At 71.3% G+C, this 55,207-nt stretch carries 57 protein-coding genes and 1 tRNA gene (2 of these 58 only partly in view); 35 read left to right on the top strand and 23 right to left on the bottom strand.

Annotation, left to right across the window (positions count from 1 at the left end; translation table 11 throughout):
- The 7 genes in view from AC3DE3_RS04255 to AC3DE3_RS04225 are tightly spaced (at most 54 nt apart) and all read left to right on the top strand, a layout consistent with a single transcriptional unit that may run on beyond the window.
- A protein-coding gene (locus AC3DE3_RS04255; RefSeq protein ID WP_260488358.1) for an acyl-CoA dehydrogenase family protein crosses the window boundary here: on the top strand, positions 1-180 show its 3' end. The gene continues 966 nt to the left of window position 1, outside the view; only the last 180 of its 1,146 coding nucleotides appear in the window; the start codon falls outside the window, past its left edge; its stop codon occupies positions 178-180.
- A gap of 2 nt (positions 181-182) precedes the next feature.
- Positions 183-734 carry a MaoC family dehydratase gene (locus tag AC3DE3_RS04250; RefSeq protein ID WP_488369068.1) on the top strand — a complete coding sequence of 184 codons (552 nt, stop codon included), beginning with the start codon at positions 183-185 and terminating at the stop codon, positions 732-734.
- A complete protein-coding gene (locus tag AC3DE3_RS04245) occupies positions 731-1,597 on the top strand; it encodes an HpcH/HpaI aldolase/citrate lyase family protein (RefSeq protein WP_488369067.1) in 867 nt (288 codons plus the stop codon). The genes AC3DE3_RS04250 and AC3DE3_RS04245 overlap by 4 nt, the downstream gene beginning before the upstream one ends.
- 54 nt (positions 1,598-1,651) lie before the next feature.
- Entirely contained in the window at positions 1,652-3,301 is a 1,650-nt protein-coding gene (locus AC3DE3_RS04240; RefSeq protein ID WP_488369066.1) for an AMP-binding protein, read from the top strand.
- 27 nt (positions 3,302-3,328) lie between these two features.
- Positions 3,329-4,105, top strand: a complete 777-nt coding sequence (locus tag AC3DE3_RS04235; protein ID WP_260488350.1) for a CoA transferase subunit A — start codon at positions 3,329-3,331, stop codon at positions 4,103-4,105.
- Positions 4,105-4,758, top strand: coding sequence for a 3-oxoacid CoA-transferase subunit B (locus AC3DE3_RS04230; RefSeq protein ID WP_260488348.1), 654 nt, complete (start codon positions 4,105-4,107; stop codon positions 4,756-4,758). The genes AC3DE3_RS04235 and AC3DE3_RS04230 overlap by 1 nt, the downstream gene beginning before the upstream one ends.
- A 31-nt stretch (positions 4,759-4,789) precedes the next feature.
- Positions 4,790-5,536 carry a CPBP family intramembrane glutamic endopeptidase gene (locus tag AC3DE3_RS04225; RefSeq protein ID WP_488369065.1) on the top strand — a complete coding sequence of 249 codons (747 nt, stop codon included), beginning with the start codon at positions 4,790-4,792 and terminating at the stop codon, positions 5,534-5,536.
- Between the two features lie 36 nt (positions 5,537-5,572).
- Here the strand turns inward: AC3DE3_RS04225 and AC3DE3_RS04220 are convergent, their stop codons facing one another.
- From AC3DE3_RS04220 to rpmB, 5 genes are all read right to left on the bottom strand, one after another.
- Entirely contained in the window at positions 5,573-6,517 is a 945-nt protein-coding gene (locus tag AC3DE3_RS04220) for an AEC family transporter (RefSeq protein WP_488369064.1), read from the bottom strand.
- 170 nt (positions 6,518-6,687) lie between these two features.
- Positions 6,688-6,945, bottom strand: coding sequence for a 30S ribosomal protein S18 (gene rpsR / locus AC3DE3_RS04215; protein ID WP_007632792.1), 258 nt, complete (start codon positions 6,943-6,945; stop codon positions 6,688-6,690).
- A gap of 10 nt (positions 6,946-6,955) precedes the next feature.
- The gene (gene rpsN / locus AC3DE3_RS04210) at positions 6,956-7,261 is read right to left on the bottom strand and encodes a 30S ribosomal protein S14 (RefSeq protein ID WP_017836289.1); all 306 of its coding nucleotides are present in this window, start codon (positions 7,259-7,261) and stop codon (positions 6,956-6,958) included.
- A gap of 3 nt (positions 7,262-7,264) precedes the next feature.
- Entirely contained in the window at positions 7,265-7,429 is a 165-nt protein-coding gene (rpmG, locus tag AC3DE3_RS04205; protein ID WP_010542298.1) for a 50S ribosomal protein L33, read from the bottom strand.
- A gap of 1 nt (position 7,430) precedes the next feature.
- Positions 7,431-7,667 (bottom strand): 50S ribosomal protein L28, encoded by a 237-nt coding sequence (gene rpmB / locus AC3DE3_RS04200; RefSeq protein ID WP_010542299.1) that lies wholly within the window; start codon positions 7,665-7,667, stop codon positions 7,431-7,433.
- Positions 7,668-8,041: 374 nt separating this feature from the next.
- On the opposite strand from rpmB, the gene AC3DE3_RS04195 reads away from it, so the two are divergent.
- The 7 genes from AC3DE3_RS04195 (at position 8,042) to AC3DE3_RS04165 (ending at position 13,052) form a co-directional block, all read left to right on the top strand.
- On the top strand, positions 8,042-8,299 hold the full coding sequence (locus AC3DE3_RS04195) for a type B 50S ribosomal protein L31 (protein WP_260488340.1): 258 nt from the start codon (positions 8,042-8,044) through the stop codon (positions 8,297-8,299).
- A gap of 52 nt (positions 8,300-8,351) precedes the next feature.
- Positions 8,352-8,522: a 50S ribosomal protein L32 gene (gene rpmF / locus AC3DE3_RS04190; RefSeq protein WP_260488338.1), complete on the top strand. Its 171-nt coding sequence runs from the start codon at positions 8,352-8,354 to the stop codon at positions 8,520-8,522.
- Between the two features lie 219 nt (positions 8,523-8,741).
- On the top strand, positions 8,742-9,425 hold the full coding sequence (locus tag AC3DE3_RS04185) for a response regulator transcription factor (protein WP_260488336.1): 684 nt from the start codon (positions 8,742-8,744) through the stop codon (positions 9,423-9,425).
- Between the two features lie 14 nt (positions 9,426-9,439).
- Positions 9,440-10,816: a HAMP domain-containing sensor histidine kinase gene (locus tag AC3DE3_RS04180; protein ID WP_260488335.1), complete on the top strand. Its 1,377-nt coding sequence runs from the start codon at positions 9,440-9,442 to the stop codon at positions 10,814-10,816.
- Positions 10,817-10,912: 96 nt separating this feature from the next.
- Positions 10,913-12,334, top strand: coding sequence for a S1C family serine protease (locus AC3DE3_RS04175; RefSeq protein WP_488369063.1), 1,422 nt, complete (start codon positions 10,913-10,915; stop codon positions 12,332-12,334).
- Positions 12,331-12,906 carry a MogA/MoaB family molybdenum cofactor biosynthesis protein gene (locus tag AC3DE3_RS04170; protein ID WP_260488333.1) on the top strand — a complete coding sequence of 192 codons (576 nt, stop codon included), beginning with the start codon at positions 12,331-12,333 and terminating at the stop codon, positions 12,904-12,906. Before AC3DE3_RS04175 ends, AC3DE3_RS04170 begins: the two co-directional genes overlap by 4 nt.
- Positions 12,903-13,052 (top strand): hypothetical protein, encoded by a 150-nt coding sequence (locus AC3DE3_RS04165; protein ID WP_488369062.1) that lies wholly within the window; start codon positions 12,903-12,905, stop codon positions 13,050-13,052. Before AC3DE3_RS04170 ends, AC3DE3_RS04165 begins: the two co-directional genes overlap by 4 nt.
- A gap of 106 nt (positions 13,053-13,158) precedes the next feature.
- Here AC3DE3_RS04165 and mscL read toward each other — a convergent pair whose 3' ends face one another.
- The 4 genes from mscL to AC3DE3_RS04145 form a co-directional block, all read right to left on the bottom strand.
- Complete coding sequence (gene mscL, locus AC3DE3_RS04160; protein WP_260488331.1) at positions 13,159-13,587, bottom strand: large conductance mechanosensitive channel protein MscL; 429 nt, start codon at positions 13,585-13,587, stop codon at positions 13,159-13,161.
- Between the two features lie 78 nt (positions 13,588-13,665).
- On the bottom strand, positions 13,666-14,109 hold the full coding sequence (locus tag AC3DE3_RS04155) for a hypothetical protein (RefSeq protein WP_260488329.1): 444 nt from the start codon (positions 14,107-14,109) through the stop codon (positions 13,666-13,668).
- A 297-nt stretch (positions 14,110-14,406) separates the two neighbouring features.
- The gene (locus AC3DE3_RS04150) at positions 14,407-14,808 is read right to left on the bottom strand and encodes an FmdB family zinc ribbon protein (RefSeq protein ID WP_488369061.1); all 402 of its coding nucleotides are present in this window, start codon (positions 14,806-14,808) and stop codon (positions 14,407-14,409) included.
- A gap of 37 nt (positions 14,809-14,845) precedes the next feature.
- The gene (locus AC3DE3_RS04145) at positions 14,846-15,472 is read right to left on the bottom strand and encodes a 5-formyltetrahydrofolate cyclo-ligase (protein ID WP_488369060.1); all 627 of its coding nucleotides are present in this window, start codon (positions 15,470-15,472) and stop codon (positions 14,846-14,848) included.
- A gap of 64 nt (positions 15,473-15,536) precedes the next feature.
- Between AC3DE3_RS04145 and AC3DE3_RS04140 the strand changes: the two genes are divergently transcribed.
- The 9 genes from AC3DE3_RS04140 to AC3DE3_RS04100 all read left to right on the top strand — a co-directional run bounded on the left by AC3DE3_RS04140 (position 15,537) and on the right by AC3DE3_RS04100 (position 24,105).
- A complete protein-coding gene (locus tag AC3DE3_RS04140; RefSeq protein WP_488369059.1) occupies positions 15,537-16,436 on the top strand; it encodes a UTP--glucose-1-phosphate uridylyltransferase in 900 nt (299 codons plus the stop codon).
- A gap of 63 nt (positions 16,437-16,499) precedes the next feature.
- Complete coding sequence (gene glp, locus AC3DE3_RS04135; RefSeq protein ID WP_260488321.1) at positions 16,500-17,777, top strand: molybdotransferase-like divisome protein Glp; 1,278 nt, start codon at positions 16,500-16,502, stop codon at positions 17,775-17,777.
- Between the two features lie 22 nt (positions 17,778-17,799).
- On the top strand, positions 17,800-18,459 hold the full coding sequence (locus tag AC3DE3_RS04130) for a GNAT family N-acetyltransferase (protein WP_260489162.1): 660 nt from the start codon (positions 17,800-17,802) through the stop codon (positions 18,457-18,459).
- A gap of 133 nt (positions 18,460-18,592) precedes the next feature.
- Positions 18,593-19,804, top strand: coding sequence for a divisome protein SepX/GlpR (gene sepX, locus AC3DE3_RS04125; protein WP_488369058.1), 1,212 nt, complete (start codon positions 18,593-18,595; stop codon positions 19,802-19,804).
- A 113-nt stretch (positions 19,805-19,917) separates the two neighbouring features.
- Positions 19,918-19,990: transfer RNA gene (locus AC3DE3_RS04120), tRNA-Ala, on the top strand.
- Between the two features lie 108 nt (positions 19,991-20,098).
- Complete coding sequence (locus AC3DE3_RS04115; RefSeq protein WP_488369057.1) at positions 20,099-21,349, top strand: alpha/beta hydrolase fold domain-containing protein; 1,251 nt, start codon at positions 20,099-20,101, stop codon at positions 21,347-21,349.
- Between the two features lie 126 nt (positions 21,350-21,475).
- Positions 21,476-22,729 (top strand): NADH:flavin oxidoreductase, encoded by a 1,254-nt coding sequence (locus AC3DE3_RS04110; RefSeq protein ID WP_488369056.1) that lies wholly within the window; start codon positions 21,476-21,478, stop codon positions 22,727-22,729.
- 108 nt (positions 22,730-22,837) lie between these two features.
- Entirely contained in the window at positions 22,838-23,701 is an 864-nt protein-coding gene (locus AC3DE3_RS04105; RefSeq protein WP_260488313.1) for an SDR family oxidoreductase, read from the top strand.
- 5 nt (positions 23,702-23,706) lie between these two features.
- Positions 23,707-24,105: a DoxX family protein gene (locus AC3DE3_RS04100; RefSeq protein ID WP_260489161.1), complete on the top strand. Its 399-nt coding sequence runs from the start codon at positions 23,707-23,709 to the stop codon at positions 24,103-24,105.
- Between the two features lie 13 nt (positions 24,106-24,118).
- On the opposite strand, the gene AC3DE3_RS04095 is transcribed toward AC3DE3_RS04100, so the two are convergent.
- Positions 24,119-25,147 (bottom strand): mechanosensitive ion channel family protein, encoded by a 1,029-nt coding sequence (locus tag AC3DE3_RS04095; protein ID WP_260489160.1) that lies wholly within the window; start codon positions 25,145-25,147, stop codon positions 24,119-24,121.
- 171 nt (positions 25,148-25,318) lie between these two features.
- On the bottom strand, positions 25,319-26,830 hold the full coding sequence (locus tag AC3DE3_RS04090; protein WP_260488311.1) for a dolichyl-phosphate-mannose--protein mannosyltransferase: 1,512 nt from the start codon (positions 26,828-26,830) through the stop codon (positions 25,319-25,321).
- Between the two features lie 66 nt (positions 26,831-26,896).
- On the opposite strand from AC3DE3_RS04090, the gene rsmI reads away from it, so the two are divergent.
- Positions 26,897-27,736 carry a 16S rRNA (cytidine(1402)-2'-O)-methyltransferase gene (gene rsmI, locus AC3DE3_RS04085; protein ID WP_488369054.1) on the top strand — a complete coding sequence of 280 codons (840 nt, stop codon included), beginning with the start codon at positions 26,897-26,899 and terminating at the stop codon, positions 27,734-27,736.
- A 7-nt stretch (positions 27,737-27,743) separates the two neighbouring features.
- Here the strand turns inward: rsmI and AC3DE3_RS04080 are convergent, their stop codons facing one another.
- Positions 27,744-28,994 carry an aminodeoxychorismate synthase component I gene (locus AC3DE3_RS04080; protein ID WP_488369052.1) on the bottom strand — a complete coding sequence of 417 codons (1,251 nt, stop codon included), beginning with the start codon at positions 28,992-28,994 and terminating at the stop codon, positions 27,744-27,746.
- Between the two features lie 101 nt (positions 28,995-29,095).
- On the opposite strand from AC3DE3_RS04080, the gene AC3DE3_RS04075 reads away from it, so the two are divergent.
- The 7 genes from AC3DE3_RS04075 to AC3DE3_RS04045 all read left to right on the top strand — a co-directional run bounded on the left by AC3DE3_RS04075 (position 29,096) and on the right by AC3DE3_RS04045 (position 38,756).
- On the top strand, positions 29,096-30,781 hold the full coding sequence (locus tag AC3DE3_RS04075; RefSeq protein WP_260488306.1) for a BCCT family transporter: 1,686 nt from the start codon (positions 29,096-29,098) through the stop codon (positions 30,779-30,781).
- Between the two features lie 9 nt (positions 30,782-30,790).
- Positions 30,791-32,644 carry a methionine--tRNA ligase gene (gene metG, locus AC3DE3_RS04070; RefSeq protein WP_488369051.1) on the top strand — a complete coding sequence of 618 codons (1,854 nt, stop codon included), beginning with the start codon at positions 30,791-30,793 and terminating at the stop codon, positions 32,642-32,644.
- A 9-nt stretch (positions 32,645-32,653) separates the two neighbouring features.
- Entirely contained in the window at positions 32,654-33,520 is an 867-nt protein-coding gene (locus AC3DE3_RS04065; protein ID WP_488369050.1) for a TatD family hydrolase, read from the top strand.
- Positions 33,521-33,744: 224 nt separating this feature from the next.
- The gene (locus AC3DE3_RS04060; protein WP_488369049.1) at positions 33,745-34,935 is read left to right on the top strand and encodes a resuscitation-promoting factor; all 1,191 of its coding nucleotides are present in this window, start codon (positions 33,745-33,747) and stop codon (positions 34,933-34,935) included.
- Complete coding sequence (rsmA, locus tag AC3DE3_RS04055) at positions 34,932-35,861, top strand: 16S rRNA (adenine(1518)-N(6)/adenine(1519)-N(6))-dimethyltransferase RsmA (RefSeq protein WP_488369111.1); 930 nt, start codon at positions 34,932-34,934, stop codon at positions 35,859-35,861. The genes AC3DE3_RS04060 and rsmA overlap by 4 nt, the downstream gene beginning before the upstream one ends.
- 10 nt (positions 35,862-35,871) lie before the next feature.
- Positions 35,872-36,891 (top strand): 4-(cytidine 5'-diphospho)-2-C-methyl-D-erythritol kinase, encoded by a 1,020-nt coding sequence (locus tag AC3DE3_RS04050; protein ID WP_488369048.1) that lies wholly within the window; start codon positions 35,872-35,874, stop codon positions 36,889-36,891.
- Positions 36,892-36,893: 2 nt separating this feature from the next.
- Entirely contained in the window at positions 36,894-38,756 is a 1,863-nt protein-coding gene (locus AC3DE3_RS04045; protein ID WP_488369047.1) for an ABC-F family ATP-binding cassette domain-containing protein, read from the top strand.
- A gap of 32 nt (positions 38,757-38,788) precedes the next feature.
- Here the strand turns inward: AC3DE3_RS04045 and AC3DE3_RS04040 are convergent, their stop codons facing one another.
- The 4 genes from AC3DE3_RS04040 to AC3DE3_RS04025 form a co-directional block, all read right to left on the bottom strand.
- Entirely contained in the window at positions 38,789-40,312 is a 1,524-nt protein-coding gene (locus AC3DE3_RS04040) for an HNH endonuclease signature motif containing protein (RefSeq protein ID WP_488369046.1), read from the bottom strand.
- 338 nt (positions 40,313-40,650) lie between these two features.
- A complete protein-coding gene (locus AC3DE3_RS04035; RefSeq protein WP_488369045.1) occupies positions 40,651-41,352 on the bottom strand; it encodes an HAD hydrolase-like protein in 702 nt (233 codons plus the stop codon).
- Entirely contained in the window at positions 41,349-41,903 is a 555-nt protein-coding gene (locus tag AC3DE3_RS04030; RefSeq protein ID WP_488369044.1) for a TetR/AcrR family transcriptional regulator, read from the bottom strand. Before AC3DE3_RS04030 ends, AC3DE3_RS04035 begins: the two co-directional genes overlap by 4 nt.
- A 35-nt stretch (positions 41,904-41,938) precedes the next feature.
- Positions 41,939-43,558, bottom strand: coding sequence for a GMC oxidoreductase (locus AC3DE3_RS04025; protein WP_488369043.1), 1,620 nt, complete (start codon positions 43,556-43,558; stop codon positions 41,939-41,941).
- An 86-nt stretch (positions 43,559-43,644) separates the two neighbouring features.
- On the opposite strand from AC3DE3_RS04025, the gene ppk2 reads away from it, so the two are divergent.
- From ppk2 to AC3DE3_RS04010, 3 genes are all read left to right on the top strand, one after another.
- Entirely contained in the window at positions 43,645-44,523 is an 879-nt protein-coding gene (gene ppk2, locus AC3DE3_RS04020; RefSeq protein WP_488369042.1) for a polyphosphate kinase 2, read from the top strand.
- Positions 44,524-44,611: 88 nt separating this feature from the next.
- On the top strand, positions 44,612-45,655 hold the full coding sequence (locus tag AC3DE3_RS04015) for an enoyl-CoA hydratase/isomerase family protein (RefSeq protein WP_488369041.1): 1,044 nt from the start codon (positions 44,612-44,614) through the stop codon (positions 45,653-45,655).
- A gap of 74 nt (positions 45,656-45,729) precedes the next feature.
- Positions 45,730-46,884 carry an AI-2E family transporter gene (locus tag AC3DE3_RS04010; protein WP_488369040.1) on the top strand — a complete coding sequence of 385 codons (1,155 nt, stop codon included), beginning with the start codon at positions 45,730-45,732 and terminating at the stop codon, positions 46,882-46,884.
- A gap of 47 nt (positions 46,885-46,931) precedes the next feature.
- Here the strand turns inward: AC3DE3_RS04010 and AC3DE3_RS04005 are convergent, their stop codons facing one another.
- From AC3DE3_RS04005 to AC3DE3_RS03990, 4 genes are all read right to left on the bottom strand, one after another.
- Positions 46,932-48,638, bottom strand: coding sequence for a serine hydrolase domain-containing protein (locus tag AC3DE3_RS04005; protein WP_488369039.1), 1,707 nt, complete (start codon positions 48,636-48,638; stop codon positions 46,932-46,934).
- Between the two features lie 60 nt (positions 48,639-48,698).
- Positions 48,699-50,291 (bottom strand): amidohydrolase family protein, encoded by a 1,593-nt coding sequence (locus tag AC3DE3_RS04000; protein ID WP_488369038.1) that lies wholly within the window; start codon positions 50,289-50,291, stop codon positions 48,699-48,701.
- Positions 50,292-50,441: 150 nt separating this feature from the next.
- Entirely contained in the window at positions 50,442-51,413 is a 972-nt protein-coding gene (locus tag AC3DE3_RS03995) for an LLM class F420-dependent oxidoreductase (RefSeq protein WP_488369037.1), read from the bottom strand.
- 20 nt (positions 51,414-51,433) lie between these two features.
- Positions 51,434-53,107, bottom strand: coding sequence for a peptide chain release factor 3 (locus AC3DE3_RS03990; protein WP_488369036.1), 1,674 nt, complete (start codon positions 53,105-53,107; stop codon positions 51,434-51,436).
- A 336-nt stretch (positions 53,108-53,443) separates the two neighbouring features.
- On the opposite strand from AC3DE3_RS03990, the gene AC3DE3_RS03985 reads away from it, so the two are divergent.
- Positions 53,444-53,875 carry a DUF6508 domain-containing protein gene (locus AC3DE3_RS03985; protein WP_488369035.1) on the top strand — a complete coding sequence of 144 codons (432 nt, stop codon included), beginning with the start codon at positions 53,444-53,446 and terminating at the stop codon, positions 53,873-53,875.
- 21 nt (positions 53,876-53,896) lie between these two features.
- Here AC3DE3_RS03985 and AC3DE3_RS03980 read toward each other — a convergent pair whose 3' ends face one another.
- The 3 genes in view from AC3DE3_RS03980 to AC3DE3_RS03970 are tightly spaced (at most 17 nt apart) and all read right to left on the bottom strand, a layout consistent with a single transcriptional unit that may run on beyond the window.
- The gene (locus tag AC3DE3_RS03980; protein WP_488369034.1) at positions 53,897-54,355 is read right to left on the bottom strand and encodes a DUF1990 domain-containing protein; all 459 of its coding nucleotides are present in this window, start codon (positions 54,353-54,355) and stop codon (positions 53,897-53,899) included.
- Positions 54,352-54,960 carry an aminoacyl-tRNA hydrolase gene (pth, locus tag AC3DE3_RS03975; RefSeq protein ID WP_488369033.1) on the bottom strand — a complete coding sequence of 203 codons (609 nt, stop codon included), beginning with the start codon at positions 54,958-54,960 and terminating at the stop codon, positions 54,352-54,354. Before pth ends, AC3DE3_RS03980 begins: the two co-directional genes overlap by 4 nt.
- 17 nt (positions 54,961-54,977) lie before the next feature.
- A protein-coding gene (locus AC3DE3_RS03970) for a LysR family transcriptional regulator ArgP (RefSeq protein WP_488369032.1) crosses the window boundary here: on the bottom strand, positions 54,978-55,207 show its final stretch. It continues 667 nt past the right edge of the window; 230 of the gene's 897 nt are visible here — the last part of the coding sequence; its start codon lies beyond the right edge, outside the window — the gene reads right to left on this strand; it ends in the stop codon at positions 54,978-54,980.

Below are 55,207 nucleotides of genomic sequence, written 5' to 3'. Positions count from 1 at the left end.
ATGGTCGCCTCCGAGGCGGCCATGGACAACGCCCGCGACGCCACCCAGATCCACGGCGGTTACGGCTTCATGAACGAGTACCCGGTGGCGCGGCACTACCGCGACTCCAAGATCCTCGAGATCGGCGAGGGCACCACCGAGGTGCAGCTCATGCTCATCGCGCGCGGGTTGGGGTTGTGACGATGTCCGAGCAGCGCAAGGAGGTCGTCGACGGAGCGCAGCGACCGGCGCGCAACGAGGTCGTCCAGCGTGGCCTGTGGTTCGAGGAGTACGAGGTGGGCACCGCCTACCTCCACCGCCCCGGGCGCACGATGACCGAGACGGACAACGTCCTGTTCACCACGCTGACGATGAACACCCAGGCCCTGCACCTGGACGCCGCGTGGTCGGCCGAGCAGCCGGGATTCGGCGGCGAGCGGCTCATGAACTCCATGCACACGCTCTCCACCCTCGTGGGACTGTCGGTCGCCCAGCTCACCCAGGGCACGATCGTGGCGAACCTCGGTTTCTCGGAGGTCAGCTTCCCCAAGCCGGTGCTGCACGGTGACACGCTGTACGCGGAGACGGTGTGCACGGACAAACGTGAGTCGAAGTCTCGTCCGGGCGAGGGCATCGTGACCCTCGAGCACATCGGCCGCAACCAGCACGGCGACATCGTGGCCAAGGCGGTCCGCAAGACGCTCGTCCGCAAGCGGCCGACCGAGTCCGGACCGGACGCGGAGGGATCGCGGTGACCCCGACCCCCGCCTGGATACCGCCCGGCCCGGCACTGCTGTTCTGCCCGGCCGACAGGCCGGAGCGCTACGGCAAGGCCGCCGACCGCGCGGACGTGGTGATCGTCGACCTCGAGGACGCCGTCGCCCCCGCGGACCGTCCCGCCGCCCGGGACGCACTGCGGGCCTCGCGACTCGACCCGGAGCGGACGATCGTGCGGGTCAACCCGGCCGACACCGACGACCACGCGGCCGACCTCGAGGCCCTGGCCGAGACGGACTACCGCTGCGTGATGTTGGCCAAGACCGAGTCCGCCGCGCAGGTCACCGACCTGCACTCGACGACCGGTGCCGCGGTGCTGGCGTTGGTGGAGACCCCGCTCGGCGTGGTCCGCGCGGAGGAGATCGCCGCCGCGCCCGGATGCGCGGGGCTGATGTGGGGCGCCGAAGACCTCCTCGCCGCGATGGGCGGGTCGACCAGCCGGTTCTCGTCCGCCGAGGCCGGTGGCCCCCGCGTGGCGGGGGAGTACCGCGACGTTCCGCGTCACGCCCGTGCGCGCGTCGCGCTCGCCGCGGCCGCGTTCGGCCGGTGGGCGGTCGACTCGGTGCACCTGGACATCGCCGACTCCACGGGTCAGCGCGCCGAGGCGCTCGACGCCGTCGCCCTGGGGTTCGTGGCCACCGCGTGCATCCACCCGTCCCAGGTGTCGGTGGTCCGCGAGGCCTACGCCCCCGACGACGACGAGGTGGCCTGGGCCCGGAAGGTCCTCGCCGCCGCCGAGCACAACCAGGGCGTGTTCCGGCTGGACGGTCGCATGGTCGACGGTCCCGTCTTCCGCCAGGCCGAGGCGACGATGCGTCGCGCCGCGGCCGCCACCACCTGATACCGCAATCCCCCTGTCGCGGGCCGTCCGGCCCCACCCCCAAGGAGTACCGAGATGACCACCACCGATCTCGATTCCACGACCCTCGACCCCGCCGGGTCCCATACGCGCGGGGAGACCGGAGTCCCCCTGCTCACCCAGACGATCCCCGAGAACCTCGCGGCGACAGTCGAGAAGTTCGGTGACCGCGACGCCCTCGTCGACGTCCGGGCGGACCGGCGGTGGACCTACACCGAGTTCCTGGCCGACGTGCGTCGTCTGGCCTCCGGCCTGCACCGGCTGGGGATCCGTTCCGGGGACCGGGTGGGTATCTGGTCGCCCAACCGGTGGGAGTGGGTGATGGTCCAGTACGCCACCGCCGAGATCGGCGCGGTGCTGGTCAACATCAACCCGTCCTACCGGGTCCACGAGCTGGAGTTCGTTCTCAAGCAGGCGGGCATCAAGGCCGTCATCGCGGCGCCCCAGTTCAAGGACTCCGACTACACGGGGATGCTCGCGCAGGTCCAGCCGAACTGCCCGGACCTCGAACTGGTCGTGCTCTTCGGCGACGAGGAGTGGGAGTCGCTGGTCTCGGGCCCCACCCACACCGAGGAACTGGCATCGATCCGCGCCGCACTGCAGCCCGGCGACCCGATCAACATCCAGTACACCTCCGGCACCACGGGCTTCCCCAAGGGCGCCACGCTCTCGCACTCGAACATCCTCAACAACGGGTACTTCGTCGGCGAGCTCGTCAACTACTCGGAGGTCGACCGGGTATGCATCCCGGTGCCCTTCTATCACTGCTTCGGCATGGTGATGGGCAACCTGGCGTGCACCAGCCACGGATCGGCGATGGTCATCCCCGCGCCCGCGTTCGACCCCGCGGCCTCGCTGCGCGCGGTGGAGCAGGAGAAGTGCACGAGTCTCTACGGCGTGCCCACGATGTTCATCGCCGAGCTCGCGCTGGAGGATTTCGACTCCTACGACCTGTCCACGCTGCGCACCGGGATCATGGCCGGCTCGCCGTGCCCCGAGTCCACCATGCGTCAGGTGATCGACAGGATGAACATGGAGGAGGTCTCCATCTGCTACGGCATGACCGAGACCTCGCCGGTGTCCACCCAGACCCGGCGGGACGATTCGCTGGACCGGCGCGTGTCCACGGTCGGCCGGGTCGGGCCGCACCTCGAGATCAAGATCGTCGACCCGTCGACCGGCGCGACCCTGCCGCGCGGCGAGGCCGGCGAGTTCTGCACCAGGGGCTACAGCGTCATGCTGGGTTACTGGGACCAGCCGGACAAGACCGCCGAGGCGATCGACCCCGAGGGCTGGATGCACACGGGCGACATCGGGGAGATGGACGACGCCGGCTACGTCCGCATCACCGGCCGCATCAAGGACATGGTCATCCGGGGAGGCGAGAACATCTACCCGCGGGAGGTCGAGGAGTTCCTCTACACCCACCCGGACATCCTCGACGCCCAGGTGATCGGCGTGCCCGACCCCAAGTACGGCGAGGAGCTCATGGCCTGGGTCCGGCTCAAGCCGGGATGCGACGACCTCACCGCCGACCAGGTCCGTGAGTTCGCCACCGGCAAGCTCGCCCGCCACAAGATCCCGAAGTACGTCCACGTGGTCGACGAGTTCCCCATGACCGTCACCGGCAAGGTCCGCAAGGTCGACATGCGGAAGACCGCGATCGAGATCCTCGGCATCGCCTGACTGCCCCCACACCCAAGGAGTGCGTGTATGTCCAACAAGATCATGACCGCGGCCGAGGCCGTCGCGGACATCCCCGACGGGGCGACCATCGCCGCCGGAGGATTCGGCCTGAGCGGGATCCCGCAGATCGTCATCTCCGCGCTCGCCGCCCGCGAGGTCGGCAACTTCGAGGTGTTCTCCAACAACGCCGGGGTCGACGGCAAGGGCCTCGGCATCCTGCTGGAGAGCGGCAAGCTCCGTCGTATCGTCTCCTCCTACGTAGGGGAGAACAAGGAGTTCGCCCGTCAGTACCTCTCCGGTGAGCTGGAGGTGGAGCTCACCCCGCAGGGCACGCTCGCCGAGCGGATGCGCGCCGGCGGATCCGGCATCGGGGCGTTCTACACCCGCACCGGCGTCGGTACGTACGTCGCCGACGGCGGGATGCCGTGGAAGTACGACTCGTCCGGCGGGGTCGCGGTGGCGTCCCCGCCCAAGGAGACCCGCGAGATCCGCGGCGAGACCTACGTGCTCGAGCAGGCCATCGAGGCCGACTACTCGCTGGTGCGCGCCGCGGTGGCCGACCGCAGCGGCAACCTCCGGTTCAACCTCACGGCCCGGAACTTCTCGCCGCTCGCGGCGATGGCCGGCCGGGTCTGCATCGTCGAGGCCGAGAAGATCGTCGAGGTCGGCGAGCTCGCCCCCGACGACATCCACCTCCCGGGCATTTTCGTCCACCGCCTGGTGGAACTGACCCCGGAGCAGGTCGCCCAGACCAAGTGGATCGAGAAGACCACCACCAACCCGCCCTCGGAAGGACAGCGCTGATGAGCAGGATCGGACGCGACCGCAAGGCCATGGCCGCCCGGGCGGCGCTGGAACTGGAGGACGGCCAGTACGTCAACCTCGGGATCGGCCTGCCGACCCTGGTCCCCAACTACGTCCCCGAGGGCGTCAACGTCACCCTGCAGTCGGAGAACGGGCTGCTGGGCATCGGACCGTACCCGCACCCCGACGACGTCGACCCGGATCTCATCAACGCCGGCAAGGAGACCGTCACGACCCTTCCCGGCTCCTCGATCTTCGACTCGGCGATGAGCTTCGGCATGATCCGTTCGGGCAAGATCGACGTGGCCATCCTCGGCGCGATGGAGGTCAACCCGGCCGGCGACATCGCCAACTGGATGGTCCCCGGCGCCATGGTCAAGGGCATGGGCGGCGCGATGGACCTCGTGGTGGGCGCGCGCCGGATCGTCGTGGTCATGGACCAGGTCGCCAAGGACGGCTCATCGAAGATCGTCTCCGAGATCTCCCTCCCGCTGACCGGCCTGGGCTGCGTCAACCGGATCATCACGGAACTCGGCGTGTTCGACCGCGACGAGAACGGACTGACCCTCATCGAGATCGTGGACGGTGTGACCCTCGACCAGGTGAAGGCAGCGACCGACGCACCGTTCCTGGTGGCCGACGGGCTGGGATGACGACGCCTACGACACGCGGGCTCCCGCCGCGGTGACCCGTCCGGGCGACAGCGCCCCCGGACTCTGGACCACACCGGTCCGGGGCCGGGTGGCGCTGTCGGCGTTGGCGTGGGTTCTCCTCTACGGGGCCGGCCTCGTCGTCGTCGTCATCCTGGGGCTGGTCGCCGCCCGGGCCCTGGGGGCCGCGCGGCCGGACACCGCGCTCCTCGCCCTGGTCGTCCTCGCCGGCACCGCCGTGGCCGCACTTCTCGCGGTGCGGATCCACCTCCTGCGCCGACGCGGTCTCCGGTGGGCGGACGTCGGCCTGCGGCACCCGGACCGATCGCCGTGGCACCTGGCCTGGCAGATCCCGGCCGTGATGGCCGCCGGCGCCGCCGCCTCGATGCTCGTGCTCATCCCCCTGGGCGCGGGCGCGGAGTCGGCGGGGGAGAACACCGATACGGCCATCGCCGACCTGGTGGCCGGAGGGCCGGTGTCCGCGGTGCTCGGACTGCTCACCGTCGCGGTGCTCATCCCGGTGGCGGAGGAGACGGTGTTCCGCGGCATCGTGCTGCCGGCACTGCGCGCGCGGCTGCGGGTCGTCGGCGGGATCACGCTCGCCGGGGCGGTCTTCGCGGCCGTCCACCTGATTCCCCCGGCCATGCCGTACCTGCTGGTCGTGGGGATCTCGCTGTGCGCGATGGCGGAGTGGTACCGGTCGATCGTGCCCGGCATCGTGCTCCACGGCGTCAACAACGCGGTCGTGTTCACCGGGGTGATCGCCGCCGGGATGGCCTGAGAACGCCGCCGCCGGGATGGCCTGAGGAATCGTCGGTCAGGCCAGGAGTGCGGAGATCAGGAGGAGAACGGGCAGGGCGCCGAGTGTGGTGAGGACGGCCGAGTCCCGTGCCAAGAGCGTGCCGTGGCCGTAGCGGGTCGCGACCACCAGGACGTTCTGCGCGGTCGGCAAGGCGGCTGCCACCACCACCGTGAGGAGTTCGTGGTCCCGCATCCCCAGCAACCAGGCGCCGATCGCGTACGCGAGTAACGGATGGGCGATGAGCTTGAGTGCACTCGCGAGGAAGATCTCGCGGCGCGGCGAGGCGCCGGCCTCGAGCACCTTGACCCCGTAGAGCGACATGCCGAACACCAGCAGCGCACCGGGCACGGAGATCTGCCCGACCAGGTGGACGGGCTCGAGGAGGGCCTCGGGCGGTGTCCACGGCAGGGCCGCCACGACCACACCCGCCAGCGCGGCCAGGACGATCGGCGTCCGGACCGACTGCAGCAGTGCTCCGAGTGCGCCGCCGTCCCCGCCGCCGTCCGTGCCCTCCGCACGCGCGGCGCGCTCGAGCACGGCGATGGCGACCGGTTGGAGGACCACCACCTGGAACAGCAGCAGCGGCATGACGAACCCGAGGTCGCCGAGGACGTACAACGCGATGGGGATGCCGAGGTTGGCCGAGTTGACGTATCCGGCCGACAGCGCACCGATGACGAGGTCCGCCGCCGGGCGATGGAGCCACAGGCGGGCGACCGCCATGTACAGGACGGCGATGATGATCGCCGAGACCGCGGACACCACGAAGACGCCGGTGAAGACCTGGTCGAGGGTGGTGCGGGCGAGGGAGTCGAACAACAGCGCCGGGGTGGCGACGTAGAAGACGAGGCGGTTGAGCACCAGCCGTGCGTCCGTGCCCAGGACCAGGGTGCGGGCGAGGATCCAGCCCAGCGCGACGAGCGCGACGATCACGGCGAAGCCGTTGAGGACGCCGGCCACGGGCGGACTCCTGGTGTCGGGGGAGGGGGAACAGGGAGCGGTAACGCCGATCGGGGTCGTGCGCTCCTGCAGGAGGAGACACGACCCCGATCGGGTTGCTGTTGCCTGAGTCGGCGACTAGACGCCGCGGGCGGGACGGGCGGTTCGGTTCAACCGCGCCGAGGAGTGACTCAGCGGCTGGTGAACGGCAGCAGGGCCATCTCGCGGGCGTTCTTGACCGCCACGGCGACCTGACGCTGCTGCTGCGGCGTGAGGCCGGTGACGCGACGCGAACGGATCTTGCCGCGATCGGAGATGAAGGTACGGAGGGTGTTGACGTCCTTGTAGTCGACTGTCTCGATACCCGCCACCTTCAGCGGGTTCTTCTTGGGTCGACGGCCCTCCTGGGCGCGGATCTTCTTGGACGGGGTGCTACGTGCTTTAGCCATGGTTACCTACTCACCAACTCGACTTCGTGACACCGGGCAGCTCGCCACGGTGGGCCATCTCGCGCATGCGGACGCGGGAGAGACCGAACTTGCGGAGGTAGCCGCGGGGGCGGCCATCGGCGACGTCGCGGTTACGCACCCGCACCGGCGAGGCGTCACGCGGCATCTTGTTGAGCGCGGTCTGGGCATCCATACGTGCCTCGTCCGTGCTCTCCGGGTTCTTGATGATTGCCTTGAGCTCGGCGCGGCGCTCGGCGAACCGGGCGACCTTTGCCTTGCGCTGCTCGTTGCGCGCGATCTTGGACTTCTTGGCCACGAGTCAGCGCTCCTCTCGGAATTCGACGTGCTTACGGACGACCGGGTCGAACTTCTTGAGGACGATGCGGTCCGGATTGTTGCGACGGTTCTTGCGGGTCACGTACGTGAACCCGGTACCGGCCGTGGACTTCAGCTTGATGATGGGGCGGATGTCGTTACGGGCCATCTCAGATCTTCTCCCCACGGGCACGGATGCGGGCCACGACGGCCTCGATGCCATCGCGGTCGATGGTCTTGATGCCCTTGGTGGAGACCGTCAGCGTGACGCGACGACCCTCGGAGGGCACGAAGTAGCTACGACGCTGGATGTTCGGGTTCCAGCGACGGTTGGTCCTGCGGTGTGAGTGCGAGACGGACTTGCCGAAACCCGGCTTCCGTCCCGTTACCTGGCAATGCGCCGACATGGCGTGTTTCTCCTTCCGCCCCGTCCATCGGTGGCGCGCGGCGGGTGGAGACGACCTCGAACGGCCAGGGCCGTACGGGGGGCTCACCGCCACGTCGCGAGCACCGTGAGAGGCGATAGCAAACGTGCAGACAACAGCGATGGTCTAGTTTACGGCTCGACCGCGTGAAACGGTAATCGGCACGTCAGCGGGCGTATCGCCGCCGGCGGGCACCTGTCCGCGGCGCACGAATTGGGTGCCCGGCCATCCTACGGGTACGATCTACCGATGCGTGTGCTGACACCGGGATCCCCGGTTCGGCCACTGGCACCAGCGCGCTCTTGCGTGAGCGAGCGCCAGACCCACAGACTTCTACCGAGCTAGAGGGATCCAGTATGAAGAGCGACATCCACCCCGACTACCACCCGGTGGTCTTCCAGGACTCGGGCACGGGCACCAAGTTCCTCACCCGTTCCACTGCGACCAGCAGCCGCACGGTCGAGTGGGAGGACGGTCAGACGTACCCGCTCATCGTCGTCGACGTGACGAGCGAGTCGCACCCGTTCTGGACCGGCGCGCAGCGTGTCATGGACACCGCCGGCCGCGTCGAGAAGTTCCAGCGCCGCTACGGCACCCGCGCCCGCCGCAAGTGAGCAGCGGGGCGTCCGCGCCCCGATCCACCTCCTAGACCCCGAGGACGAAATCATGGCAGTTCCGAAGCGCCGCCTCTCGCGCGCCAACACCCACTCCCGCCGGTCCCAGTGGAAGGCCGACAACGTCGCCCTCCAGGAGACCAAGATCGACGGCCGCTCCGTGGTGCTGCCGCGTCGTCTGGTCAAGGCCGCCCAGCTCGGCCTGGTCGACCTCGACCGCTGAGTCGAGTCGGCTGCGCCCCACGGGGCGTGGCCGAGCACGGCGGCGCCACGCGCGCCGCACGCACACGCCCGGTCACGAGCCCGGCGGGTCCACGCGGACCCGCCGGGCTCGTCGGCATCTGCGGGGTGGTCCGGGCGGTACGGGTCCGGTGTGAACGGTGTCAGCTCGTGTGGGCGAATCCTCAGCCGCGGTTCAGTCCTGTGCGAGAGAATTCCGGCTATGAAGATTCTCGTAGTCGACGACGACCAGGCCGTGCGCGAGTCGCTGCGGCGCTCCCTGACGTTCAACGGGTACGACGTCGAGCTCGCCGGTGACGGCGTCGAGGCGATCGAGCGCGTCGACTCCAACCGGCCGGACGCGGTCATCCTCGACGTCATGATGCCCCGTCGGGACGGGCTCGAGGTGTGTCGGATCCTGCGCAGCAGGGGAGACGACCTCCCCGTTCTCATGCTCACCGCCAGGGACGCGGTCTCCGAGCGCGTCGCCGGCCTGGACGCCGGGGCCGACGACTACCTACCCAAGCCCTTCGCCCTGGAGGAACTCCTCGCCCGACTCCGGGCCCTCCTGCGCCGCCGCGGCACCGACGTCGAGGAGGTCGACGAGGTGCTGGAGTTCGAGGACCTACGGATGGATCTGGCGACCCGTGAGGTCACCAGGGGTGAACGACGGATCCAGCTCACCCGGACCGAGTTCTCGCTGCTCGAACTGCTCATGCATCACCCGCGACGGGTCCTGACGCGCAGCCACATCCTCGAGGAGGTGTGGGGGTACGACTTCCCGACGTCGGGGAACGCGCTCGAGGTCTACATCGGGTACCTGCGCCGCAAGACGGAAGGAGAGGGCGAGAGCCGGCTGATCCACACCGTGCGCGGAGTGGGCTACGTCCTGCGCGAGACGCCGTAGTGCCGGCCCGGACGATGCGGACGGGGTCCGCACCGATCTCGCTCCATCAGCGGGTGACGCTGCTGGCGGCGAGTTCGGTGGGCGTCGCGGTGGCCCTCATGGCCGTGGCGGCGTACTTCGTCGTGTCGGGGTCGATGTACAGCGACGTCAACAACCGCCTACAACAGCAGGCCGACCAGCTGGTGAACAGTCAGCTCGCGTCCGAGTTCGCCCTGCAGTCCCGGAGCACGCTGATCGCGCTGCGGGCCTTCAACCCCAATCTGGACGCCCAGATCGTCGCGCCCTCCGGCGTGCGCACCGCGACCGGGGAACCCTTCCAGATCGGCGGCCCCGAGATCGCGGTGGTGCGCGGGGACGCCGAGTCGAGCCTGCGTACCTCCGGTGGTAAGCAGATCTACGCGGTCGGGGTCCGCGACGGGTCCACCCTCATCCTGGCGCAGGACCTCAGCCCGACGCGGGCGGCGCTCAACCGCCTGGCGATCGTGCTCACCCTCGTCGGGGCCGCGGGCATCGCCCTGGCCGCGGTGGCCGGGACCGCTGTCGGTCGCACCGGGTTGGCCCCGGTGGCCCGACTGACGCGGGCGGTGGAACGCATCGCCAGGACCGACGACCTCCGCCCGATCCCGGTGGCGGGGGATGACGAGATCGCTCGACTGACGAGCAGTTTCAACCAGATGCTGGTCGCGCTCGGTGAGAGTCGGGAGAGACAGGCGCGTCTCGTAGCGGACGCCGGACACGAGCTCAAGACCCCCCTGACAAGCCTGCGGACGAACGTGGAGTTGCTCATCGCGGCCAGTCGTCCGGGCGCACGGACGATTCCCGACGCCGATCGTCGCGAACTGGAGGCGGACGTGGTGGGGCAGATCTCGGAGCTGAGCCAACTCGTCGGAGATCTGGTCGAGCTCGCCCGTGAGGATTCCGGGGAGGTCGAGTTGGAGCCGGTGGCGGTCTCCGACGCGGTCGAGCGCGCCCTCGAACGGGTGCGGCGCCGGCGGCACGACGTGGACTTCGATGTGGAGCTGAGGCCCTGGTACTCCTTCGGTGACTCGGCGGGGATCGAGCGTGCGGTGCTCAACGTGTGCGACAACGCCGCCAAGTGGAGCCCCGCCGGCGGCACGGTGACCGTGCGGATGCGGCCCGTCTCCGATGCCGTGATGGAGTTGACGGTCGCCGACCAGGGGCCGGGCATCCCCGAGCAGGACAGGGAGCTGGTCTTCGAACGCTTCCACCGCTCCCACGAGGCGCGCGGGATGCCGGGGTCGGGTCTGGGGCTGGCCATCGTCCGCCAGGTCACGACCCGGCACGGCGGAACCGTCGAGATCGGCGACGCCGAGGGCGGTGGCGCGCTGGTCCGCGTGACCATCCCCGGAAGCGAGCAACCGCCCGTGTGAGTTCCGCCCCCGACCGGGCTCCCACCGAGGAGCACCGCCGGGGGTCGGGCACACGATCTCAGCGCGCACACAGCGCCATCGTGAACCATGGGGGCCATGGAGAACGACAACGGTCGGGGCCGGGGCGAACCCGGGACCCCGGAAGACTGGGCAGGCAGGCCGGGTGCGGGCCTCGGGGGACCGGCGCACCAGCCCGCCGGGGAGAACCCCTACGCGGGCCGGGACCCGTACGCCGGCGCGTATCCGTACGGCGGGCAGGAGGGCCGTGGACCCGACGGCTCGGCCCATGGGTGGGGCGGCGCAGGAGGGCCGACCACCGAGTTCGCCGCGCAGTCACCGCCGCAGGGGCCCCGGACCGGACCGTGGCGCCCCGCGGAGACCGCGCCTCCCTCTGGTCCGCCGCTCCACCCCGGCGGCGGGCCGGGTGTCGATCCCGGGGCGCAGTCGGGGCCGCGGAGGTCCGGCCGCGGCCTGCTCGCGGCCGGGATCGTGGCCGCCATGCTCGTCTCCGGCGGGCTCGGGGGCTGGATCGGTGCGACGGTGGCGGGAGGGTCCGGGCAGGGGTTGTCCTCGCCCATCAATGCTTCCCAACCCGAGGGGCGCGCGCCAGACGGAACCGTCGAATCGGTGGCGGACAAGGTGCTCCCGAGCGTCGTCTCGGTGGACGTGCGGTCCCAGACGGGGCGCGGCGAGGGGTCCGGGGTGGTGCTGACCCAGGACGGGCTCATCATCACCAACAACCACGTCATCGCGGCGGCCCGAGCCGGTGGCGAGATCCAGGTGCGCTTCGACGACGGCTCCACGGCCCCGGCGAGCATCGTGGGCACGGACCCGGCCACGGACATCGCGGTCATCAAGGCCGAGACCTCGCGCTCGCTCACCCCGATCGCCTTGGGGTCCTCGGCCACGCTGAACGAAGGCCAGGCCGTCGCCGCGGTGGGCTCGCCGCTGGGCCTGTCGGGAACCGTGACCACCGGCATCGTCTCCGCCCTCGAGCGCCCGGTACGCGCCGGCGGCGAACAGTCGGACCAGAGCACGGTGATCGACGCCATCCAGACCGACGCCGCGGTGAACCCGGGCAACTCGGGAGGCGCCCTCGTCAACATGGACGGCGAGCTGGTCGGGATCAACTCGGCCATCGCGTCACTGGGGTCGGGCAGCTCGGGATCGATCGGTCTCGGCTTCGCCATCCCCGTGGACCAGGCCCGGCGGATCGCGGACCAACTGATCAAGCAGGGGTTCGCGACCCGCGCTGTGCTCGGGGTGTCCGTGAGTGACGCGCCCGATGTGGACGGCGCCCTCGTGCGCGGCGTCGAGCCGGGTGGGCCCGCGGAGCGCGCCGGGATCAGGGAGGGGTCGGTCATCTCCGGGGTGGGGGAGCGGCTCATCGAGGGCGGGGACGCTCTCGTCGCGGCGATCCGGTCCCGGGCTCCGGGGGACACGGTGACCGTCACCTATGCTTCCCGTGAGGGCGAAACGCCGAACACCGTCGACGTGATACTGGGAGAGGCCAGATGAGCACCAGATTTGATCCGCGGGCTCTGCCCGGAGGCCGCAAACTCCCCACCGGCCTGGATTTCGACCCGGCCGCCGTCGAGCCCGTGGAGCCGCAGATCGCCGGCCGCGCGATGGTCGTGGTGGTGACCGACAGACTGAACGAGCGTGAGGATTCGATCGGCCCGCTGGTCACCGAACTGCTCGAGGAGGAGGGTTTCCTCGTCGGCGGTGTGGTGGGCGTCGCGGCGGACGAGGCCGAGGTGCGCAAGGCCCTCGAGACGGCCGTGGTCGGTGGCTTCGACTTCGTCGTGACCGTGGGCGGCACCGGGGTCGGTCCCCGGGACATCACGCCCGAGGTCACCGAGGAGATCCTGGACCAGCGACTGCCCGGCATCGCCGAGGCGATCCGCTCGTCGGGTCTCACCGCCGGCGCGGTCGACTCGATCGTCTCGCGAGGGTACGTGGGCGTATCGGGGAGCACGGTGGTCGCCAACCTCGCACCCAGCCGCGCCGCGATCCGCGACGGGATGGCGACGTTGTGCCCGCTCGTGTCCTACGTGGTGGCGCAACTGTCGGCCTTCGAGGAACTGTGACCGAGCCGCGGCCGGTGGACCGGGCGCGGCTGGACGAGGTGTTCGGCGAGACCCTGCCGGAGACGACCTCGGACGAGGCCCGCACCGCGGAAAGTCGGATCGACGACGACTGGTGGCGCGACCAGCGACCACCGCACCACGGCTGACTTCACCCCGACGCCCCGCCGGCCAGGTGTGTGCCGACGGGGCGGGGACACTGCGCTGAGCTGATCAGGCGTTGCGCTGGCCTGATCAGGCGTTGCGCTGGCCTGATCAGGCGTTGCTGGACGGGCTCTCGGGGTCGGACGGGTGCGTCAGCGGGCGACCGGCGAGCAGGTCGCGGATCTCCACCAGGAGGTCGTTGTCCGACGCGGGCGCCTCGATGCCCTTGCGCTTGGCGGCGGCCTCCTTCATCTTGTTCATCGGCCCGACCAGGACGAAGTAGATGATGGCCGCGATCAGCAGGAAGTTGATGATCGCGGTGAGGAGCATCCCGAAGTCCATGACGGTCTCGGGGTTGCCCTCGAGGATCTGGACGGCGAAGCCGATCTCCTTGTTGCCGCCGAGCAGAGCGATCAGCGGGTTGATGATCGCGCTGGTGAACGCGTCGACGATCGTCGCGAACGCACTGCCGATGACGACCGCGACCGCCAGGTCGATCACGTTGCCCTGCATGATGAATTCCTTGAAGCCCTTGAGCATTCGTGCACCCCTCTCGTAGTCGGTTTCTGTTGCTCGATCCGGCGACATTACCAGCCGGCCACCCGCCTCCAGGGCCCTTCATCCGTGGACCACGACGGCGAGCGGTGTGCCGGCGGCCGTCGCGGCGAGGTGGGCGGCATCGGCCTCGGGGACCTCGACGAGCAGCGAGCGCCCGCCGGACCGGCCTTCGGGGGCGTCCCGGACCCGGGCGGCGTGGGCGACGAGCTCTGGGGCCTGACCTGGGGAGAGCTCGGTTGTCCCGATGAGGTCGACCACGTCGCCCGGCCGGAGGAGGTCGGCCACGGCGGGGTCGGCGAGCGGGATCGGGACGACCCGGACCCGGCCGCGCGAGGGGTCGCCACCGAGCTCGGCGGCGGGAGCAGCGGGGTCCACGGGCTCCGGGGAGCCGGGGCGGTCGACGAACGGTGCGGCCACCACCAGTGCGGCCGCGAGCCCGATCCGGGCGGTGCGCCGCCGTCGCCACCGTCCGGGAGGGGCCACCGAGGAGATGGTGCGGCGCATGGGTCCCCCGTCGGTCGAGGCGGCCGGTGTCCGGGCGCCGGATCAGTGGGCACCGGGCGGGCCGGCGCTTGCGATCAGACCGTAGCGGCGCGACGGGGCACCGGCCTCGCGGCCGGCCGGCGGAGCCGCCGCGCCTGTGGAGGCGGCCCGGGGGTGTGGATGACCGGGCGCGGGTCCGGGTCACCGCGGGCGTGCGCGGGGGCGGTGGTGCCGGGTCCGTGGTGCCGGAGTGCTGGTGGCGGCGGGTGGTGGCGGGTGGTGGCGCGGTGAGAACTCAGTGGGGGCGGGAGCGACCCGTCAGGACGACGACGACGACGACGAGGTCGACGATCCCGAGGAGGAGCCCGAACCGGAGGTCGCGCCCGTGCCGGAGCCCGAACCGGAGCCCGAGGACCCGGACGTCGATCCGCCGCCACCCGAGGAGCTGCTTCCCGAGGAGCTGCTGCCCGACGAACTGCTGCCCGACGAACTGCCGGCGAGCGAACCTCCGCCGGACTTGCCGCTCGATCCGCCCTCGCCGGAGGCGCGACTGTCGGTGCGGTAGAAGCCGGAGCCCTTGAACACGACGCCGACCGTGTTGAAGAGCTTGCGCAGCCCGCCGTTGCACTGCGGGCAGACGGTCAGCGAGTCCTCGTCGAAGGACTGCTGGATGTCGAAGGCGACGTCGCAGTCGCGGCACCGGTAGGAGTAGGTGGGCATCTTGCCTCCCGAGGAGTATCGGACAACGACTGGCACTCTACTCCGGCGAGTGCCAAGTTCCGAAGTCGAGAACCGCCTCCGGGGTGATCACGCCGTCGACGGGGCGGTCGTGCGGCTCGGCGGGCACATGGTCGACCAAGTTCTCGGGGTCCAGGAGCGCGAGCATCCTCGTACCCGGCCCCGCCAGCGCCAGGGACCGGTCGTAGTAGCCCCCGCCCCGGCCGAGTCGATTGCCCGTCCGGTCCACGGCGACGGCGGGAACCAGGACGAGATCGGCCCCCGAGATGAACTCCGGCCCGGCGGGCGGTGCGGACGGGACGGGAATGCCGAACCGGCCGGGGACCAGATCCGCCGGCCCGGCGTACGCCGCCCACTCCAACGGGCCGACCACGGGCGCGACGGGCAGGAACACCCGGGCACCGCACCGGATGAGTTCCTCCGCCAGATCCCGTCCGCCGGCCTCGTCGTCGTCGGGAACATACGCGCACACCACCGTCCCCGCGGCGACGATCCGGCCCAGGTGGTCGAGGATCATCCGGTCCCGCTCGGCGCGCACCGGCGCCGGCACGGCGGCGCGGCGGGCGAGCACCTCACGGCGCAGCCGCGACTTGGCCACCGCGAGGGGGACGACGCCGTCGCTGAGATCGGACCGGTCGGGCTGCATGACCCCAGTCTGCCGCGCGTGGCGTCACGCCGAGGGGGCGGGTGCGAGGTCTAAGGTGGTCGCCATGACGTCCAGTACCTCTGTCGAACCGCAGTTCCGGACCGCCGTCGTGCCGGCGGCCGGCCTGGGGACCAGGTTCCTGCCCGCCACCAAGACGGTGCCCAAGGAACTGTTGCCGGTCGTGGACACCCCGGGCATCGAACTCATCGCCGAGGAGGCCACCGAGGCCGGCGCCGGCAGGCTCGCGATCGTCACCTCCGAGCGCAAGGTCGGTGTGATGGCGCACTTCTCCGAGGACACGGTCCTCGAGGACACGCTCTCCGACCGTGGCAAGGACGTCCTGCTGCACAAGGTCCAGCGCGCGCCGGGGCTCATCGAGGTCGTCGACGTGCGTCAGGACGAGCCGCTGGGGCTCGGACACGCGGTCGCGCAGGTGGAGTCGGTCCTCGGGGACGAGGAAGAGGCCGTCGCCGTGCTGTTGCCGGACGACCTCGTCCTGCCGTTCGGGATCCTCGGCCAGATGTCCGACGTCCGGGCCGCGCGCGGGGGCAGCGTCCTGTGCGCCTTCGAGGTGGATCCGGAGAACGTCTCCTCCTACGGCGTGTTCCGCGTCGAGGACACCGACGACCCCTCGGTGAAGAAGGTGCTCGGCATGGTCGAGAAGCCCGCCGCGGAGGACGCGCCGTCGAACCTCGCCGCGGCCGGGCGGTACGTGCTCGACCGCGCCATCTTCGACGCGCTGCGGCGGATCGAGCCGGGCGCCGGCGGCGAACTGCAGCTCACCGACGCGATCGACCTGCTCATCGGCGAGGGGCACCCCGTGCACGTCGTGGTCCATGACGGCACGCGGCACGATCTCGGCAACCCGGGTGGCTACATCAAGGCCTGTGTGGACTTCGCGCTGGACAATCCGGCGTACGCGGACGACCTCCGCGAGTGGCTCTCGGACCGACTGGGTTCCTGACGGGCCCGTAGGTGAGGCGGGCCCGGTCAACGGGCCGTGACTGGTACGGGAAGGGGACACCTGGTGCGCTCCGTCGAGGAACAGCTCGCGTTGGTGACGGCGGCCGCGGTCGCGCCGCGCCCGGTCCGCGTGGCGATCTCCGAGGCGCAGGGACTGCTGTGTGCCGAGGAGGTCGTGGCCGAACGGCCGTTGCCGGCGTTCGACCAGGCGGCCATCGACGGGTACGCGGTCCGCAGTGTCGACGTGCGCGTCGGCGGTCCCGCCGCGCAGGGCGGATCCGTCACGCAGGGCGGGGACGGCCCCGCCGGGTCCGCGAGCCTGCCCGTCGTCGGTCAGATCACCGCGGGATCCCGCCAGCCGGCCCGGCTGCAGCCCGGCCAGACCGTCCGCGTGGACACCGGCGCGCCGCTGCCCACGCTCGCGGACGCGGTCCTGCCGATCGGGTGGGCCACCGCCGAGGGACGTCACATCACCCCGACCCGCGCCGTCCGCACGGGTGACTACGTCCGCCGGATCGGTGACGACGTGCAGCCCGGTGACGTGGCGGTACGCGCGGGCAGCATAATCGGGCCGGCGCAGGTCGGGCTGCTCGCCTCCGTCGGTCGGGCGAAGGTGCTCGTGCACCCCAAACCGCGGATGGCGGTCATCTCCGTGGGCGACGAGCTCGTCGACGTCGACGGCCGCCCCGGCACGGGTCAGGTCTACGACGTCAACTCGTACGCCCTCACCGCGGCCGGCCGGGACGCCGGCGCCGACGTCCACCGCGTGGGTATCGCCAGTACCGAACCTTCCCGCCTGCGCGAGGTGCTCGAGGGTCAGCTGGTCCGCAGTGAACTCGTGGTGGTCTCCGGCGCCGCCGGCGGCGAGGCCACGAACCGCATTCGTCAGGTCATGGCCGAGCTCGGGCAGATCGAGGTCAACCGGGTGGCCATGCACCCCGGGTCGGTACAGGGTTTCGGTCGGCTCGGCCGCGACGAGGTGCCGACCTTCCTGCTGCCGTCCAACCCGGTGAGCGCGCTGGTGGTCTTCGAGATCATGGTCCGGCCCCTCATCCGGATCGCGCTCGGCAAGCGGCAACCCATGCGCCGTACCGTCCGCGCGCGGACCGTCGCGCCGATCTCGTCGGTCGAGGGCCGGCGTGGCTACCTGCGTGGACAGCTGATGCGCGACACGGACACGGGCGAGTACCTGGTCCGCGCACTCGGCGGGGCCCAGGGATCCTCCACCCACCTGCTGGCCTCGCTCGCCGAGGCGAACTGCCTCGTCGTGATCGACCCCGGCATCACCGCCGTGCGTACGGGTGACGAGGTCGACGTGATGTTCCTCGCCCAGCGCGGGTGATCGGGTCGGCGACGTGAGCGGCCTGTGGAACGCCCTCGCGGCCGACACGGTCGCGCATCCCGGGTGGCCCATCGAGGCGGGACCGGTGCGCGTGCGCGCCGGTGTGGTGAGCCTGCGGCCCGTCCGGCGCCGCGACGCCCGGGACTGGGCGGCGTTGCGACTGTTCGAGCGCGACCACCTCGAGCCGTGGGAACCGACCGTCGAGGGCCGGTGGCACGAGAACAACTCCGCGCGGGCCTGGCCGCCCATCCACGCGCAGCTCAAGCGATACGCCCGCGCCGGGGCGACCCTGCCCGCGGCCATCGAACTGGACGGGCGCTTCTGCGGGCAGCTCACCGTGGGAGGGATGGTCCGCGGCGCGCTGCACTCGGGGTGGATCGGCTACTGGGTGGGGCGGCCGTTCGTCGGCGGCGGGGTGGCCACCGCGGCGCTGGCGCTGGGCGTCGACCATGCACTGGGGCCGGGAGCCCTACACCGGGTCGACGCCACCGTCCGGCCGGAGAACACCGCCAGCCGCGTCGTGCTCGGCCGGTGCGGTTTCCGCGAGGAGGGACTGCTGCGGCGCTACCTCCACGTCGACGGCGCGTGGCGCGATCATCTCCTCCTGGCACGTACCCGGGAGGAGCACGGGCGGGGCGCCGTCGCGGCCCTCGTGGCAGCGGGTCTGGCGCAACGCGCGTGAACACGCGTCTGAGTATGTCCTGAGCATCGTGACCTGCGGCGCGCCGTCACCGGACGCGGCCGACGCGCCGTTACGGTGGGGACCTCACCGCGACGTCCCGTGTCGTCGGTAGACGCTCGAGGAGGCCTGATCGATGTCGAGCTCGCTGCTGATAATCCTGCTGGTGGTGGTCTGGCTTTTCGTCCTCGCGCCGATGCTCATCCGGTCGCGCAATCCCATACGCCGCACCGGTGACGCACTGGCCGAGACCCGCACGCTCTACTCGGGCGGCTCCGGCCGTCTGGTGCCCAGTCGGGGCCGTGCCGCCACCGATCCGGTCCAGACCGAGGCCGAGGAGTCGCTCTTCGGTCTGCCGTCCGGGGCGGGCGCGACGGACGCCGAACTCCTCGACACCGAGACGTGGGAGCACCTGCTCGAGCAGACCCTGCGCCGCGAGGCCGCGGGCCGGCGTGGCGAGGCCGTCCGCCGGGCGATGGAGCAGCGGCGCGCAGCCGCGACCGGCGAGCCGTCCGCCGAGGAGATCACGTCCGAGATCCCGGCGGTCGTCGTGGTCGACGACAGGGACTCCGTCCGTGCCGTGGCGTCGATGGACGAGCGGACCGCCTCGGCGGTGGCCGCCGAGGTCGGCGACATCCGCGCCACCGTGGCCGGAGCCGACGCACGCGCCTCGGAGACCGACGACGAGACGCGGCGACCGGTGGTCGTCGACGGCGAACTCGTCGAACGCCGGGCGGGGGAGCGGGAGTCCGAACGGACCGATCACGCCGAGGACGCCGCGGGCATCGACGAGGAGGCCGTGCTCACCCACCGTGGGCGTCGGCGTCCGGCCGAGCCCGAGGTCGAACTCACCGACGCCGATCTGGACTTCGCCGAGCGGCGTCGTGGGCGCGGGGCCTACGACCCGATGGCGGACCGCGAGGCCGCGGAGCAGCGGGCACACGCGCGTCAGCGCACGGCACTCATCCTCGTGGCGCTGTCCGTCGTCACGGTGATCGCCGCGCTGCTCACCGTGCCCGCCGTGTGGTGGTTCGCCGGAGGCTCCGTACTGCTGCTGGCCGCCTACATGACGTACCTGCGTCGCCAGGTCAAGCTCGAGGAGAGCCTGCGCCGCCGCCGCGTCGAGCGGATGCGTCGTGCCCGGCTGGGCGTGGAGTCCCGCGAGGACGACGAGCTGTCCGTCGTGCCGCCCCGCCTGCGCCGCCCCGGCGCGGTCGTGCTGGAGATCGATGACGAGGACCCGGCGTTCGACATGCTCGACACCTTCGACGATCGCCTCGACTCCGACCCCGGTCACCACGATCGCCGGCGTCATCATCGCGAGCCGTTGCGGCGCGCAGTGGGGTGACAGGCGGCCCGGTTTGGTCGGGGGACCGACCATCCTGGTAAGGTATTCCACGCTGCTCGAGAGGGTGGCGCAGCCGCCCGGTAGAGTGGCAACGTCGCCCGCAGGGGCGGCGAGGGGCTATAGCGCAGTTGGTAGCGCGTCTCGTTCGCATCGAGAAGGTCAGGGGTTCGATTCCCCTTAGCTCCACCCAAGGACTTCGAGTTCAGAGGCCGTTTCCGCGCAAGCGGGGACGGCCTTTCCGCTTTGTGTTGAGCTGGCCCTGCAGTGAGACAGCGTTGTCCCCGAGGAGGCGCAGTGGCCCGTCACACCGTCACCGTCGCGGTCGTGCGGCGATTCTCCGCCGAGCCCGGGGACGTGCTCGCCCTCGCCCCCGCCACACGGTGGCGGGAGTGGGCGGGCCCGCTGCTCCACCGACTCGGTCGGCGGTACGCGGGGTACGTCGCCGTGCGTGCGCTCCCCGGGGGTGGCGGCGAACTCGAGTGGACCCGGTCCCTCCGGTCCCCCTCCCGGCCCGTCGGTGTGGTCGAGGGTTGCGTCCTGCGGGTACTGCTCACCCTGCTGGCGCGCCGACTGGTCACCGAGGCGGACCGGCGGATCCCCCTCTCGCGTCGGCCGAGCCCGTCGGCTCGGCTCCAACGCCTCGGTCTGCAACTGGTCGTCCGTCCCGCGCTCACCGTCGCGCCGTTCGACCGGAGGTGGATACGGATGATGCGCGCGGTGGCCACCGCTGCGTCCCGTGCCACGGGGTCCCGGCGGGTGGCCGGCCCGGCGTGCGGCGCGCCGGTGCCGGGACTCTGGGTCGACGGGCCCGAGGGCGCCCCGGGCCTGCTCGTCCTGCACGGCGGGGGCTACGTCGCCGGATCCCCGGACACGCACGCCGCCATGGCGGTGACCCTCGCCCGGCTATCCGGATCGACCGCCTACGTGCCCGACTACCGGCTCGCGCCCGAGCACCCGTACCCGGCCGCCCTCGACGACGCCGACGCCGCATTCCGTCACCTCGCCGAACGAGTCGGCGGTGCCGGGCGGGTCGCCGTCGCCGGGGACTCCGCGGGCGGAGCTCTCGCTCTCGGTCTGCTCGACCGCCTCCGCCGGCGCGGGGAACACCCGGCCGCTCTGGCGTTGGTCAGCCCCTGGGTCGACCTCACCGACCCCGCCGGGTCGGACCGGCGGGGTCGTGCGAGCCGGTGGATCGGGGCGATGGACCCGCTCACCCCGCCGCGGATCGCCCGCGCCTGCCGCGACGCCTACGCCGGGGACACCCCGGTCGACGACCCGGGGATCTCACCCGCTCACCGGCCGCTCGACACCACGGCACCGCCGACGGCGATCGTGTGCGGCGGTGATGACTTCGTGGTCGCGGACGTCCGTTCCTTCGTCGAGACCAGCCGCTCCCGCGGCGCGTCGATCGACCTGCGGGTCTGGCCCGGCATGGTGCATTGCTTCCCGGTCGTGGCCGGGACCAGGGAGGGGGCCTCGGCGCTCGCCGTGCTGGCCGCGCACATCCGGAGGAGCACCGTCGGTGCGGGCGGCCCGAGCGGGTAAGGCCAACCTATGGTCCGCAGGTGACGGGCGGTGGCGCGGCCGGGCCCGGGGTGCATCCAGATTTGCGCGGCAAAAGTGCTGGCCAGACGCGGGACCGGAGCAGTGGAACAGGTTATAGTTCTGGTCATGAGTCTCGCGCCCGGCACACCCGCACCCGACGTCTTCAGCCCCGGCAAGATCGGCAACGTGACGCTGCGTAACCGCATCGTCAAGGCCGCGACCTTCGAGGGGCGTTGTCCCAAGGGGCGGATCACCGACGAGCTCATCGAGTTCCACGCCGAGTACGCGCGCGGCGGCGTGGGGATGACGACCGTCGCCTATCTCGCGACCTCCCCCGAGGGCCGCACCGACAAGCACCAGTATCACTGGGGCATGGACGACGGCGGGATGCTGCGCAAGCTCACCGACGCCGTGCACGCCGAGGGCGCCGCGATCTCGGCCCAGGTCGGACACGCCGGGGCCGTGGCCAACGGTTCCTCGAACGGGCTGCCCCCGCTCGGGCCGTCCCGGATCCCGGCCCCCACCGGGCTGGCGATCACCAAGGCGTGCACCGAGGCCGACATCGACCGGATCGTGGAGGACCACGTCCGTGCCGCCCGCGGGGCCCACGAGGCCGGGTTCGACGCCATCGAGGTGCACTTCGGCCACAACTATCTCGTCAGTGAGTTCCTCAGCCCCAAACTCAACCGGCGCAAGGACTCCTACGGTGGATCGCTGGAGAACCGCGCCCGCTTCGCCCGGCGCATCGGCCGCGCCATCCGTGATGCCATGGGCGACAAGATCGCGGTGACCATCAAGCTCAACATGGACGACGGGGTGCCCGGCGGGTTCTGGATCGACGAGGCCCGCCAGGTCGCCCAGTGGCTCGAGCAGGACGGCTCCGCCGACGCGTTGGTGATGACGGTCGGCAGTTCCCTGCTCAACCCCATCTACCTGTTCAAGGGCGCCGCGCCTCTGGAGGAGTTCGCCGCCACCCAGCCCGCGGTGATCAAGATGGGCATGAAGGTCGTGGGACCCAAGACGTTCAAGGAGTACCCGTACACCGACGCGTACATGTTCGACGACGCCCGACAGATCCGCGAGGCCGTGGACCTGCCGATGATGCTGCTCGGCGGCATCGTCGACCGCCCGTCCATCGACAAGGCGATGGGTGCCGGCTTCGAGTTCGTCGCGATGGGCCGTGGTCTGCTGCGCGAGCCCGACCTGCCGAACAAGCTCAAGGAGGACGACCGGCGTCGATCCCTGTGCGTGCACTGCAACCGCTGTATGGCCACCATCTACAGCGGCAGCCGCTGCGTGCTGCGTGAGTACGTCCCGCCCATCCCCGCCCGCGGCGGCCACGACACACTGCAGCCGACCCGACTCACCCCACCCGTCTAGAGCGGACGCGCCCGGCCGTCACGCCTCACGGACCCCGGCGGGCCGCTACGGTGATCTCATCGGGTGGCCCGCCGCTTTTCGACCCGGGCCCTTTACGTGGGGGAGTAGATGTCGAGGCGACGGATCAAGGACTACCGGGGCAGGGTCTGCGTGGTGACCGGCGCAGCCAGCGGGATCGGCCGTGCGGCGGCCCTCCGGCTCGCGCGGGAGGGGGCCCGACTGGTGCTCACCGACATCAACGCCGAGGGGCTGACCGCCGCCGAGCAGGACTGCAGGGACGCCGGTGCGCCCGTGCTTCTCGCCGAGATGGTCGACCTCACCGATCACGAGGCCGTGATGGCGTTCGGGGAGCGCGTCATGGCCGGAAGCGGTGCGCCCGACGCGATCTTCCACGTGGCTGGCAACTCGGCGTGGGGCCGCCCGGATCTGCTGGAGCACCGGGTCTGGCGTTCGATGGTCGAGGTCAACCTCATGGGCACCATCCACGTCGTCGAGGCGTTCGTGCCGGCGATGATGGCCGCCCGCAGGCCCGGGGCGCTCGTCATGGTCTCGTCCGCCGCCGGTCTGCTCGGCCTGCCGTGGCACGCCGCCTACAGTGCCGCCAAGTTCGGGATCCGCGGCATCGCCGAGGTGCTGCGCTTCGACCTGGCGCCGTACGACATCGGCGTGCACCTCGTCTGCCCCGGCGGCGTCGACACCCCGCTCGTGGAGACCGTCGAGATCGCCGGCGTCGACAGGTCCGATCCGGAGGTGGCCAGGACCGTCGACCAGTTCCGGCGCCACGCGGTGACCCCTGACGAGGCCGCCGAGAAGATGCTCGCGGGAGTGCGCAAGGGGCGCTACATCGTCTACACGTCCCCGGACGTCCGCCTCGGCTTCGCGGCACAGAAGTTCGCGCCGCCGCTGTACGGACTCGCGATGAGAGCGCTCCAGCGGCGGCTCACCAAGGCCGGCCGGGGCATCCTCCCGTGAGGGGGCTGGAGACCCTCCGGGATGCCGCGATTCTCCTGGCCCGTGTCGGGCTCGGGGTGGTGTTCGCGGCCCACGGGTGGCAGAAGTTCTTCACCCTCGGCCTGAGCCGGGTGGCCGAGCAGTTCGCCGGCTACGGCATCCCCCAGCCGGCGGTCACCGCCGCGATCGTCGCCGGGGTCGAGCTGGTCGCCGGGGCGGCCCTCATCGCCGGGCTCCTCACCCCCCTGGCCGGGATTCTGCTCGGGGTGGACATGGCCGGGGCCTTCTACTTCGTCCACGCCACCAACGGACCGTTCATCACGCAGAACGGGTGGGAACTCGTGGTGGCGCTGGGGGTGGGCGCGCTGCTCGTGGCGGCGGTCGGCGCCGGCCGGTTCAGCATCGACAGGGTGCTGGGAGGCTAGCGCCGACAGGGCCTCACTCCGAGGCCATCGCGCGCATCGCCGACACGGGGAGCCCCTCCGGGTACGGGGCGTCGATCCCGGCCTCGTCGAAGGCGTTGCGGATGCGGCGCCGCAGCTCCCGCTCCGTGGCCCACTGAGCGTTGGCCTGCGTCACCGCCGTCATCCGCAGCGACCAGAAGTCCGCGTCCAGCGCGTTCACACCCTGCAGTTCGGGGCCGGAGATGAGGTTCGACGCGATCGGCTCCTCGCGAGCCGCCTGCTTGGCGGTCTCGATGGCCACGGTGCACGCCCGGTCGACGTCGGCCGTGTAGGAGACCGGGATCTCGAGGAACGCCACGCCGAAGTCCTGGCTGTAGTTGCCGACGCGTTGGATGTCGCCGTTGCGGCAATACCAGAGCGTCCCGTGCAGGTCCCGCAGGGAGGTGACCCGCAGGCCGACGTGCTCGACCGTCCCCTCGGCCTCGCCCAGGTCCACCCAGTCGCCGACACCGTACTGGTCCTCGAACAGCATGAACAGCCCGGAGAGGAAGTCCCGGACGAGTGCCTGGGCGCCGAAGCCCAGGGCGACACCGACGATCCCGGCGGAGGCGATGAAGGGCGCCACGTTGACGCCGAGGATCGCCAGTGTCTGCAGCACCACCCACACGAGTACGGCGAACGAGACGATCGACTTGAGCACCGACCCGATCGTGGCCATCCGCTGCGCGCGTCGTTCGGCCCGCTTGTGCTCGGTCCGCACGTGCTCCGCCGACCGTCGTCGATTGTTCTTCCTCAGAACCGCAGCGGTGAGACCACCACTCTCGTCGGCGGTGACCTCCTCGTGCGGACCGTCGGGGCCGGGGCCCGACGCGCTCGCCTCCGCCCGCTGGTCGGACTTCTCCTGACGGCGGCGTCGCCACGCGGACGGGGACCCGTCCGCCGACGGTGCGGTGACCTTGTCGATGCCCCGGTGGAGCACCCACCGCACCAGCAGCGCGAGCACGATGTAGAGGGCGATCATGACCGGTTTCTCGACCAACCATTGACGGGTGAGGTCGCTCATCGGGAGATCGGCAAGAAGGAGGAGTAGCTCGTTCACTGCCGCGACCGTACTGGCCGACGGCGTCCGGCGACACCGGGCCGGAGGCCCCCGAGGGTGGGGATCAGGCCCCGCACAGGCGGCGGTCAGGCCGTGTTCAGGACCCGCGAGCGGGGCGCGGACCCGGCCGCTGCCCTACCGCCAGGAGGGGAGCCAGAGCTGGAGGTTCCACTCGGCCTGGGTGATGGGCGTGCCCGCCAGGATCGGCAGCGCATAGATGAAGTTCACCGCGACCAGCGCCAGATACAGACAGACGATCGCGCGGCCGAGGAGTTGCCGCCTCGGGGAGTCGGTGGCCCGGCCGGCGACCTCGCCCAGGACCAGGGCGATCATCATGATGAAGAACGGCGCCATCACCGAGGCGTAGAAGAAGTACATCTGGCGGTCGTGCTGGAAGAACCACGGCAGGTAACCGGCCATGTAGCCCACGAGCGGGAACGCGTAGCGGCCGTCGCGGCAGATCACGGCGCGCCAGAACGCCCACGCCAGCACGGGGATGGCCAGCCACCAGATGGCCGGCGTCCCCAGCAGCATGATCGCCCGTACGCAGGAGGCCTCCCCGCAACCGGTGACGCCCTCGCCCTGCTCGACGTAGTAGAGCATCGGCCGCAGGCTCATGGGCCAGGTCCAGGGCTTGGACTCCCAGGGGTGCCGGTTCCCGGCCGAGGTGGTCAGCGTGGAGTGGAAGTCCAGTACCGACGACTGGTAGTACAGCCACGACTGCACCGCGTCGGGCATCCAATTGTCCTCGACCTCGTCGCCCACGACGTGCCGGTACACCGAGTTCTCGCCTGCGAACCAGGGCAGCCACGTGAACATGTGCAGGATCGCCGGCCAGATCACCAGGGTGAGGAAGGCCGGCACCGCATCGCGGACCAGCGCTCCCGCGAGGGGCCGCCGGATGGCGTAGCGGCTGCGCAGCGCCCAGTCCCAGGCCACGGTCATGAGCCCGAAGAACGCGATGAAGTAGAGGCCGGACCATTTGACCCCGAGCGCGAGTCCCAGCATGACGCCGGCGGTGAACCGCCACCAGCGGAACCCGAGGCGCGGCCCCAGGTCGGACAGGTGGAGCCGGCCCTCGAGCGCGGCGCGGTGCATCCGGGCGCGCATCTGGTCGCGGTCCACCAGCAGGGCGCCGGCGGCCGCGACGACGAACAGCACCTGGTAGATGTCCAGCATCCCGATGCGCGAGGTCACGAACGTGACGCCGTCGAGGCACATCAGTAGCCCGGCGACCAGCCCGAGCTGAGTGGACCTGGTCAGTCGCCGGGTGATGCGCATGACCATGAGCACCACGGCCACCCCGGCCAGGGCCGCGGTGAACCGCCAGCCCAGGGGCGAATAGTCGAAGAGCATGCCGCCGATGGACTGGATCTGTTTGGCGACGGGCGGGTGCACGACCAGGCCGTAGGCGGGGTTCTCCTCGATGCCGAGCTGGGAGACGTTGTACGACTGCGGCGCGTAGTGCTTCTCGTCGAAGACCGGGGTGCCCTTGTCGGTGGCCGAGGTCAGGCCCCAGAAGCGCGAGAGGAACGCCAGGACCAGGATGACGCCGGTGACGATCCGGTCGCGGGTCGTGTCGACCGGACCGGTGTCGGGGGCGGGCAGCGGGCGTCCTGGTGAGCGCACGCCGATGGTCGAGGTCACAGGCCGAGCATAGTGGGGGCCCTGCGCGGGGCGGGGAGGTGCCCGGCCACCGATAGGGTGGTCGGCATGACGTCCGGACGTGTCGTGTTGGCGGCCACCCCCATCGGGAACCCGGCCGATGCCTCGGACCGGCTGCGGCAGGTCCTGGCGTCCGCCGACATCGTGGCCGCGGAGGACACCCGCCGGCTGCGTTCCCTGTCGACGGCCCTCGGGGTGACCATCGCGGGGCGCGTGATGAGCTTCTTCGAGCACAACGAGGCGGGCCGCGTGCCCCAGTTGGTCGAGCGGGTCCGCGCCGGGGACGTGGTGGCGGTGGTGACCGACGCCGGGATGCCGGCCGTGTCGGACCCCGGATACTCACTGGTCGTGGCGTGTATCGAGGCCGGGCTCCCGGTGACGTGTCTGCCGGGGCCGTCTGCGGTCACCACGGCGCTGGTGCTCAGCGGGCTGCCGGTCGACCGCTTCTGCTTCGACGGCTTCCCGCCGCGACGGCCGGGGCGTCGCCGCACGTGGCTGGCCCGGTTGGCGACCGAGGAGCGCACGTGCGTGTTCTTCGAGTCCCCGCACAGGCTGGCCGACACGCTCGCCGAGGCCGCGCAGGTCCTGGGTGCGGATCGCCGGGCCGCGGTGTGCCGGGAGCTGACCAAGACCTACGAGGAGGTTCTCCGCGGCACCCTGGGAGAGCTGGCCGAGCGGACCGCAGGCGGCGTACTGGGGGAGATCGTCGTGGTCGTCGAGGGTGTCGACGGTGCCGGGTCGACCGCCACGCTCGAGGACCTGGTGGAGATCGTCGAGGAGCGTGTCGAGGCGGGGGAGCGGCTCAAGGACGCCTGCGCGGCCGTGGCCGAGGGGTCGGCGGTGACCAAGCGGGACCTGTACCAGGCCGTGCTCGACTCGCGTAGCTGACCGGCCGCTACCAGGGCGCCGGGCCGCCGCCCCAGGTGAACGCCGCCTTGTGCACGCACTCGTCCCATTCGGCGTCCGGGTCGGAGTCGATCGTGATGCCGCCGCCCACGCCGAACTCGCACCGCCCGTCGGGGGCGATCTCCAGGGTGCGGATGGCCACCGACAGGTCCAGTTCCCCGGGCCCCGCGATCCCGATCGCGCCGCAGTGCAGGCCCCGCGCCCGCGGTTCCCACCCGGAGATGAGCTCGCGCGCCCGCAGCTTGGGGGTGCCGGTGACGGACGCGGGCGGGAAGGTGGTGTCCACGAGTTCGGTGTGCGGGACGCCGGTCCGTGCGGCGACGGTGGAGACCAGGTGCCACACCCCGGGTGCAGCGTGGACGGTGAGCAGTTCGGGGACCGTGACCGAGCCCAGGTCGGCGGTCCGCCCGAGGTCGTGTCGGACGAGGTCGACGATCATGATGTTCTCTGCCACGTCCTTCGCCGACGCGCGCAGCTCGGCCGGGTCGGCGGTCAGCGGCAGGGTCCCCTTGATGGGCGAGGAGCGGACGTCGCGGCCGCGCCGGGACAGGTATGTCTCCGGGGAGAGTGACACGATCGCGCCCCACGGCCCGGAGAGGAACGCCGCACGCCCGGCCTTCGTCCGCCGCCACAGCGCGCTGAACAGCGCGATCGGCTCGCCGTGCAGTCGGCCGTCCAGGCGCGTGGACAGGCAGGCCTGGTAGATCTCGCCGGCCCGGATCGCCTCGAGGCAGGACGTGACGGCCGCGCGGTGGGCGTCCCGGTCGGGGGCCGCCCAGTCGAGGGTGGGGACCTCGTCGTCGTCGTCGTGGACGGCGCTGTGGTCGGCGCTGTGGTCGTCGCCGCCGTCCGGCCGGACGGCGAGGTCGTCGGGGGAGGGGACCGTGCCCCGTGCGGTCCAGCGGCCGTCGTGGCCCAGGACGAGGAGCCCGTCGGCGCGCCCGGACACGGCCTCGGGTAGCAGTCGGGTGGCGTCGGGCGGGACGTCGGGGTAGGAGCGGAACCCCAGCGTGACGTGCGGATCGGTGCCGTCGGGGTCGACGACGACGAGGGGATCACCGGCGAACACGTGAGCAGGATCGACGGGTGCCAGATCGACCGACGGGGCGATCACCGCGGCGGCGCCGAGCCAGTCCCCGAGCAGGGCCGCCGGGGGCGGGAGGCCCTCACGCTCGGCGCGGCGCGCGCAGGCGTTCAGGACCGCGATCGGATCCGGCGGCAGTCCCGCCCACGTGTGCACCCCTATAACGTGGCAGATCCCGGTCGACCGAGCCCATCCGGGTGCCGTGTGAAGACGTATTTAACGCGCTCAGGTACCGATAACGTGCTACTGCTGTCTAGGTGACCACAAACGCCGAACACCCCGTCCCGTCGTCGTCACCAGGCAGCGGCTCCGACGACCCGGGCGCGGCGCCGAAGCTCAGCCTCGGGGTCTTCGTCCCCGCGCTCGTGCTGGTCGTCGCCGTCCTCCTGTGGGGTCTGGGGTTCACCGACTCTTTCCAGTCCGTGTCGACGGCCGCCTTCGACTGGACCGCCCAGAGCGTGGGCTGGCTGTTCGTTCTGGCGGCGACGGTGTTCGTCGCGTTCATCCTGTGGTTGGCGTTCAGCAAGTTCGGCAACGTCAGGCTCGGGCCCGACGACGAGGGGCCGCGCTACCGCACCACCAGCTGGATCTCGATGATGTTCGCGGCGGGGATGGGCATCGGACTGATGTTCTACGGCGTCTCCGAGCCCCTCTCGCACTACATCGACACCCCGCCGGGCGCCCGCCCCGGGGTCACCACGGCCATGGCGACCACCACATTCCACTGGACCGCACACGCGTGGGCGGTCTACGCGGTGGTGGGACTCGCGCTGGCGCTGACGGCCTACCGGTACGGGGGGCGTCACCTCATCTCGGCCGCATTCGTCCCGCTCATCGGGGAGCGGCGCGCGCGGGGCTGGATGGGCAAGGTCCTCGACGTCCTGGCGATCTTCGCGACCGTGTTCGGCACCGCCGCCTCGCTGGGGATCGGCGCACTGCAGATCCGCGCCGGGCTGGCGGAGACCGGCACCGTCTCGGCCGAGAGCGCCGCGGTGGCCGTGGGGATCATCATCGTCCTCGGCCTGTGCTTCGTCATCTCCGCGGTCTCCGGCATCGACCGCGGGATCCAGCTGCTGTCCAACATCAACATGGCCATCGCGGTGGCGCTGGCACTGTTCGTGCTGGTCGCATCCGGCGCGGCCGTGTTCATCCTCGACCTCATCCCCACATCGCTCGGTGGCTACATCGGCACCTTCTTCGACATGGCGTCGCGGTCCGGGGCGAGCGTCGACGGCACCGCCGGCGAGTGGCTCTCCGGATGGACGGTCTTCTACTGGGCGTGGTGGATCTCCTGGTCGCCCTTCGTCGGCATGTTCCTGGCCCGGATCTCTCGTGGTCGGACCATCCGCGAGTTCGTGGTGGGCGTGCTCATCGTGCCCAGCGCACTGAGCATCCTGTGGTTCTCGATCTTCGGCGGGGCCGCCCTTGACCTCGAGCTCCGCGGGAGGAGCATCTACGGCGACGGTGACTCCACTCTCCAGCTGTTCGCCCTGTTCGGCGAACTGCCGTTCACCACCGTCCTGTCGTGGGTGGCGGTGGTGCTCATCGCGATCTTCTTCATCACGGGGGCGGACTCGGCCTCGATCGTCATGGCCGGGATGTCCCAGGAGGGCGCGGAGAAGCCCGCGCACTGGATCGTCGTCCTGTGGGGCGTCCTCACGGGGGCCGTGGCCGTCCTCATGCTGCTGCCCGGCCTGCGCGCGGGCGAGCCGGACAGTGCGCTGAACAGTCTTCAGAACCTCACCATCATCGCGGCGTCGCCGTTCGTGCTGGTGCTGGGCGCGCTGTGCGTCGCCATCGTCAAGGCCCTGTCCCGCGACCCGTTCATCACCGAGAAGGTCTACCAGCTGCCCAAGTCCGAGCGTGCGCGCCGGCGGGGGCGTGTCGCCGCGGGTACGGCCGGGGGGAGCACCACCTCCGGGGACGGGTCGACCACCGCCTAGTCTGTAGCCATGGCGAAGACAGTCCTCACCGCGGTCGCATGGCCGTACGCGAACGGCCCCCGGCACATCGGACACGTCTCGGGATTCGGGGTGCCGTCGGACGTCTTCTCGCGCTACCAGCGGATGGCCGGCAGCGACGTGCTCATGGTCTCGGGCACCGACGAGCACGGCACGCCCCTGCTCGTGCAGGCCGAGAAGGAGGGCGTGCCCGTCCAGGAGCTCGCCGATCGCTACAACCGCGTCATCGTCGACGACCTCGCCGGCCTCGGGCTGAGCTACGACCTGTTCACCCGCACCACCACGCGCAACCACTACGCGGTGGTGCAGGAGCTGTTCCGGGGCCTGCACGCCAACGGCTACATGGTCGCCAAGACCACCACCGGCGCGGTGAGCCCGTCCACCGGTCGGACCCTGCCGGACCGCTACATCGAGGGCACGTGTCCCATCTGCGGTGACGACGGCGCCCGCGGCGACCAGTGCGACAACTGCGGCAACCAGCTCGACCCGGCGGACCTGAAGAACCCGGTCTCCAAGATCAACGGGGAGACGCCGAAGTTCATCGAGACCGAGCACTGGTTCCTCGACCTGCCCGCGCTCGCGGACTCGCTGGGGGACTGGCTCAAGGGCCGGAAGGACTGGCGACCCAACGTCCTCAAGTTCTCGCTCAACCTGCTCGAGGACCTGCGTCCCCGCGCCATGAGTCGCGACATCGACTGGGGGATCCCCATCCCGGTGGAGGGCTGGTCCGGCCGCGGCGACAAGAAGCTCTACGTGTGGTTCGACGCCGTGGTGGGCTACCTGTCCGCGTCCATCGAGTGGGCGTGGCGCTCCGGCGAGCCCGAGGCGTGGCGGCGCTGGTGGACCGATCCCGAGGCCGTGTCCCACTACTTCATGGGCAAGGACAACATCACCTTCCACTCGCAGATCTGGCCGGCCGAGCTCATCGGTTACGACGGCCGGGGCGCCCACGGTGGGGAGCCCGGGGCGCTGGGTGCACTGAACCTGCCCACCGAGGTGGTCTCGTCTGAGTTCCTCACCATGTCCGGGTCCAAGTTCTCGTCCTCGCGCGGCGTCGTCATCTACGTCCGGGACTTCCTGGCCGAGTTCGGTCCCGACGCGCTGCGCTACTTCATCTCGGTCGCGGGGCCGGAGAACCACGACACCGATTTCACCTGGGACGAGTACGTGCGCCGCACCAACTCCGAGCTGGTCGGCGGGTGGGGAAACCTCGTCAACCGCACCGTGTCGATGGCGCACAAGAACTTCGGCGAGATCCCGCGGCCCGGCACCCTGTCCGACATCGACGCCGAGCTGCTGCGCGAGGCCGAGTCGGCCTTCGCCACCGTCGGTGCGCACCTGGAGCGTTCCCGGTTCAAGGCGGGCGCCACGGAGGCCATGCGCATCGTCGGCGCCGCCAACCGCTACATCGCCGCCACCGAGCCGTGGAAACTGGCCAAGGAGCCCGACCAGCGCGAGCGCCTGGGCACCGTCCTGCACACCGCGCTGCAGGTCGTCTCCGACGCCAACACGCTGCTCACCCCGTACCTGCCGTCGGCCGCGCAGAAGATCCACGGCGCGATCGGCGGGCAGGGTGTGTGGGCCGCCGCCCCGCAGGTGCACGAGGTCGCCGACGACATGCCGGTCGAGCTCGTCGGAGTCGGGCTGCCCGACGCCGGCCGCAGTTACCCGGTGATCATGGGCGACTACGCCGCCGAGCAGGCCCGGTGGGCGCGCACCGAGATCACCCCGGGTACCCCGCTGGACAAGCCCAGCCCGCTGTTCGCCAAGGTCGATCCCGAACTGGCGGAGACCGGCCCCAGCTGGGCGCCGATCCAGCACGCGTCGGACCGAGGGGAGGACTGAGGCGACCGTATGGGTAAGCGCAAGTCCCGCCCCACGCCCGTCCTGCCCGAGCCGCTGCCCGGGCTTGTGGATGCCCACACGCACCTCTACTCCTGCGGGCACCGCACCGCCGACGAGGTGCGCTCGGCCGCCGACCGCGCCGCACTCGCCGGGGTGGCGGCGATGGTCACGGTGGGCGACGACCTGGCCGAGTCCGAGGCGGTCGTGGCGGCCGCCGAGGCCGACGAGCGTGTCTACGCCGCCGTGGCCGTGCACCCCACCCGCGCCCGCGAGGTCACCGACCCCGAGCGTGGCGAGCAGGTGCGGGCGCGCCTGCGCGAGCTCGCCGCCCACCCCCGGGTCGTCGCGGTGGGGGAGACCGGCCTGGACCACTACTGGGTCGGCACGATGGACGGGTGCGCCGACCCGGCCGAGCAGGAGGAGTCCCTGCGCTGGCACGCCGGGCTCGCCGCCGATCTGGGCAAGTGCCTGATGATCCACAACCGTGACGCCGACGGCGATCTCTTGCGGGTGCTCGACGAGGTCGCCGGCCCCGGGTCGGGCATCCCCCACGTGATGCTGCACTGCTTCTCCTCGCCGCTGGACGTGGCGCGCGAAGCACTGGACCGCGGTTACGTGCTGTCCTTCACCGGCAACGTCACCTTCAAGGCCAACGACCACCTGCGCGAGGCCGCCCGACTGGCCCCGGCCGGGCAGTTGCTCGTGGAGACCGACGCCCCGTACATGGCACCCGAGCCGTTCCGGGGTGCTCGCAACGAGCCCGGCCTGGTCGGGTACACCGCCCGGGCGATCGCGGAGGTCCGGGGGCAGACCCCGGAGGACTTCGTGGCGGAGGTCGCCGACACCGCCCGCGCCGTCTTCGGCCTGACCGTCTGACGGGCGGGTCCGCCCGCGCAGACAGCGCGTGTGGCGCGTGGTACTCGTGAGGGCCGAGTGGCGAGTGTAACGAATCGTGATCTGAAACCCTCGTCGTCGTCGACTCATTTCCGCATGTCACGAGGGTCACGTTGCTCCGACGCCGCGCGCTCGTTACGCTATCGTGATGAAACGCGAACAGCCGTACGGCAGTTCGCGGAGCTACCCGAGGAGAGAACCGACCAGTGGTTGACGACGCACGGACCGACACCCCCACGGGCGCCCGACCCACCGCGACCCGGGGCATGCTCGCCCCCGTCAAGCGACTCCACGAGTCCCGCTCCACCATGCTGCGGCTCTCCGTGGCCGGGATGCTCACCACGCTCGTCGTGGGTGGGGTCGCGGCGCTGGACCAGCGCACGCAGTACACCCTCGAGGTCGACGGCGAACAGCTCGAACTGGTGACCTTCAGCTCCGACGTCCGCGCCGCGCTGGCCGACGCCGGCTACAGCGTCGACGAGCGGGACGTGGTGATCGCCCCCGGTGACCGGATCGGCGACGGCGACACCGTCACCCTCCTGCGCGCCCGGCCCGTCACCGTCGAGGTCGACGGCCGCAGCGAGCAGGTGTGGACCACCGCCACCACCGTCGCCGACCTGGTGGCCGAGCGGGACGACGTCCCGCCCCGCAGCTACGTCACCCCGCGCATCGACTCCGAGGTCCCGCTCGACGGCACCACCGTCTCCGTGGTGACCCCGCGCGAGCTCCTGCTGTCCGACCACGGTGGCCCCGCCACCCCGATGGCCTCGCCCGGCGAGACGGTCGGGCGGTTCCTCGAGCGCGCCGGCATCACGCTCGGCCCGCTGGACACCGTCAGCCCCGCCGTCGACGCGCCCGCCGAGCCCGGCACCCCTGTGACCGTCACCCGCGTCACGGTCGCCGACGAGACCGCGGTCGAGCAGTTCGAGGCCCCCGAGCAGACCACCGAGGATCCCGAGGCGACCGAGGGCGAACGCACCGTCGTCGAGCCCGGTGTCCCGGGGGAGCGCGAGGTCGTCCACACCATCACCCGCGTCAACGGTGTCGAGACCGAGCGCGCCCGCGGCGCGGAGAAGGTCCTCACCGAGGCCCGCCCCGCCGTCGTGCGCGTGGGCACCAAGCCCAAGCCCTCCGCGCCGGCCGTGTCGAACGGCGGCGTGTGGGACTCGATCGCCCAGTGCGAGTCGGGCGGAAACTGGAGCATCAACACCGGCAACGGCTACTCCGGCGGGCTGCAGTTCGCCGCCGGCACCTGGACCGGCCACGGCGGCGGCCAGTACGCGCCCAGCGCGCACCTCGCCACGCGCGAGCAGCAGATCGCGATCGCCGAGAAGGTCCGGGCCTCGCAGGGCTGGGGCGCCTGGCCCGCCTGCACCTCCAAGCTGGGCCTGCGCTGACCGGCCCGGACGCGACCTTCCGCGGGCAGGCCGACCCACTCGGCCCGCAGGAGGTGCGCGCGCTCGCCGAGGAACTGGGCATCAAACCCACCAAGACCCTCGGGCAGAACTTCGTCCACGACGCCAACACGGTCCGCAAGATCGTCACGGTCTCCGGCGTGGGCCGCGATGACACGGTGATCGAGGTTGGCCCCGGCCTGGGGTCCCTGACGCTGCCGCTGCTCGACGCCGCCGGCCACGTGGTGGCCGTGGAGATCGACCCCGTGCTGGCCGAGCGCCTGCCCCGGACCGTCGCCGAGCGGGCTCCCGGGCTCGTCGACGCCCTGACGGTGGTGGGCGCCGACGCGTTGGCCGTCTCCGGCGCCGACCTCGTGGGACCGGGGGTCCCGTCGCCGACCGCGCTGGTGGCCAACCTGCCCTACAACGTCTCGGTGCCCGTGCTGCTGCACATGCTCGCCGAGGTGCCGACCCTGCGGACCGCGCTGGTGATGGTGCAGCTCGAGGTGGCAGACCGCCTGGCCGCCGCCCCCGGTTCCCGCGTCTACGGCGTCCCGAGCGTCAAGGCCGGGTTCTTCGGCACCGTCCGCCGCACCGGCACCGTCGGCCGCAACGTCTTCTGGCCCGTGCCCAACGTCGAGTCGGGCCTGGTGCGGATCGACGCCCACCCCGAGGCCCCGTGGGACCTGGGCGAGGCGCACCGACGTCGTGTGTTCTCCGTGGTCGACGCCGCGTTCGCCCAGCGTCGCAAGACCCTGCGCGCCGCCCTGTCCGGGTGGGCGGGCTCCGGCGCGAACGCCGAGCTCGCGCTCACCGAGGCCGGCGTCGACCCGAAGGCCCGCGGCGAGCAGCTCACCACCGCCGACTTCGTCCGCATCGCGGAGGCGGCGGCGCGGCTCGGGATCGGTCCGGCACACCGCGAGCCGTAGGCTGGTGGTCATGCCCCGCGACGCCTCCACCCCCGCCGGCGTGCGCGCCGTGACCGCCGTCGCCCCCGCCAAGATCAACCTCCACCTCGGCGTGGGCGACGTGCGCGGCGACGGTTACCACGACCTGCTCACCGTGTACCGGGCCGTGGACCTGTGGGAGCGGGTCACCGTGTCGCTGGACGACGACGCCGACGACGACGAGGTCGTCGTCACCGGGCCCGGGGCCCCGCAGGTGCCGACCGATCGGACCAATCTGGCCGCCCGGGCCGTCGACCTGCTCCGCGAGGAGGCGGGATCGGACTCCCGGGTCGCCATCCGGATCCACAAGGGCGTCCCCGTGGCCGGCGGGATGGCCGGCGGCAGCGCGGACGCCGCCGCTGCCCTGGTGGCCACGGATCGGCTGCTCGGTCTGGGACTCGGCCGGGCGGCGTTGGAGGAGCGGGCCGCGAGGCTGGGCAGCGACGTGCCCTTCTGCATCCGCGGCGGCACGGCGTTGGGTACCGGGCGCGGCGAGAAGCTCGCCACGCTGCTGCACGCCCGCGCCGAGCAGCACATCGTGGTGGCCTTGGCCGACGGGGGACTGTCCACCCCGACGGTGTTCGCCGAGCTCGACCGGCTGCGCGCCGAGCGCGACCGGCTGCGCGCCGAGCGCGACGGGCTGCGCGCCGAGCGCGACCCTGCTGATCCCGGGCGCGGCCTGCCGCGCGCGGGCGGGGTCGACCCTCTGGTCGTGGCCCTCGCGGGCGACGACCCCGCCGCCGTGGCCGGGCTGCTCGCCAACGACATGGAGGCTGCAGCCCTCTCACTCATGCCCTCCCTCCGCCGGGCCCTGCGCGTCGGCAGGGAGGCCGGGGCACTCCACGGCATGGTCTCCGGCTCCGGCCCCACCTGCCTGTTCTTCTGCACCGACCGTGACCACGCGATCGCCGTCGCCGCCGAGATCAGCGAGCACGGCGTCGCCCGCGAGGTCCGCGTGACCCGCGGCCCGGTCGGCGGTGCACACATCGTCGACGACCCCACAGGAAAGTAGAGATGGCCCCCACCAACCTCATCAACCTCGAGCAGTGCTCGGTCTCCTTCGGGATCCGGCAGGTACTCGACAACGTCTCACTGGGCGTCAACGCCGGCGACCGCATCGGCGTCGTCGGCCTCAACGGGGGCGGCAAGACCACTCTGTTGGAGATCCTCACGGGCGTGGCCGAACCGGACTCCGGGCGTGTCTCGCAGGTCAGCGGCCTGCGGATCGCCGTGGTCACGCAGCGGACCGAACTCGCCGCCGACACCGTGGGCCAGGCCGTGGTCGGCAGGCTCGGCCTGGCCGTCCACGAGTGGGCCGGCGACGCCCGTGTCCGCGCGGTGCTCGACGGCATCGGCATCCACGACCTGGGACTGGACACGCCCGTCGAGGACCTGTCCGGGGGCGAGCGGCGGCGGGTGTCGCTCGCCGCGGCTCTCGTGCAGGACCTGGACCTGCTCGTGCTGGACGAGCCGACCAACCATCTCGACGTCGAGGGGGTCCAGTGGTTGGCGGACCACCTCGTCGCGCGATCGAGTGCCCTCGTCGTCGTCACACACGACCGGTGGTTCCTCGACACCATCGCCACCCACACCTGGGAGGTGGTCGACGGCCACGTCGAGCAGTACGAGGGCGGCTACAACGACTGGGTATTCGCGCGCGCCGAGCGCGACCGCCAGGCCGCGGCCACCGAGTCGCGTCGTCAGAACCTCATGCGCAAGGAGCTCGCGTGGCTGCGCCGCGGCGCCCCGGCGCGCACCTCCAAGCCGCGGTACCGCATCGAGGCCGCCGAGGCGCTCATCAAGGACGTGCCGCCGCCCCGCGACTCGCTACAGCTGTCGAGCTTCGCCGCACGGCGCCTGGGGAAAGTTGTCATCGAGCTCGAGGACGTGCGCCTCGACGCCCCCGACGGCCGCACCCTCGTCGAGGACCTCACCTGGCGACTGGCGCCCGGCGAGCGCGTCGGTCTGGTCGGCGTCAACGGCTCCGGCAAGACCACGCTCCTGCGCGCCCTCGCCGGCGAGGCCCCGCTCGCCGCGGGCAGACGCAAGGAGGGCAAGACCATCCGGATCGGGTGGCTGCGCCAGGAACTCGACGACCTGCCGCTGGACCAGCGGGTGCTCGAGGCGATCGAGGACGTCGCAGCCCGGGTGGCGTTCGGCAAGGACGAGCTCACCGCCTCCCAGCTGGCCGAGCGGCTCGGCTTCTCGCCGGCCCGGCAGCGCACGCCCGTCGGCGACCTGTCCGGTGGTGAGCGGCGGCGGCTGCAGCTCACGCGCGTCCTCATGGCCGAGCCCAACGTCCTGCTGCTCGACGAGCCCACCAACGACCTCGACATCGACACGCTGCGCCAACTCGAGGACCTGCTCGACGGCTGGCCCGGCACGATGGTCGTCATCTCCCACGACCGCTATCTGGTCGAGCGCATCTGTGACTCGGTGTGGGCGCTGTTCGGCGACGGCCGACTCACCAACCTCCCGCGCGGCATCGACGAATACCTCGAGCGCCGTCGCGTCGCCGGGGCCGCGGGCGACTCGGGCAAAGTCTCGCGCTCCGCTCCGGGCGCCGGGTCTGCTTTGGCTGGCGGCTCGACGGATGGCGGTTCTGCGGCTGGCGCGGCGGGTGGTAGTGCCACGGCTCCCGCGCTCTCCGCCGCCGAAGAGCGGGCACTGACCAAGGAGATGTCGAAGATCGAGCGGCAGATGGGCAAACTCGACAAGCGCGAAGCCGAACTCCACAAGGCCATGGCCGACGTCTCGGAAGGGGCGATGGACACCGAGAAGCTGGCCGCCCTGGACCGCGAGCTCAAGGACGTGTCGGCAGAAAAGGACACTCTCGAGGAACGCTGGATGGAACTGGGCGAGCAGATCGAGGGCTGAGCCACCCGGCCAGCCATCCCCGAGCGAGCAGTCTAGGCTGCCGACTGCGACCCCTGCTCGCGCTCGGCAGCGTGTAGTCGCTGTTCCGCCTGGGCGCGCAGGTACCTCCGTTCGGAAGCGCGACGTTGCCGGGTGTGTGTTTGGCGCTGCGATCCGGCGATGCCGTCTCCGGTTCTGCCGGCTTCGGCCGCCTCCTTCTGAAGCCGGGAGCGTTCGGGGTGTCGCGGTGCGCTGAACTCCGCCAATGGGCCGGTGGGGGTGGTGATGACGCGTGTCCCGGGGTTCCTGTCGGGATGGTTCGGACCATGAATCCACACGTAGTCCCCGTCAGCGCTCCGGTAGTAGGCCCAGATGCCATCGGTCTTGAGGCGATGGTGGGTGCGGCAGATGCTGCCGAGGTCGTCGCTGGTGGTGTAGCCGCCGCGCTGGGGATCCTCGTGGTCGAAGGGGATGATGTGGTCGAGGTCGGTCTTGTCCGCCGGGGTCTGGCAACCGGGAAAGACGCAGGTGCCGTCGCGGCCCCGACAGAAGCGGGCCAGTGCCTCCGAGGGGCTGTACCGGCGGGAGGCCTCGCCGTCCGGGTCTGCGAGCGTGTCGATGGCGTCGAGCCTCCGCCTGGCGAATCGCTGCAGCTCGTCGGACGTGAAGCGGCTGACGGGGCCATAACCGGCCACGAAAAGTCCCCGGAAGTCCGCGTCTCCGTCGTCGTAGGCGTGGATCACGACCCGGCGGGCCGCGGACATCGCGTCCGGGTCCGTGGGGTGGTGCCCGTCGGGGTCGGGCAAAGATGCCCAGCCGCGGCTCAGGGCGAGGAGGCCGGCGGCCCGGAGTTGCCCGATAGACCGGGGATCGTCTGAGGCGGCGGTTCGGACCAGGGCGTCGATGCGCTCGGTGATCTCCAGGCCGTCGACGGCCGAGAGGGTCGCGGTGAGCAGCGCGAGATCGCCCGTGACCGGCGTCATCTTCACGTTCTGCTCTCGGCGCGCCTGCTGTGCGCGGGCGTCCGCTCCCACGGGGTCACAGCTCGCGACGTGCTTACTGAGCATCTTGCGCAGAGGTCCGATCCTGGGCGGGTGGGTTCGGCGCCTCGTCGGTGCGAGTCCCTCGCTGATGCGGCGGTCGAGTTCCGGCATGAGATGGTCCTCGACCAGGGCGGTCTCCTCGGCGATGGCGTGGGCTGCGTCGACACCGATCCACCCGGTCGTCAGCAAGGTCGCGGTGAGCGGCAGTCGCTCGGTCAGTTCGATGGCGGTGGCCACCAGCCGAAATGCCCCGCGGCGGGACAGGGCCATCGAGGCACTCACCATGGTCGCCGCCGTGTCCAGGGGATCGCGTCGTTGGTCGTTCTGGGAGGACCTGGATACGCAGTCGTACGCATAGGCGACGGTGCGGCCTTCGGCAGCGTTGATCGCCCGTTGGGCGAGATAACCGCGTCGCTGTCCGGGGTCCCATCGGCTGAAGGCCTCGGGCACGACGACGTCGGTGGCGGGGGTCGCCACGGTCGTGAATCCCGGCGGGGTCACGAACGGCGAGTGGGCGGTGTCCGTTGCGCTCATGGTTCGACTGTATGTTCGAGGTACGACATGGTCGGAAGAAGCGGCTGTCACGGCCGTGACCTGCGGTGCCCTGGATGCCCCGTCCAGGGCACCCCAGGTCAGACGGCACCGCGGTTCAGACGAGGCGTGGACAGTAGCCAGCAGCGCGGCGGTGTCGGTGAGGCACGGCAGCACGGCGTGCGACCGCGACCGGGCGCTCGATGGACACCGGCAGCCCGCGGGCCCGGGCGGCGTCCGCATGGTCGTGACCTGCGGTGCCCTGGATGCCCCGTTCAGGGCGCATCAGGTCAGACGGCACCGCGGTTCAGACGGCACCGCGGTTCAGACGGCACCGCGGTTCAGACCAAGGCGCGGATCGCGGCAAGCAGGGCGTCGGGGTCCGTGAGATCCGGCAGGACGGAGTGGGCGCCGGCGGCGTGGAGATCGTCGGCGGAGACCCGGCCCGTGGCGATCGCCACGCAGACGGCACCCGCGTCGAGCGCGCCTCGGACGTCGTGGACGTGATCGCCCACGACCACCGACCGCCCGGGGGACACGTCCACACCGCGCGCCCGGGCGGCGGCGAGGGCGTCGCGGACGAGGTGGGCGCGGTCCGCGTGGTGATCACCGAACGCGCCGAGGCACGGGTCGGGCAACCCGTCGAACCCGCACACCCGCAGCTTGAGCAGCGCGGTCCGGCGCATGTTGCCGGTCACGATCCCCTGGTGCACCCGCGGGTCCGCGGCCAGGGCGGCGACCGCGTCGTGGGCGCCGGGCAGGGGACCGCCACCGCCGGCGAGGAGATCGTCCCCGAACGTTTCGCACCGCTCGGCCACGGCGTCCATGAGAGCCATGACCACCTCGTCGTCGTACCCGGTCATCCCGTTGATCTCCAGCAGGTCGGTGAGGATGGCGCGGTCGGTCCGCCCGGCGAACGAGGCGCCCATGACGGGGTGACGGCCGAGGAGGTCGGCGAGCGCAGGCGCGATCATGCGGGTGCCGAATCCGGCCGGGTCGAGGAGGGTGAGGTCGAGGTCCCACAGGACCAGAACGTCGCTCATACCCCGACCGTCCCGATCAGCGGGCCCAGCCAGGCGGTGAGGAAGGCGCGGAGGTCCTGGTCGGAGCGGGCGTCGAGCGAGTCCAGGCACAACACCGACCAGCCGACGTGCACGCCCACTTCCGCGATCAGTTCGAGCCGGCCGGCCAGTGTCGGGAACCGGTCGGCGGCGGGGGAGAGCAGCGCGACCGCGTACTCTCGGGCCCGCTCGGCAGAGCCGGGATCGAAGATGGGGTTCGAACCGCCGCCCAGCGTGAGTGCCCGCAGCAGGGGGTCGTCGAGGATGCAGTGGCGGCCCACCACCACGATCTCCACGATCAACTCCAGCGGCGTGGTCGCCGTGTCGAGCACATCGGTGAACGCGCCGGTGAGCATGGTGAGCCGCTCGGAAACGGCCTGCGAGACCAGGTCCTCGCGGGTGCCGAAGATGGAGTAGACGGTCTGGCGGCTGACCTCGGCCTGCTTGGCCACCGCGGCGATCGTGACACCCCCGAAACCGGCCCGACCGATGACGTCACGGGTGGCTTCGAGAATGGAATCGCGGGACCGCACGTCTCCAGTATCGCGGACGCCGCCGGATGCCGTGCCTAGAAAACGGCGCCCACGTCCTGCCGCACGATCCGGTCCAGCGCGCGCTCGGCGATCGCGGCGATGGTCAGCGACGGATTACACGCGGCGGTGGTACCGGGGATGAGCGCGCCGTCGACCACGTACAGGCCGCGCTGGCCGAGGACGCGCCCGTCCAGGTCGCACACCTGTCCCATGGGGGCGCCGCCCAGCGGGTGCCAGGTGGAGTTGAGCATGCGGTTGGTGTCGGTGAGGTGGCCGGTCGGGCCGACGATGGTGCGGGCGGTGGGGTCGATGTGCCCGTGCAGGATGCCGGCGTCGCCGTTCGCGGGCCAGCGGATGACGCCCCGGTCCTGGGCGGCGTCGTAGACCACGCGGCCGCGGTCGGCGCTGACCCCGTAACCGACCAGCACGGTGGTGTGCAGCTGCGGCCCGAACTGGGGAAGGGAGGCCTGGATGATCGTGTGGGCCGAGCGCGGGTCGGACCAGTTGAGGCTGCCGTAGACCACGGGCCCGCCCTGGACGGGGCCGAAGCCGGCCGTGGGATCGGTCCACATGTAGATGCGGTCGGCGTTGGTGCCCCAGCCGCCGCCGACGTCGTCGGGGAGGTCGGTGAGCGTGCCGGTCGCGGCCGCGCGGGTGAGCAGGGTGGAGGTGCCCACCGAGCCGGCGGACAGGATGAGGGCGGGGGCGCGCATCGCGAGGGTGCGGACGAGGCGGCCGGTGGTGTCGAGGACCTCCACGTCCAGCTCCCAGCGGCCGTCGGCCAGGCGCCGCATCGCGCGGACATCGTGCAGCGGCCGCACGTCGACGATCCCGGTGGCCTCGGCGCGGGCGAGGTAGGTGACGTCGACGGAGTGCTTGCCGCCGTTGTTGACGCCCAGCGAGCTGTCGCCGTTGGTGTAGGACGGGCGCATCTCGCCGCGCAGTTCGGCGAGGGCGTAGTCCCAGTCGATCGGCATGGGGATCTTGCGCAGGGGCAGGCCGGCGTCGCGGACGCGCTTGGCGAAGACCCGGGAGGCGGCGTACTGAGGCGCGGCGACGAGCTCGTCGGGGGCCTCGGCGAGGCGCAGCATCCGGGACACGCGCGGGTAGTACTCACTCTCCATCTCGCGCCAGTCGATCGCGCCGGGGAACCAGGTGTGGAACAGCTCCTCGGTGGGTTGCAGTGCCATGCCCTGATAGATGAGGGAGCCGCCGCCGACGCCGGTGGCGCAGACGGAGGTCATGTTCTCGCCGACGGAGGCCTCGAGCAGGCCGGTGTAGCGCGGTAGGTCCACCGGGCGGCCGAACACCTGGGCGGGCGAGCGGAACCACAGGGCACGCTCGTCGGGGGAGGTGGCACTGGGGAAGGTGGTGGCGTTCGGTCCGGTGGGCCAGCGGCGGCCCCGTTCGACGACGACGACGGGGACACCCGCCTCCGCGAGACGGAGCGCCGAGACACCGCCGCCGAATCCGCTCCCGACCACGATGCACCGGTGATCCTGCACCTCGTGGGGTATGCGCCCGGGTGCGGGGGCGTCGGTCCCGGGGCCGGCGGAGTCGCTCGGCTGGGCGGCGGCCGCGGGGTCGGTGGCCAGGGCGGCGATCCCGGCCGCGGTGACGGTGCCGAGGAAGCCCCGGCGGGAGATGTGCGGCATGGGCGTGAAACTAGACAGTGTTGCCGGAAACTGTCAACATGTTCGTCCCGGCCGGGGAGATCGGTCCGGGTCCGTAGGATCGGGCCATGAGCAGCAAGAAGCCCTCGGGTAAGAGCGCCGACAAGAGCGGCGGGAAGAAGAAGGACCTCCTGCCCAGCGGTCTGGAGAAGTTGCCGAAGAAGGCCTACGAGGCCGAGCTCGAACGGCTGCAGGCGGAGCTGGTCGAGATGCAGGCGTGGCTCCGGGAGACCGGCAACCGGATGGTGGTGGTCTTCGAGGGGCGCGACGCCGCGGGCAAGGGCTCGGCCATCAAGCGCATCACGCAGTACCTCAACCCGAGGCACGCCCGGATCGTGGCATTGCCGGCCCCGACGGAGGTGCACAGGACGCAGTGGTACTTCCAGCGCTACATCGAGCACCTGCCGGCGGCCGGGGAGATCGTGATCTTCGACCGGTCCTGGTACAACCGCGCCGGCGTGGAGCGGGTGATGGGCTTCTGCACGCCGGACGAGTACCGCCGGTTCCTGCACCAGGCGCCGATCTTCGAGCGGCTGCTGGTGGAGGACGGGATCATGCTCCGCAAGTACTGGTTCTCCGTGTCCGACGAGGAGCAGGAGCGCCGGTTCCGGTCGCGCCATGACGATCCGATGCGCCGCTGGAAGCTCTCGCCGATGGATCTGGAGTCGATCACCCGGTGGGAGGACTACAGCCGGGCGAAGGACGAGATGTTCGTCCACACCGACATTCCCGAGGCCCCGTGGTTCACGGTCGAGTCCGAGGACAAGAAGCGCTCACGGATCAACGTCATCTCGCACCTGCTGTCGACCGTGCCGTGGGAGAAGCTCGACCCGCCGGAGCTGGAGATCCCCGAGCGGCCGAAGGGTGCGGATTCGAACTACGACCGCCCGCCGCGCGAGGAGTTCAGGTACGTCCCGGACGTGGCCTCGCAGTTGCTCGAGGGCTGAGGCGGCCGCCCACCCGTGCCGGGGGCGACGAAGTAGGAATTCCTAGTATCCGTGCGCCGGTCAGACGACGGCCTGACACTATGGGGGCATGAGCGAATTCGTCAGCAGCCGGCGTGATGGCCGGATACAGCACATCGTCCTGGACCGCCCCAAGGCCCTGAACTCGCTGGACCTGCCCATGTGTCGGGCCCTGCACACCGCGCTGGACGAGGCGGCGCAGGACGAGGGTGTCGAGGCCGTGATCACCACCAGCACCTCGGAGAAGGCGTTCTGTGCGGGTGGCGACATCCGCGCGCTGCGCGACGCCGCGGCGGCCGGCGAGCACGAGAGGAACCATGAGTTCTTCTCCGAGGAGTACGCGATGGATCTGGCGTACCACACCCACCGCGTTCCCACGGTCGCCGTGATCCACGGGGTGGCGATGGGCGGCGGTCTGGGCATCTCGATCAACGGCTCGCACCGGGTGGTGACCAAGAAGGTCATGATGGCCATGCCGGAGACGGCGATCGGCTTCATCCCGGACGTCGGCGCCAGCCACTTCCTGCCGCGCCTGTGCGGCGGCGGCGCGCGCGGCGTGGCCGTGGCCGTCTACCTCGGTACAACGGGCGTGCGGATGAACTCCGCCGACGCGCTCTTCACCGGCCTGGCCACCCACCTGATCGACGACGACGAGCGCAATGCCTTCGTCGACGCCGTCGCCGCCATCGGCTTGGCCGACGCGCTGAAGAGGTTCGGTCTCGAGCGCGCCGAGGCGGGGGAGTCCGCCGTCGAGGCCCGTATCGAGCGCATCGAGGACGTCTTCTCCCGCGACACCGCGCAGGAGATGATCGCGGCGCTGGAGTCCGGTGAGCAGGATGAGTGGGCCACCTCCACGCTCGAGATGCTGCGCTCGCACTGCCCCACCTCGATCGTCGCCACCATCGAGCTGCTGCGCGCCGGGGCGAAGGCCGAGGACCTGCGGGAGTGCCTGGACAACGAGCTCGCACTCGGCGCGTGGATCACCGCCCGCCCGGACTTCGTCGAGGGCGTGCGCGCCGTGGTGATCGACAAGGACCGCAACCCCACCTGGGATCCGGCGGATCTCGATTCGGTGGACGTCGACGCCATCCGCTCGGCGCTCGCCGGGAGCTGAGCGGTTTCTCCGCGCACTGATCGGGATACGCTGAGCGGCGTCCGGCGCACGGGGCGCCGCTCGTGAGGAGCGTCATGACTAGCAGCGGAGACAACGTGGGCCCTCCGGTGGCGCCGACGCCGGAGGCGCTCGCTCCCCACGAGGAACCCAAGGGCTGGGGCATCGCCGGTGTCACGGCGGTGTCCCTCGCGGCCCTGTTCGTGGTGGTGTGGGGACTGTCCGAGCACGCGAGTCTGCTGATGCCGGCGTTCCTCGCGCTGAACCTGGTGATCGCCGCCCAGCCCCTGCAGCGGGTGCTGCAGCGGGCCGGGCTGCCACGGTGGGGCGCGATGATCATCGTCCTGGTGGTGCTCTATCTGCTGCTGGCGGCGCTGGTCGGGATGCTGGTGTGGGCGTTGTGGGTGGCGGCCGAGGAGATCCCGCAGTACCAGGACAAGTTCATCGAACTGTACGAGCAGACGATCGCGTTCCTCGGCACCTTCGGGGTGAGCGAGGACCAGGTCACCTCGAGCCTGCAGGGCGTGGACCCCAACACCATCGTCGGCACCGTTCAGAACGTCGCCGGTCAGTTGTCCTCGGCCGGCGGCCAGCTCACCGTCCTGGTGATCGCGCTGACCTTCCTCGTCTTCGACATCCCCGGCATCACGAGGCGTCGCGCGGTGATCGCCCGGCAGCGGCCGCGGTTGGCCGATGCGCTGGGATCGTTCACCGACGGCGTGAAGTCGTACTGGATCGTCTCCACGGTCTTCGGCCTCATCGTGGCGGTGATCGACACGGTGGCGCTGATGATCCTCGGGGTGCCGCTGGCGCTGGTGTGGGGCGTGCTGGCCTTTGTCACCAACTACATCCCCAACATCGGTTTCGTGCTGGGCCTGGTGCCGCCCGCACTGTTCGCCCTGCTCACCGGCGGGCCGGTCGACGCGATCTGGGTGGTGGTGATCTACAGCGTCATCAACCTGGTCATGCAGAGCTTCATCCAGCCCAAGTTCACCGGCGACGCGGTGGGGCTGACCCCCACGGTGACGTTCCTGTCACTGGTGTTCTGGTCGGCGATCGCCGGAGCGCTGGGCGCCATCCTCGCCGTCCCTCTGACGTTGGCGGTCAAGGCGTTCCTCGTGGACGCTGATCCCCGGATGGCCTGGTTCTCCACGTTCCTCACCACGCCCGACGCGGACGCGAAGCGCGACAGGCGACGAGCGGAGCGGCTGCAGGCGACCCACGAGGGGTAGGTCCCGCCGGCGTCGGCACCAGCCGGTGGACCCCGGCGGCCCCGCGGTCAGTCGCCCGTCTCGTCCTCTCCGACGCGGGTGAAGGTGCCCAGGCCGTTTCCGTCGAGGAGCTCCACGGTCACCGTGTCGCCGTCGAGGGTGACGCTGCCGCGGGACCCGGGCGGCCAGTTCTCGCCCACCGGACTCGCGGCGAAGGTGTCGCCGTCCCAGTGTTCGAGCGGCCAGACCAGCGGGCCCGGGTCCACGGCGAGCGCGAGTGAGGGCCCCGGCGTCGAGTTGCCGTCGGTATCCCGCTCGTCCGATCCCCGGTCGGCGGGTGCGGCGACGCGGCGGATCTCGATCTCGCCGAAGTAGTCGTTGCGGTAGACGCCCACCAGATCGTCGGCCGGTCGCGGCGGCGCCGGAGCGGAGGGCTGGCGCGTTGAGACCAGATCGCCCACCGGGGCCAGCAGCGGGCCGAACGCCTCGCCGTACAGCTTACGCCACTGCAGCGTCGGGTCGCCGAACTGTGCGTAGTCGGCGAAGCGGGAGTTGATCGTCTCCGCCACCCCGACGGGCGAGGCGTTGGTCAGGGTGATGATGCCGATGTCCAGAGCCGGCATCATCAGCATCGCCGTCCCGGCGCCGAGTGCGAATGCCCCGGAGTGGCTCCACTCGACCCGGCCGGAGGAACTGGTGGAGATGTTGAACCCGTAGCCGTAGCTCCCGGTGCGGTCCGCCGCGGACTGCGGGGGCGAGGACACCACCTGCGGGGTCAGAGCCTGTCGGAGTGCATCGGAGGGGACCACCTGCGAGCCACCGGGCCCCTTGCCGTCGTCGAGCACCATGGACATCCACCGCGCCATGTCCGACACCGAGGAGCTCAGGCCACCCGCGGGGGCTTGGGCGTCCGGATCGCGCGCGGGGTCGGCCGGGACCCAGTCGCCGGACGATTCGCCCGACTCGTCGGCGGCGGCGCGGACGTGGCCGACGACGCGGTTGTCGCGGTCGAGCAGGTCCTCGTAGGAGAAGGAGGTGTCGTCCATGTCGAGGGGGTCGAAGAGCCGCTCGCGGGCCAGCTCCGGCCACGGGGTGCCGGCCGCGACGGCGACGGCTTCTGCTCCGGCGGTCAGCCCGAAGTTGGTGTACGCGTACGAGGTGCGGAACTCGTCCAGTGGCAGACGGCGCAGGCCGTGCAGGATCGCCGGGCGGTCATAACCGAGGTCCTCGAGGTCGTCGCCCGCGTGCTCGGGTAGCCCGGAGCGGTGCGCGAACAGGTCTCCCACCGTCACGTCGGCGGTAACGCCCGGGTCGGACAGCTCGAACCACGGCAGGTGCTCGCGCACGGGCGTCGACCAGTCGATCTCACCCGCGGCGGACTCCGCGGCCACCACGGTGGCGCTGACCGGCTTGGAGACCGACGCCATGGGGAAGACCGTCCGCGCGTCGACCTCCTCGCCGGTCTCGGTGCTGCGCACGCCGAACCCCTCGGCCAACGCCACCTCGCCACCGTGCACCACCGCCACGGCGGCTCCGGGGATGCCAGAGGCCTCGAGTTCCTCCTCGACGATCTCCGTCACCTTGCCGATGGCGTACTCGACCCGGTCCTCCGGGACATCGAGACCGGAGTACGCCGCGGGGCTCTGGCCGGGTTCGGGCTTGGGCAGCGGGCTGCCGCACGCGGAGGCGGTGAGGGCGACTGTGAGCCCGAGCGCCGCAGCTCCGGCGGTCCGCCGGCGGCGCGTACGACGGGAGGGGGCCGGGTCCGGGGTCATTGCCTCAGGGTAGTCGCCCGGGCGGGCGACGGACGGTAGCGGCGCAGGTCGACGGGGTGGTCAGCGCGCCCGCTCCCAGTTGGAGGTCCACGCCTCGGCGCCGCCCATGAGCTGACGCTCGAGCTCGTAGCGGTCGGGCCCGGCGCGGTGCAGGAGATCGGCGGCCCAGTCGGCGTAGAGGCCGTACTGCGCGACGCCGTCGGTGTTGAGGTCGTACGTGTGTTCACCGAACCGCCACCGGTCCATCACCTCACCGCTGGGCGCGGTGAACGGGTACACGAGCGGGTCGTCCGCGGCGCTCGGCCGGGGATCGGCGAGCGGGGCCAGACCGTTGACGTCCGAACCGAATCCATAGCCGGTGAACGGCCGGGTGGCGCCCGCGGTGGTGGTCTGCCACTGCTCGAGGAAACCGGTCTCGAAGGTCTCAGTGGGGTCGGCGGGCCAGGCGAACCCGGCGACGAACCCGCCCTGCTCGTGCACGCGGCGGGTGTTGCCCCGGGTCGCCCAGTCGTGGTCCACGACGAGTCCGGTGTATCCCGCCTCGGCGGCGAGGTCGAGCGTGCGGTGGGCGGTCTTCACGCCCATGTGGTCGATGTTGATCACCATGCCGCGCGCCATCAGCCCGCGGATCGCGTGCTCACCCAGCGGGGTCAGGCCGCGGACGTTGCACAGCGGGGCCTCGGGATAGACGGGCAGTGCCGCGCCCGCGGGGGCGTCGGAGGACGCCGCAGCGAGCCCGTCGGCGACGAGCGTGCTGGCCAGGGGCTGGGCGTGGTCGGCGTCGGGACCGGTGCACGGTTCCGTTTCCCAGAAGCGGTCTCGGGCGAGCTTGTTGCCGATGTTGACCGCGAGGCCCGCCAGCTCCTCGTCCATGCGGGCTCCGCCGAGGGCGTTGTCGAACTTGTGTACCGGGAACACGGTCGACACGCCCCATGAGGCGAACTCGTCGAGCCCGCGGTCGATGTCCTCGGTCGTGCACATCGGCGCGTCGCCCGCCACCCGGCAGCCGAACGGTTCGGACGCCTCCACGCCCAACGTGACCGCGAGCTTGTCGTCCGCCGCGATCGCCCGCACCTCCTCCGGCGAGCGGGCGATCTGGAACCAGCCCCGCCCGGGACCGCCGTGCTCGGCATCGATGTGGGCCTCCATCCGCTCGAGGTAGTCCACCTGACGGCGCAGTTGCTCCATCTCGTCGCACGATGAGCGCGCGGGCACCCCGATCCCGGCAAGCGCCTCGCAGAGCACGCGGTTGGCCACCAGGTGATTGGTGAGCACCCGCAGTCCGCCGCGCCATGCTCGCTCTATACCGGTGTAGTAGGCCTGTTCGTGCAGTTGCGAGTCGTGCGACGGCCACTGTGCGAACGTCGGGTATCCCTGAGTTCCGCCGGGGAGAGCGGTGCCACCGAGGACCGATTCGAGCAGCGCGAAGTGCCCGGTGCCCGAGTGGCTGGGGCAGTCCGCGAGAGCCTCGCCGAGGCCGCCGGGGGAGAACGGCTCGCCGCAGCGCAGGGCCCCGCCGAACGCCTGCGACGCCGCGAGGTGCGCGTGGGCGTCGACCATCCCTCTGATGGGGGAGCCGCCGGCAGGGGTCGCCGCCCGCGTCGGTGCGGCGTTCGGGGGAAAGAGAAGAGCGACGACGACGAGGAGTGCCATCGCGGCCCACGCACGGCCTCCGGGATGTGCTGCCCTTGTCGTCGTCGTTTCTCCTGCCCCCATGGCGTGACACTAATCCCACTCCTCCGGCAGGGGAGGGGGTTTCGCCCGGCCGGCGGGGCGCTCACCGGTCGGCTGGGCGGGATCCCGCTAGAGCTGGCACGCGACCTCGGAGGCGACCAGATCGAGGTGGTCCAGGTCGGACATGTCGAGCACCTGCAGGTAGATGCGCCGCGCCCCGACCTCCGCGTACCGGCCGATCGTGTCCACGACCTCCGCAGGGGTCCCGGCGGCACCGTTGGCCCGCAACTCGTCCACCTCGCGGCCGATGGCGTCCGCGCGCCGGGCGATCTGCGCCTCGTCACGTCCGCAACACAGCACGAGGGCGGCGGAACGGATGATCTCCCCGGGCGCCCGGCCGCGCTCGGCGCACGCCTCGTCGACGCGACGGTACTGCGTCGCCACGGTGTCGAGGTCGGCGAACGGCACGTTGAACTCGTCGGCGAACCGGGCGGCCAGCGCCGGGGTCCGCTTCTTGCCGTGACCACCGACGATCACCGGGGGGCGCTGCTGCACGGGCTTGGGCAGGCCGGGGGAGTCCAGCATCTCCATGCGCTTCCCGCGGACGGAGACTGTCTCGCCGGCGGGCGTCGACCAGAAGGTCTCCAGCGCCCCGAGGGTGTCCTCCAGCAGGTCGAACCGCTCGCCCAGCGGCGGGAAGGGGATGCCGTAGGCGGTGTGCTCGTCGGCGTACCAGCCGGCGCCGAGTCCCACGTCGAGGCGGCCGCCGGACATCTCGTCGACCTGGGCCATCGAGATCGCCAGCGGGCCCGGGTGGCGGAACGTCACCGACGTGAGCAGCGTGCCGAGCCGGATGGTCGAGGTCTCGCGGGCCAGGGCGGCGAGGGTCAACCATGCGTCGGTGGGGCCGGGCAGGCCACTGACGTCGCCCATCTTGAGGTAGTGGTCCGACCGGAAGAAGGCCTCGTAGCCGAGGTCCTCCGCCGCGCGGGCGACGGCGAGCTGGTCGGCGTACGTCGCGCCCTGCTGTGGCTCGACGAAGACGCGGAGGCTGACGGAGGAGGCGGGGTCGTCGGGCGAGGCCGGGTTGTCTGCTGGCATGACGTCCAGGATGCCAGTCCTCAGTTGGTGTCGGCGACCAGCGGCTCGATCGTGAGGTGCTCCATCTCCTTGGAGATGTACTGCAGCCGCCACTTGTCCCCGAACAGGGCCAGGAGTTCACCGTCGGTGCGCTGGAAGACCTCGACCCCGCGCTGGCGGCCGAGCTCGTCGGCGGACTCGGCGTCGGTGCGGCGGGCGATCGTGTACGGCAGGTTGTCCACCACGACCTCGACGTTGAACTCGGCCTTCATCCGGGCCGTGACCACCTCGAACTGCATGGGGCCGACCGCGGCCATGACCGGGTTCGCGTCGCCACGGGTGTCGTTGCGCAGGATCTGCACCACGCCCTCGGCGGCCAGCTGGTCGATGGCCTTGCGGAACTGCTTGTACTTGCCCAGCGACTGCGCGCGGACCACGGCGAAGTGCTCGGGCGCGAACTGCGGGATCGGCGGGAACTGCACCTTTTTGCCGCTGTAGAGAGTGTCGCCGGGGGCGAGGGCGGTGGCGTTGACCAGGCCCACCACGTCGCCGGGGTAGGCGGTCTCGACGGTCGTGCGGTCGCGGCCGAACACCGTCAGCGCGTACTTGGTGGTGAACGGCTTGCCCGTCTGGGCGTGCTGGACCACCATGCCGCGCTCGAACTCGCCGGAGACCACGCGCATGAACGCCAGGCGGTCGCGGTGCGCGGCGTCCATGCCGGCCTGGACCTTGAACACCATGGCGGAGAAGGGCTCCGAGGTCTTCCGCGGCTCGCCCGAGACGGTCGGCCACTCGCGCGGCGCCGGGGCCAGCTCGACCAGCGCGTCGAGGATCTGGTGGACACCGAAGTTGAGCATCGCCGAGGCGAAGATCACCGGGCTGGTCTCGCCGGCCAGGTACAGCTCCTGGTCGTGGTCCTGACCCATCGCCGAGAGCAGCTCTGACTCCTCGACCGCGGTCTCCCACACCTCGCCCTCGCGCTCGGCGGCGGTGGCGGGGTCGTAGTGCTCCTCCGGTGCGATGGTGGACCCCCCGGCGGTGCGGGTGAAGTGTACGTACTCCTCGGGAGCTCCGTCCGGTCCGCGACGCAGCAGGCCCCGGTAGTCGCCCGCGATTCCCACGGGCATGAACAGCGGGGTGGGGACGAGGCCGATCTGTTCGGTGATCTCGTCGAGCAGCTCGAGCGGGGCCTGGCCGGGGCGGTCCCACTTGTTGATCACCGTGATGATCGGCAGGCCGTTGTGCTTGCACACCTGGAACAGTTTGAGGGTCTGCGGCTCGAGGCCCTTGGCGGCGTCGATGAGCATGACCGCCGCGTCGACGGCGGTGAGGACGCGGTAGGTGTCCTCGGAGAAGTCGGCGTGGCCGGGGGTGTCGACCAGGTTGATGACGTACGGGTCGTCGCCCGGGTCCGATCCCTCCGGTGCGTAGGTGAACTGCAGTGCCGTGGAGCTGACGGAGATACCGCGGGCCTTCTCCATCTCCATCCAGTCCGACACGGTGGAGCGGCGGCCCGACTTGCCGTGGACCGCGCCGGCCTCGGTGATCACCCGGGCGTGCAGCGCGAGCGCCTCCGTGAGCGTGGACTTGCCGGCGTCCGGATGCGCGATCACCGCGAACGTCCGGCGGCGCGCGACTTCGGAGCTGACGTCCGCGCCGGCGTCCGCACTCGTGGCGTGCCCGCCCGTTCCGGTGTCCTCGGCGGTCTCGGTCACACGCACTCCTCACGGCAGTCGACGGCCCTCGTCGTCGTCACCCAGGGTACGTCCGCGCACGTCCGAGCACCCAATCCGGAGGCAGGGTGACCGGGGGCGACGGGGGAGTGAAAGTCGAGGTCAGGGGCGGCGAGGGGGTGCGATGGGCGCCGAGGGGGCGCGGTCGGGGTGGCGGGAACGCGGCCCCGGTCCGGCCGGAGATCGCTAGGTGCCGTAACGATCCGCCCCGTGGCCACCGATGGTCAGGCAAGGAGAGGTTCCCGCCGTTCGGTGTCGGACCTGCTCGATACGGTGCGGACGAGCGGCGTCACCTGACGCGCAGAGGCAGGGACCGGTATGGACGAGAGCAGTACCACGCAGGGCGTCGAGGAACGCAGGGCTGCGTTCCGGCAACTGCTCCCCGTGGTCGATCGCCTGCGGGCGGCCGACGGGGTGACCTGGGCGGGCGGCCAGCGGGACAGGGACGGAACCTACCTGGTGCGGTATCCGACCTACGGCGAGGACACGCTGGCCGTGATGGAGGCGTTCGGCGGGGGAGTGCTCACCCGGCACGGGTATCTGGACGAGTTGGAGCGGCGCGGGATGTCGGACGGCTCCCTGACCGATCTCACCGGGCTGGCGGAATATTCGGACGAGGATCTGACCCGCGCGCTGCTCACCTGGGTGGTCCGGACGGAGCGGTTCGTCGACGGCTCGGTCGCGGAGGCCCTGAGGGAGGGCGCGCTGGTGGCGCTTCTCGACCGGCTCCGGGAGCTGTACGACCTGTGACGTGCGGGCCGGTGCGACGGGTCAGGGCTGCTCACGGAGGGCGGCGAGGTAGCGGCGGGTGATCCGCTCCTGCTCGACGCGGGCGAGGGGTGCGCCCAGCCGCGCGAGCAGGGTCGCGTGCGCGGATTCGCCGGTGACGGTCAGCGCGACGGCGTCGGAGACGGGATCGTGACGGACGAGGAACGTCTCCCACCCACGCTCGGGGTGGCCCGGGAGGGCGCGGTAGGTGAAACCACGTGCGTCGCCTTGGTCGATGACCTCCGTGACCTCGCAGGGGGCGGCCAGGCGTAACCACGCGCCGGGGCCGGTCCTCGGACGGAGGGTGACGGTGCGACCGGGGGTGGCGGGTCCGGTGGCGACGACGACGAGGCCGGCCCGCCGATGCATGTCCCAGTTGATCAGTGCTGCACTCGCGCGGCGGAAGAGCTCGGCTCCGGTACCCAGGTGGGCCTCGCGCTCGAACCGCCGGGAGCGCGTCACGCCGAGTGGACCTGGTTCTGTGCCGTCTCCAGCCCGTGCTTGAGGAGGAGTTCGACGGCGTCGGCGGCGTCCTGGATGAGGAACGGCACGTCGGGCTGTTCGAGCTTGGAGAAGCGTTTGAGGACGAAGTCGGCCACCGCCATCCGGCCGGGCGGGCGGCCCACCCCGGCGCGCACGCGGATGTAGTCGCGGGTGCCGAGCGAGCCGGACAGCGAGCGCAGGCCGTTGTGCCCGCCCTCGCCGCCGTCGCGCTTGAGGCGGACCTGACCGAAGTCGATGTCGATCTCGTCGTGGATCACGATGATGTCGGTGGGTTTTACCGAGAAGTACTTGGCGACCGCGGCGACCGGACCCCCCGAGAGGTTCATGTAGCTGCGGGGTCGGGCCAGGACGACCGGAGTGTCGGCGAGTCGGGTCTGGGCGATCTCGCAGTTGGTCCGCTTGTGGCTGGAGAAAGTCGCCGGCATCGGCAGGGCGCGGGAGGCCAACTCCCGCAGGACGTCCCAGCCGATGTTGTGGCGGGTTCCCTCGTAGTCGGGGCCGGGGTTGGCCAGGCCCACGATGAGGGTGGGGCCGGGCGTCTCAGCGGTAGTCACGGCGCCCATGATCCCAGACGGTGCGATCAGGCCCGCAGTTCGGTGCGGGCCGTGTCCAGGACCGCGGCGGTGAGGGCGTCGAGGTCCGGTGACTGCAGCTTCCAGTGTTGCCAGAACAGGGGGACGTCGAGGTGGTGATCGGGGGAGACGTCGACGATCTCACCGGAGACGAGCCACGGGGTGGCCAGCTGCTCGGGGATCAGGCCCCACCCCAGCCCTGCGACGATCGCGCGGACGTGATCGTGTGAGCTGGGGA

Source organism: Dietzia sp. IBK-p2-16D, from assembly GCF_057773085.1.
This window is presented reverse-complemented; position numbering and strand designations above follow the sequence as displayed.

What these genes read in the sequence shown, in the direction of transcription:
- AC3DE3_RS03985 (WP_488369035.1), top strand. Translation starts at nt 53,444, where the DNA reads ATGGACGAGAGCAGTACCACGCAGGGCGTCGAGGAACGCAGGGCTGCG.
- AC3DE3_RS04095 (WP_260489160.1), bottom strand. Translation starts at nt 25,147, where the DNA reads ATGAGCGACCTCACCCGTCAATGGTTGGTCGAGAAACCGGTCATGATC.
- sepX (WP_488369058.1), top strand. Translation starts at nt 18,593, where the DNA reads ATGTCGAGCTCGCTGCTGATAATCCTGCTGGTGGTGGTCTGGCTTTTC.
- AC3DE3_RS04035 (WP_488369045.1), bottom strand. Translation starts at nt 41,352, where the DNA reads ATGAGCGACGTTCTGGTCCTGTGGGACCTCGACCTCACCCTCCTCGAC.
- AC3DE3_RS04175 (WP_488369063.1), top strand. Translation starts at nt 10,913, where the DNA reads ATGGAGAACGACAACGGTCGGGGCCGGGGCGAACCCGGGACCCCGGAA.
- AC3DE3_RS04065 (WP_488369050.1), top strand. Translation starts at nt 32,654, where the DNA reads ATGGGTAAGCGCAAGTCCCGCCCCACGCCCGTCCTGCCCGAGCCGCTG.
- AC3DE3_RS04170 (WP_260488333.1), top strand. Translation starts at nt 12,331, where the DNA reads ATGAGCACCAGATTTGATCCGCGGGCTCTGCCCGGAGGCCGCAAACTC.
- AC3DE3_RS04040 (WP_488369046.1), bottom strand. Translation starts at nt 40,312, where the DNA reads ATGAGCGCAACGGACACCGCCCACTCGCCGTTCGTGACCCCGCCGGGA.
- AC3DE3_RS04140 (WP_488369059.1), top strand. Translation starts at nt 15,537, where the DNA reads ATGACGTCCAGTACCTCTGTCGAACCGCAGTTCCGGACCGCCGTCGTG.
- AC3DE3_RS04145 (WP_488369060.1), bottom strand. Translation starts at nt 15,472, where the DNA reads ATGCAGCCCGACCGGTCCGATCTCAGCGACGGCGTCGTCCCCCTCGCG.
- AC3DE3_RS04180 (WP_260488335.1), top strand. Translation starts at nt 9,440, where the DNA reads ATGCGGACGGGGTCCGCACCGATCTCGCTCCATCAGCGGGTGACGCTG.
- rpsR (WP_007632792.1), bottom strand. Translation starts at nt 6,945, where the DNA reads ATGGCTAAAGCACGTAGCACCCCGTCCAAGAAGATCCGCGCCCAGGAG.
- AC3DE3_RS04230 (WP_260488348.1), top strand. Translation starts at nt 4,105, where the DNA reads ATGAGCAGGATCGGACGCGACCGCAAGGCCATGGCCGCCCGGGCGGCG.
- AC3DE3_RS04050 (WP_488369048.1), top strand. Translation starts at nt 35,872, where the DNA reads ATGCCCCGCGACGCCTCCACCCCCGCCGGCGTGCGCGCCGTGACCGCC.
- AC3DE3_RS04015 (WP_488369041.1), top strand. Translation starts at nt 44,612, where the DNA reads ATGAGCGAATTCGTCAGCAGCCGGCGTGATGGCCGGATACAGCACATC.
- pth (WP_488369033.1), bottom strand. Translation starts at nt 54,960, where the DNA reads ATGGGCGCCGTGACTACCGCTGAGACGCCCGGCCCCACCCTCATCGTG.
- AC3DE3_RS04010 (WP_488369040.1), top strand. Translation starts at nt 45,730, where the DNA reads ATGACTAGCAGCGGAGACAACGTGGGCCCTCCGGTGGCGCCGACGCCG.
- rsmI (WP_488369054.1), top strand. Translation starts at nt 26,897, where the DNA reads ATGACGTCCGGACGTGTCGTGTTGGCGGCCACCCCCATCGGGAACCCG.
- AC3DE3_RS04240 (WP_488369066.1), top strand. Translation starts at nt 1,652, where the DNA reads ATGACCACCACCGATCTCGATTCCACGACCCTCGACCCCGCCGGGTCC.
- rpmG (WP_010542298.1), bottom strand. Translation starts at nt 7,429, where the DNA reads ATGGCCCGTAACGACATCCGCCCCATCATCAAGCTGAAGTCCACGGCC.
- rpmB (WP_010542299.1), bottom strand. Translation starts at nt 7,667, where the DNA reads ATGTCGGCGCATTGCCAGGTAACGGGACGGAAGCCGGGTTTCGGCAAG.
- AC3DE3_RS04150 (WP_488369061.1), bottom strand. Translation starts at nt 14,808, where the DNA reads ATGCCCACCTACTCCTACCGGTGCCGCGACTGCGACGTCGCCTTCGAC.
- AC3DE3_RS04045 (WP_488369047.1), top strand. Translation starts at nt 36,894, where the DNA reads ATGGCCCCCACCAACCTCATCAACCTCGAGCAGTGCTCGGTCTCCTTC.
- AC3DE3_RS04185 (WP_260488336.1), top strand. Translation starts at nt 8,742, where the DNA reads ATGAAGATTCTCGTAGTCGACGACGACCAGGCCGTGCGCGAGTCGCTG.
- AC3DE3_RS04195 (WP_260488340.1), top strand. Translation starts at nt 8,042, where the DNA reads ATGAAGAGCGACATCCACCCCGACTACCACCCGGTGGTCTTCCAGGAC.
- metG (WP_488369051.1), top strand. Translation starts at nt 30,791, where the DNA reads ATGGCGAAGACAGTCCTCACCGCGGTCGCATGGCCGTACGCGAACGGC.
- AC3DE3_RS04110 (WP_488369056.1), top strand. Translation starts at nt 21,476, where the DNA reads ATGAGTCTCGCGCCCGGCACACCCGCACCCGACGTCTTCAGCCCCGGC.
- ppk2 (WP_488369042.1), top strand. Translation starts at nt 43,645, where the DNA reads ATGAGCAGCAAGAAGCCCTCGGGTAAGAGCGCCGACAAGAGCGGCGGG.
- AC3DE3_RS04005 (WP_488369039.1), bottom strand. Translation starts at nt 48,638, where the DNA reads ATGACCCCGGACCCGGCCCCCTCCCGTCGTACGCGCCGCCGGCGGACC.
- mscL (WP_260488331.1), bottom strand. Translation starts at nt 13,587, where the DNA reads ATGCTCAAGGGCTTCAAGGAATTCATCATGCAGGGCAACGTGATCGAC.
- AC3DE3_RS04105 (WP_260488313.1), top strand. Translation starts at nt 22,838, where the DNA reads ATGTCGAGGCGACGGATCAAGGACTACCGGGGCAGGGTCTGCGTGGTG.
- AC3DE3_RS04025 (WP_488369043.1), bottom strand. Translation starts at nt 43,558, where the DNA reads ATGCCGCACATCTCCCGCCGGGGCTTCCTCGGCACCGTCACCGCGGCC.
- AC3DE3_RS04000 (WP_488369038.1), bottom strand. Translation starts at nt 50,291, where the DNA reads ATGGCACTCCTCGTCGTCGTCGCTCTTCTCTTTCCCCCGAACGCCGCA.
- AC3DE3_RS04155 (WP_260488329.1), bottom strand. Translation starts at nt 14,109, where the DNA reads ATGCGCCGCACCATCTCCTCGGTGGCCCCTCCCGGACGGTGGCGACGG.
- AC3DE3_RS04235 (WP_260488350.1), top strand. Translation starts at nt 3,329, where the DNA reads ATGTCCAACAAGATCATGACCGCGGCCGAGGCCGTCGCGGACATCCCC.
- AC3DE3_RS04250 (WP_488369068.1), top strand. Translation starts at nt 183, where the DNA reads ATGTCCGAGCAGCGCAAGGAGGTCGTCGACGGAGCGCAGCGACCGGCG.
- rpmF (WP_260488338.1), top strand. Translation starts at nt 8,352, where the DNA reads ATGGCAGTTCCGAAGCGCCGCCTCTCGCGCGCCAACACCCACTCCCGC.
- AC3DE3_RS03995 (WP_488369037.1), bottom strand. Translation starts at nt 51,413, where the DNA reads ATGCCAGCAGACAACCCGGCCTCGCCCGACGACCCCGCCTCCTCCGTC.